Raw genomic sequence first — 57671 nt, 5'->3', positions numbered from 1 at the left:
CCCTGCTACACAGCGCGCGCAGCAAAGGACTGCGTCGTGTTGGCGGCACCGCGCTCGGCCTGCTGCTAAGCAGCGCGCTGGCGCTCGGTCTGTTGGCACAACAACGCCCGCTCGGCGATTACCTGGCCGATGAACACACCGGCCGTGGCGAACAACGCGAGCTGCTGCTCAGCGACCACAGCCTGGTGCGCCTGAACAGCGCCACCGCCGTGGATATCGAATTCAGCCAAACCCAGCGCGCCGTTCGCCTGCGCAGCGGTGAAATTCTGGTGCGTACCGCTCATGGCGATACCCGGCCCTTTGTGGTGCTTACCGAGCACGGCAGCTTGCGCGCCCTCGGCACGCGCTTTCTGGTACGCCGAGAGGGCGACAGCACACGCCTGACTGTGCTGCAGTCGGCCGTCGCCGCGCACCCGGCTGAAGGCAGCAGTGAACGGATTATCCAGAGCGGCGAACAGGTACTAATGCAACGCCAGCGTCTCGGCAGCGTGCAGCCGGCGCCAGTTAGCGCCGCGGCCTGGAGCCACGGCATGCTGGTCGCTGACAACCTGCGCCTGGCCGACCTGCTCGACGCCCTGGGCGAATACCGCAGCGGCTACCTAAGCCTCGACCCAAGCCTGGCCGACCTGCGCATCAGCGGCAGCTTCCCTCTGCACGACAGCGACAAGGCATTGGCCGCCCTGCCGCCAAGCTTGCCGGTGCGTATCGAGCGCTTTGGTAACTGGTGGGCCAGGGTCGTCCCCGCCGCGCCATAAGCGGCCGCCTAAAAACCAGGCGGACAGACAAGGACGGCAAGGCTGGGACTGACGTGGGAGGGGCTTTAGCCGCGACATTGCAGTGTCGCGGCTAAAGCCCCTCCCACAAAGGACCCTCGCCCGGTTAGGGGTCCACAACAGCGCCTTTGATATCGCCAAGAAATAATTTCAACCAGCCCTGTCACTTTTGCATTCTGCTTCGGCAACAGGTCATTGAGATGCATTCCCGCTTAGGAGAGTTTCGTAATGACCCGCGCCCTGCCCCTGTTCCGCCCCGGTTTGCTGGCCGTTGCCATCAGCCTCGCTAGCGTCTGCGCTCCTGCTCTGGCGGATAGCTACCAGCTGCCGGCCGCGCCCCTGGCCAGCACCCTGACGCAGATCGCCAGCCAGGCCGGTATTGTCCTGAGCATCGATCCCGCGCTGACCGCGGGCAAGCAATCGGCCCCGGTTGCAGGCGACTACGACGCCCTCGAAGCCCTGGACCAGGCGCTGCGCGGAAGTGGCCTGCAGTTGCAGCAGAACAGCGCCGGTACCTATAACCTGGCGCCCGCTCCCCAAGCAGCCGTGGCTTTGCCGGATGTCACAGTGACCGCCAGTGCCGCCATTGAGGGCAGTGAAGCCGCCGGTTACCGCAGCAAAACGGTTAAGAACGTCGGCGCGCTCGGCGGCATGCGCCTACAGGACACGCCTTACTCGATGAGCGTAGTGTCCAAGGAGCTGCTGCAAAACACCCAGACCACCTCCACTGACGATGTGTTCAAGCGCAGCCCATTCACCCAGCTGTATTCGCCGAAGAACGCCGGCTACGCCAGCGCGGTGGCAATCCGCGGATATAGCGGTGCCGGCAACCTGAGCATCGCCAACGACGGCCTGCGCTACTCCACTGGCTTTGACGGCGGTAACTACATTGAGGAGATGGAGCAGATCGAGATCCTCACCGGTCTCTCCGGTTTCCTCTACGGTCCGGCCAGCCCCGGCGGCCTGGTCAACTATGTGCTCAAGCGGCCGACCTACGAGCGCTACAACAGCGTCACCCTGGGCAATGCGGGCGGTGAGAACTACTACCTGCACGGTGATTTCGGCGGTCCAATCGACGACGCTGGGGTGTTCGCGTACCGCCTCAACGTGCTGACTCAGGATGGTGAAACCGCCATTGACCTGCAGAAACGCCGCCGAGAAATGATCAGCCTGGCGCTGGACTGGAACGTCAGCGATGACCTGCTAATTCAGTTCGACGCCTCGCACAAGAAGAGCGAAACCCGTGGCGTGAGCAGCTACTGGTACTTTGCCGACCAAGGCCTGCGCCCGGATGCCGACGATCTCGACAATGACAAACTGTACAGCCAGCGCTGGGCGTTCGCTGACAGCGAACACGACCGTATTGGCAGCCGTTTCAATTGGACCCTGAACGAAACCTTCACCCTGCGCGGTGCGCTGGGCTACAGCCAATACACCCAGGAATATGCCTATACCGGCCCGACTATCTCCACCGCAGGGCTTTATACCCAGCCCCTGTACGGTTTTGCCCCGGTGGAAACCGAGGAAACCTCCGGTAATTTGTTTCTCGACGCCGCCTTCGCCACCGGCAGCATCCAGCACAAAGCGACCTTCGGCTATCAGGGCAACGTCGTGCGTGAGCGCAGCTATACCGATGCAGGCGTGTACAACGTCGACCTCGGCATCAACGTGCCATTCGACGAGCAGCCACAGGTCGGTAAACCGGACTACGCCAGTACGATTGGCAACGGCGAGCAAAAGCTGAACTCGCGCAGCCAATCCGATAACTGGCTGATCGGCGATGTGATCACCCTTAACGAACAGTGGTCGACCATCCTCGGCCTGACCCATACCCGCATCAAGACCCTGGGCTCGGATGTGGTTAACGACGAAACGGAAACCTCGCCCAATATCTCGCTGATCTATAAGCCCCAGCCTTGGCTGACCACCTACGCCAGCTATATCGAGGGCTTTCAATCGGGCGGCCTGGCACCTTGGAATGCACTCAATGCATACGAAGCCATGGCTCCCCTGGTCAGCGAGCAGTATGAAATCGGCGTCAAGGCCACCGTTGGCGAAACGCTGCTGACCCTGGCCCTGTTCAATATCGACAAGCCCAATGCCTATATCAACGGCGCCGGCTATTACGTGCAGGATGGCCGTCAGGAGAACAATGGCTTGGAGCTCGGCATCACCGGCAAGGTACTGCCCGAGCTGACCCTGGTCGGTGGTTTCACCCTGCTTGACCCACAGGTGAAGGAAAACAGCGTCGCGGCCAACGAAGGCAACAAGCCGACCAACGTGGCGTCGCAACTGGCCAAGCTGTATGCGGAGTACGACATCAACGCGATCCCAGGTTTCGCCCTGACTGGCGGTGCCTACTACACCGGCAAGCAGTACAGCGACGAGGCTAACCAGCACAGCCTGCCGTCGTTCACCACCTTCGATGCGGGCGCGCGCTATCGCATGCCGGTGGCCGATAACGACGTTACTCTGCGCGCCAATGTCAGCAACCTGGCGAACAAGTCGTACTGGCTGAACAGCTCTTACCTGGGCGATCCACGCACCCTAACGTTTTCCGCTCAGCTGGAGTTCTGATCGCCTTGCAGCAACCTTGCGCCGCCGCACCGGGCGGCGTAGGCATTTCTGGATATGTTGATGAAAAGCACCACCATCCGCCGCTGGTCCGCCGTCCACACCTGGACCAGTCTGATCTGCACCCTGTTTCTATTGATGCTGGCCCTGACCGGCCTGCCGCTGATATTTCACCACGAGCTGGAGCACCTGCTCGGTGAAGCGCCAGAGCTGCGTGAGCTGCCGGCGGACGCGCCGCACCTGAGCCTGCAGCAACTGGTCGATGCCGCCGAGCATCATCGCCAGGGCGAGGTGATCCAATACCTGGGCTATGACGAGGATGAGCCCAATGGCGTGGTGGCGATTACTGCTGCCACCGCGGGCACCGAGCCGAATTCCTCGCACACCTTTATGCTCGATGCGCGCACTGGCGAGGCGGTCGAGATGCCGGCGGCCAATGGCGGGATCCTGATGGTCATCCTGCGTTTGCATGTAGATATGTTCGCCGGCCTACCCGGCAAACTGCTGCTGGCGTTTATGGGCCTGCTGTTCGTGGTGGCGATCATCTCCGGCGTGGTGCTCTATGCGCCGTTTATGCGCCGGCTGAAATTCGCCGAGGTACGCCGGGAAAAATCCACCCGCACGCGCTGGCTCGACCTGCACAACCTGATCGGTATCGTCACGTTGAGCTGGGCGCTGGTGGTGGGCGTGACCGGGGTGATCAGCGCCTGTGCCGATCTGCTGATCAGTGCCTGGCGCACCGAATCACTGGCGGCGATGGTTGCACCCTACCGCGATGCGCCGCCTTTAACTGAGCGAGCATCGGCTAACGAAGTGCTGACTATCGCCGCCAAGGCCACGCCGGATATGCAGCCGGACTTTATCGCCTTCCCCGGTACGCGCTTCTCCAGCGAGCATCACTACAGCGTGTTTATGAAGGGCAATACGCACCTTACCGCGCACCTGTGGACGCCGGTGCTGATCGATGCACGCAGCCTGGAAGTCACCGCCATCGGCCAGCGGCCCTGGTATATGGATGCGCTGTCGATGTCGCAGCCGCTGCATTTTGGCGACTACGGCGGCATGCCGATGAAGGTGCTCTGGGCGGTGTTGGATGTGCTGACCATTATCGTGCTCGGCAGCGGCCTGTACCTCTGGTGGGTACGCAGGCGAACCCCGGCCATACAGCGTGAACGCGCGGAGGCAACGGCATGAACTGGCGACAATCGACTTTCGCCCTGCCGTTGCTGATTGGCCTGCTCAGCGCCGTCGGCCTGATCAGTGCGTTACTGGGTGATGGCGGCTGGGACGCCGTGGCCTGGCTTGGCCTCGGGCTGCCAGCCGTGATTGGTTGCTGGCCGTTGCTGCAGCGCAGCCAAGTCCGGCGCCCGTAACCCTTAAAGGGTCCCGGGTTAGCCGGTAGGCAACCTGCATGTAGTAGCGGGGGGAATGACTGCAGATACTGCGGTCTGCTACTGGCAGACCTGCAGATAGAGCGCATCATCCTTGGCAATCTGCTTCAGCTGATCCAACTGCGGTTTTTTCTGCTCATCCAGGGGCAGCAGTTCCGCCGTGGTGCAATTAAGCAAATGCGCCTGATGGCTGACGCGGTCGACGTGCTGCTTTTCAAAGCGGTACAGGTTGAAGGCGGCGATCGAGGTGCCATCTGCGTCCTGGCGCTGCACGCTTTTGCTATCGAGCACAGTGAAGGCGGTGGTCATCGGCCAGTAATAGGTCCAGGGGCGCCAGAACACTTCACCGGTTTCACTGGCAACCAACACCGACTCAGCCGGCTGGCGCTGTAGCTGGAACTCGAACCAGGAGTACTCGTAGTAAATCTGATAGGCCAGCATGCCCAAACCGCCACACGCGGGAATGATCCACTTCGGCAAGCGGTTGCCCGTCAGCTTGCGCAACAGCATGGCAATACCAGCCGCCCCCAGCCCCGAAACCCCGATGGCAAGTAGTGTCCACAGCATTAATTTACTCCCGAAATAAAAAACTGCCTGGAGCAGTTTTAACGTTGCGCAGCGACGCTGCCCGCAGGGTGGTCGCCATGGATGGCGGAAATAAAACGGGCCTCCCTAGGAGACCCGCGAATAAGACCCTGACCCAAGAGACTGAGTCAGGTTTGATTATGCTTAGTGGCTCAATGCACCACCAGCACCTTTGGGAGTACGTACGCTTTCTACCAGATCCTGAATCTCCTGCGGCGGAGCCTCAGTAGACAGGGACACGGCATAGGCTACGGCGAAGTTGATCAGCGCACCCACAGTACCGATGGACAGCGGCGAGATGCCGAACATCCAGTTATCCGGCGTGTTGGCGAAGGTCGCAGTGCCTGGAATGAAGAACCAACCCAGGTACAGGAAGATGTAAACCACAGTGAACACCAGGCCTACCAGCATGCCGGCGATGGCGCCTTTGTTGTTTACCCGCTTGGAGAAGATACCCATCATCAGCGCTGGGAACAGCGTGGCCGCGGCGATACCGAAGGCCAATGCCACCACTTGCGCTGCAAAGCCTGGCGGGTTGAGTCCCAGATAGGTCGCCAACAGAATCGCGACCCCCATGGAGATCCGCGCGGCGAGCATTTCGTTCTTCTCACTGATCTTCGGATTGATCATGTTCTTGATCAAGTCATGACTCACTGCCGAAGAGATTGCCAACAACAGACCGGCTGCCGTCGACAAGGCTGCAGCAATCGCACCCGCGGCAATCAGACCGATCACCCAACCTGGCAGGTTGGCAATTTCAGGGTTGGCCAGTACCAGGATGTCGTTGTTAACGGTCAACTCGTTGCCTTTCCAGCCGCGAGCTTCTGCCGCTGGGGTAAAGGCAGGCGCTGCATCGTTGTACATCTGGACGCGGCCGTCGCTGTTCTTGTCTTCCCACTTGATCAAACCGGTGGTTTCCCACGTTTTGATCCACTCTGGACGCTCTTCATAGGTCATTGCTTGAGCGGCCGGACCTTCTGGGTAGATAGTGTTGACCAGGTTCAAACGCGCCATGGAGCCCACTGCAGGCGCAGTGAGATACAGCAGGGCGATGAAGATCAGGGTCCAACCAGCAGACCAACGTGCGTCAGCCACTTTCGGTACGGTGAAGAAGCGAATGATTACGTGCGGCAGACCAGCAGTACCGATCATCAGCGACAGGGTAAACAGCACCATGTTCAGCTTGTTACTGACATCTGCCGTGTAGTCGGTAAAGCCCAGCTCACGCACAACTTCATTGAGCTTCTGCAGCAGCGGAAGACCTGATTCGACATGGTCGCCGAACATACCGAACATCGGAATCGGATTGCCAGTCAGCTGCAGGGAGATGAAGACCGCAGGGATGGTGTAAGCAATGATCAGCACAACGTACTGAGCCACCTGGGTGTAGGTGATGCCTTTCATGCCGCCGAATACGGCATAGATGAACACCACGCCAGCCGCGATCCAGATACCGGTGGAGTTCTCTACTTCGAGGAAGCGCGAGAACGCCACACCAGCACCGGCCATCTGACCGATTACATAGGTCACGCAGATGATGATCAGACAAACCACTGCCGCCAGACGCGCACCGTTGCTGTAGAAACGGTCACCGATGAAGTCCGGCACAGTAAATTTGCCGAACTTACGCAGGTAAGGTGCCAGCAGCATGGCCAGCAGCACATAGCCGCCAGTCCAACCCATCAGGAAGGTTGAGTTGGCATAACCACCCGCAGCGAGCAGGCCTGCCATGGAGATGAAGGAAGCCGCAGACATCCAGTCAGCCGCAGTGGCCATACCGTTAGTAACGGGGTGTACACCACCGCCGGCGACGTAGAACTCTTTGGTCGAGCCGGCACGGGCCCAAAAGGCGATGCCGAAGTAGAGCGCGAAGGAGGCACCCACAAACAGCATGTTGATTACAAACTGGCTCATGGGTTATTCCTCGACACCGAATTGTTTATCGAGTTTGTTCATTCTCCACGCGTAGAAGAAAATGATCCCGACAAAGGTGATGATCGAACCTTGCTGGGCGAACCAGAATCCAAGGTCGGCACCGCCAACAGGAATACCTGCCAGCAGGGGTCGAAGAAGTATGGCGAAGCCGTAAGACACTAATGCCCAGACAACCAGGCACCACGTGATCAGCCGGACATTCGCTTTCCAGTACGCAGCAGCGTTAGCTTTATCAGAAGTCATAAACTCCTCCGGTTATTGTTATTCTCATGCACCTCCAAGCTAGCAGCAGGCCACCATAGTCGACAGATAGACATTGGTATTAGCCACCTGATGCGCCTACATCGGCACTTGCACTGCAGCCTGAACCCGTCTCCAGGTCCCCCCTGAACTCTAGTCACCAGCAGACTTTTATCAATCTTATTTGATAATGATTATCTATAGCATTAGCATGCGTACTATCCCGCCCCTCATCACCACTCAAGGACCACGACATGCGGTGCCTAACCGTACCTCTATTCACGATCTCGGCCCTCGCCTGTCAGTTCAGCCTGGCCGCCCAAAGTGCCCCGCAGACGCCTCTGACCCTGGATGGCATGCACATCACCGCGCCGGCCGAGCAAGCCGATGGACCCGTGGACGGTTACCGCGCTACCCGCTCGGTTAGTGCGACCCGCACCGATACGCCACTGAGTGAGATTCCTCAGTCGATCAGCGTAGTGCCCGCGCAAGTGCTGCAGGACATTGGCGCCACACGCCTGGAAGATGCGCTCGACTACGCGGGTGGCGTGGAGCGTGGCAACAACTTCGGTGGTCAGGGACTGACAGAGTTTCTTATCCGCGGCTTCAGCAGCCAGGAGTTCTACCGCAACGGTTTTGCAGTCAATCGCGGCTACCCGAACATGCCGGACGCCAACAGCATCGAGCGTATTGAAGTGCTACGCGGCCCGGCCGCCATGCTCTATGGTCGCGGCGACCCCGGTGGTACCTTCAACATCGTCAGCAAGCAGCCGCAGGCGCAACGGCGTACCGTGCTGGGCAGCCAAATCAACAGCGAAGGGCTGCACCGCGGCACCCTGGACACCACCGGGTCACTGGATGAGAGCGCGACATTCACCTACCGCCTGAACCTGCTGGCCGAAGGCAGCGACAGCTTCCGCGACCACGTCGAGGGCGAACGCTACAACATCGCACCCGTGCTGCGCTGGCAGCTCAGCGACGTCACCACGATCACGCTCGAAGGCGACTACCTGCACAACCGTCACCCCCTCGATCGTGGCGTCACCCGCTACGCCAATCAGCAAGGCAAACTGCCCCGCGAACGTTTTCTCGGCGAAGAATCCGCCGGCAAGCTGACCAACGAAAACGCCACCACCCAGCTGCGTATTGAGCATCTGCTCGATGACAACTGGACCCTGCGCGGCGGCGTGCAGTACCTCGACGGTAAAATCTACGGCGGCGCCGTGGAGAACAATGGCTTGGCCGCTGACGGCCGCACGGTTGGGCGCAACTACAGCGAGCGCTGGCTGAACTGGAACGACGTCAACGCCCAGGCCAATGCCGAAGGTCGCTTCAATACCGGCGGTTTCGCCCACACCCTGCTGCTGGGCGTGGAATACGACAAGTTCAACTACAACTCGCTGATCCAGCGTTCCGCCGGCGGCGTCGGCGACTTCCCCCTCGACCTGTACAACCCGGTCTACGACCAGCCGCTACCTGAGCTAACGCGCACCACCACGCACGATAGCGAGCGGCTCGAGTCCTACGCCTTCTACCTGCAGGATCAGATCGAGCTAACCGCGCGCCTGAAGCTCCAGCTGGGTGCGCGCCTTGAGCGTTTTGAACAGGTCTATGTGGACAAGCGTCCTGGTGCCGAAGGTTGGGACCAGGCACATAACGCAGTCTCGCCGCGCTTCGGCCTGATCTACGACCTGAACGATGAGCTGGCGGTGTTCGCCAATACCTCGCGCTCGTTCAAACCCAACCGCGGCGCTGACCGCCTCGGCAACGCCTTCGACCCGGAAGAAGGCGTCGCTCATGAAGTTGGCATCAAATACGACCTGCCCGAGCGCAACCTGAGCCTGACGGCGGCACTGTTTCATATCACCAAGGAAAACGTGCTGACCACTGACCCGCTGGACAGCACCCGCAGCATCGCCGCCGGCGAAGTGCGCAGCCGCGGCTTGGACATCAGCCTGGCCGGTAATATCACCCCGCAGTGGCGCGTGATCGGCGGCTACGCCTATGTCGATGCCCAGGTGACCGAGAGCAACAGCGCGAGCATGCCGATCGGCACTCGTCTGGCCAACGTGCCACGGCACAGCTTCAACCTGCTCGACACCTATGAGTTCGATGACGGCCCGCTGGCCGGCCTGGGCCTAGGCGTCGGTATGAAATACGTCGGCGCACGCCAGGGTTCGACCAGCAGCACGGCGTTCGATATGGCTGCCTACAGTGTGGTCGACCTGCTCGCCTACTACCCGCTGACGGAGAACGTGCGACTCAATCTGAACCTGAACAACCTGTTCGATGAAGAGTACGAAGAGCGCGCCTGGGGCAACATCTGGGCCTATCCGGGCGAGCCGCGCACGCTGCAGGCCGGTATCTCGATCAGCCTATAAGCGTCAGCACCTGGTGGGTAATGCTCGCCAGGCGCACCATTCTCAGTTCGGTGCCAGTTCGATCGGCAGCAGATAGCGCTGCTCGCCGTACTCGATACGAAACTGCACCCGCTGCGTGCTTTCTTCCACAGTTTCGCATTCGCCGGCCAGCATTTCGTCGCGGCTGCCGGTACGGGTCTGCTTAAGCAACAAGTCGCGATAGCCTTGGTTGCCCGCGCGCTTGGTGATGATCAATACCCCTCTGCTATTACTGAAGTCCCCCGTGCAACGGGTATCCCACTCGGCCCATGAGCTATCCACTACCAGTTCGCTCAACAGCGGACGCAGATGCTGCGCTTGCAGCTCATAGAGACTCAGCGTGGTTTCATAGAGGGGGTTGGCCCGCGAACTGCCACGGCGCATCACCCTGATTCCGAAGGCCAACTCGCCTTCGCGTAACCGATAGGGCGCGGTATCGAACTCCAGCCTGTCGACGGAAACCGCATCCCAGTCCAGCCTATTCGGCTCGATCAAGCGCGCCACGATGGCCTGGCTAGCGCTATCGAGCACCAGCACTTGCAGATCGCTCTCGCCATAACCCTCATCCTCTTCACGCACCAGCGGCGTCGCAATCAGCGTGAGCTGCGGCCGCCCCGGCCAGACCTTGCATATGCTTTTGCCCACATCCAGGCGATAGGTACCCCGTCCGTCCTGCAAAGGCGTGCCCTGAGCATGACCGGGGTGGGCCTGCTCGAGCCATGCGGGCAGTTGCTGCCGACAATCATCGGCCTGCACCGAAGCGGCTAGCAACAGGCCACACAGCGCTGCGGCGAAAGTTATGCGGTTCATCCCTGAGTTCCTTTTGATCATCCCGCGGCCAGTCTAAACCCGACAAGGCATGCTGCCCTTGCTGGGCGTCACGGAACAAGCGGGCAATCCGCCATGCCAGCAAATGCCCCGCACGCGCCTCTTCGCGTAACCCGATATGCCCGCTCATCGCGCATACCACAGGCGAAAGAAGCCAAACCCCAGTAGCAGGCCAACCTGGCCGAGCGCCGTGCACAGGCTCAGAAAGGACTGCACTGAGCTGTTCTGTGACGCATTGGCAAGGCCGGTCAAACCCTCCCAGAATGCATCCGGCAACAGCACCAGGCTCATCTGCGCCAAAGGTTGACCGGTCAGCTGCAGGCCCTTGATCAGGTCAAATTGGCCGCAGAACATCAGACCCAGCAGCACCATAAAAGCCACTGCCAACCCTAAGGCGAAACAGGCTGCCCATCGTACAAACAACCGCATAAGTAGACGCATCACGCTCACTCCCACACAGGTAAAAAAGCGGCGCAGACGAGGCCTGCGCCGCTATTGGTCAAAGGTCGCTGGCTGGACTGGCCAGTGGCAGGCGGCCGACGCCGTACCAGTCGAGTTTGCGGGTCAGCACCATCACCCCGGCGAGCACGCCGAACACCAGCACCGAGCCCATCAGTAGGGCGTAATCCTCGGCCCCGAGCAGGCCGAACAACATGCCGTAGAGCAGCGCCAGCAGGGTGCCAAAACCCGCGCCACGTAGCGCGCTGTGCAGCACATAACTGACGTAGAAACCAATCAGCAGCACACAGGCGGTAGCCGCAATGCCATAGGCCAGGGCAAAGCTCAGATGCTCGGACAGCGACAGCAGCAACAGGTAGAACAGCGCCAGCGACATGCCCACCAGGGCGTATTGCACCGGATGCACGGCCATGCGTTTGAGCACCTCAAAGAGGAAGAACACGGCGAAGGTCAGACCGATAAACAGCAGCGCATATTTGATCGCACGCTCGGTCTTTAGGTACTGGTCCACCGGGTCGACAAAGCTCACACCGAAGTTGCGTGCCGTCAGCGCATTGCAGCTATCGCCCCGCACACAATCAGCCAGCGCCTCCTCCAGATTGGTGGCGAAGAAGCTGGTCTGCCACTGCGCCTTAAAGCCCTTGTCAGACACATCACGACTGCTCGGCAGGTATTCACCGACAAAACTTGGATGCGGCCAGGTGGACGTCAGCTCAACACGGCTGTCACGCCCCACCGGAGTGATGCTCAACTGCTCGGTGCCTTGCAGTTTCAGGTCAAAGGCAAACTCCAGAGTTTGCCCGCCCTGGCTATCCAACACCGGCAGCGGCGCATGCACGCCGGCACCGAAACGCTCCTCGGCGCTGCCGGGGGCAAAGCTCAGGTTGCTGCCGTTGAAGCGCAGCTGCAGGTCATTGCTGATTCCGCGGATATCGCTGATACCGACCGAGAGAAACGGCCGGTCGAACTGATACAGGCCCAGATCATCACCCAATCCCAGACGCGCCGGCAGCTTGAAGGCACCACTGATCTGGTTGTCGCTGCGGTACAGCAGCGCCTTGTAGATGCCGCGTGCACGTTCCTCAGTACTGACCTGGCCATTGAGCACAAAACGCTCCGGCAGGAAGTACAAACGCCCGCGGCTGCGTTGCTCCTCCATATAACGCTCACCGGTCTTAGCGTGGGTTTTCCATTGGTGCCATACCTTGGTGTACGGCATCACCAGAATCGGCCCGGTGAGCTGCTGGCGGTAGCTGGAACTGCGCGCGATGTCCTGCAGCACCTCGGCGCGCTGATACTGCCGTTCGCTCACCAGTCCGCCGATCATCGACAGCGGGACCAGCAATAACAAAATCAGCAAGGCAATAGCGCCCAGCTTGAAACCCAGAATGCGGTTCATGGTGCAACTCTCCGATACGGTTTAGGTAGGCAGAGTCTGGGCGGCGTAGGTGGTGACTTTATGGAGGGCAGATGGAGAGTGTGTGGAGACCAATCCACAGTAAGCACCCGTGATTGAGCACTCAGAGCGGCGCGACCGTTCGTCAATTCCACTGGAAGCCAGAGTTTTCTGCACTAGAGTGCTAACTCACTTGTTGCCCACAAGGCGACCGGTAAGCGGCTTGACCAAGATTTATCCAATCTGAAAAGGGACTGTCATGCATAAGCGCCAATGGATTTGCGCGGCCAGCGCACTATTAATGCTCGGTAGCGGCAACGTATTCGCCCACGGCTATATCAAACAACCTGAAGCACGTGGCTATCTGTGCAAGCTCGGTGAAAACAGCCAATGCGGTGCCGTGCAATGGGAACCGCAAAGCCTGGAAGGTTACTCGGGCTTTCCGCAAAGCGGCCCCGCCGACGGCCAGATCGCCAGCGCCGGCCTCGCGCAATTCGCCCCCCTCAATGAACAGACCGTCAGCCGCTGGGCCAAACGCCCAGTCACTGCAGGGCCGACGAATTTCACCTGGCGCTTTACCGCCAACCATGTCACGCGCAACTGGCGCTACTACATCACCCGCCCCGATTGGCTGGCCAATCAGCCGTTAAACCGTGCCGCGTTTGAGCTGGTACCGTTCTGCGTGGTTGATGGCGGTATGCAACAGCCGCCACAGGAGGTCACCCACACCTGCGATGTACCGCCGCGCGAGGGCTACCAGGTGATCCTCGGGGTCTGGGAAGTCGGTGATACACCGATGAGTTTCTACAACGTGATGGACGTGATGTTCGGTGATGTCACCACCCCGCCTGACCAATCGGCCTGGCAAGCCAAGGGCATGCTCTACCCCTCCGTGGATCTGCGTGTGGGCGATCAGGCGATGACCCGGGTCTTCGATGCCAGCGGCGAGCGCAGTGACTTGCAGACGCGGCTGCAGATCGAAACCAGCGAGCAGGGCCAGCGCAACCAGTGGACCTACCTGCTGGCCAACCGCATCAACCAGCAACAGAGCCAGCTCAAGGCCGGCCAGCGCGGCAACGACGGCGTGATCCAGCCGGTGTACGGCCAGAACAGCCTGTTTGCCCGCGCCGACAGTGGCATCCAGCGCATCGAAGTGCAGATCGACAAGGCCACCGCACCGGACCACGAGCTGCTAGTCGATGGTTTGCAGCCCAGCTATCGCATCCGTAACGGCCAGCTGCGCCTCGATTTCAACGTCACCGCCGTAGGCGCACTGCAGATCAGCAGCTACGTCTACGACCATGGCGGCAATGCCAAAGGCTTTGCCACAACCGAGCTGGCCAACGGCAGCCAGCCCTTGAGCATCGACGTCGACAGCCCAGCGCCCGGCCATCATCAGTTGGTGGTCAGCGCCAAGGTGGCAGGCAGTGAACAGCTGTTGCAGAAGACCTTCGACATGATGTTTGTCGCAGACGACGGCAGCGCCAACTACGACTTCAGCTTCCCGGATGGCCTGCGCAGTTACACGGCCGGCACGCGGGTGCTGCAACCCAAGACGGGACAGCTGTATCAGTGCCGTCCCTTTCCTCAGAGCGGCTATTGCACGCAATGGTCCGCCGCCTCGACCCAGTTCGAGCCCGGCATCGGCAGCCATTGGCAAGACGCCTGGATAGCCGACTGAGCTAAGCGCCGCGCCCACGAAGCTTTATGGTCGGCGCGGCCTCCTTATCCCCTGAAACAGGTACAACCCAAGTGAATGTACTGCGCCTTGGCGTATGCCTTTTACGGAGCCCCAGGTATGCCCAGGCCCTGACGCATAACCCTTAACTGCCAGCGCTGCACACATCACCACTTGCTCCCTAAAGCCTGCGTGGCGGCCTAAGGACAAGCACCCAGCGGCAGCGCTTCATACCCCTTTCACCTAGCTAAAGGGGCAGCCCTCTATTGACATAAATACTTGATTTAATTAAATATTTTCTCGCAAAAAACGACGAGCGGCCTTGGCTTTTCGGCACAGTCTCCTAGGGTTCTGGCAGCTGCACTACGCGGCAAACAATCAGGAGATAACCATGCAAAGACTCCAACGCACCACTGCCTTACTGCTGCTAATCGGCGCAGGCTGGGCCTACGCCCAGGCCGACGAAAAACCCAGCTTCGCGGCTCAGATGCAGATTGCTGACGATGATCAGCAGGCGCCACGCTACATCATCAAATACAAGGAGCTGACGCCCTCGCCGATGGGGCAAACCAATCAGCCGCAACCCCTGAGCGCTGGCCAGTTCGAACGCCGCGCGGCTCAGCGCCTGCTTAGCCAGGCACAGGTGCAACCGCTGATGCACTTGGACAGCCAGGCCGCCAGCGTGGCGCACCTGACGCCTACGCAGCTCAAGCAGCTGCAGGCCGACCCGGCAGTCGAGTATGTTGAACTTGACCCGCGCCGCTACTTGATGGCCGAACAAGTGCCCTACGGCATTCCCATGGTGCAGGCCGACCTGCTGCCGGATAACGCGATTTCCAATATGAAGGTGTGCATCGTCGACTCCGGCTATGACCTCGGTCATCAGGATTTGCCCTCGGCCGGCATCACCGGCAATGACGGCTACGGCAGCGTCGATAGCGGCAATTGGTACGAGGATGGCGATGGCCACGGCACCCACGTTGCCGGCACCATCACAGCGCTGGGTGGCAACGACCTGGGAGTGGTCGGCGTCAGCCCCTCTGGCAATCTGGGCCTGCATATCGTCAAGGTGTTCAACAACAGCGGCAGCTGGGCCTATGGCTCTGATCTGGTGATGGCCATCCAGCAATGCCGCGCGGCGGGCTCAACGGTGATCAGTATGAGTCTGGGCGGCGGCGGCTCATCCGTGACTGAGCGCAATGCCATGGACGCGGCCTACCAGAATGGTGTGCTGGTCGTCGCGGCGGCCGGCAACAGTGGCAACGGTACGCTGTCCTACCCGGCCTCCTACGACTCGGTGGTATCGGTTGCAGCGGTCGACAGCAGCGGTAATCGCGCCTCGTTCTCGCAATACAACAATCAGGTCGAAGTCGCCGCTCCCGGGGTTGGCGTGCGCTCCACCCTGCCCGGCAACACCTATGCGAGCTACAACGGCACCTCCATGGCCACACCGCATGTTTCAGCGGTCTATGCTCTGGTATGGAGTCAACACCGTCAGTGCACCCCCGCGCAGATTCGCAAGGTGGTCAACAACACCGCAGAAGACCGTGGCGCTGCTGGCCGCGATCCTTACTACGGCTACGGTATCGTCAAGGCCAAACGGGCCAGCGATCTGATCGCCCAGCGCGGCTGCGATGCCAGCAGCGGTGGCAATGGCGAAGAACAGACCTACCCCAACCTCTCCGGCGCACGGGACGCCTGGGTGCGTTACAACGTGGTCGTACCAAGCGGCGCCCAACGTCTGACTGTGCGAATCAGTGGCGGTAGCGGTGATGCCGACCTTTACACCCGCCTGGGCAGCCAACCCACCGCCAGCCAATGGACCTGCCGACCCTACCTCGATGGCAATCAGGAAACCTGCACCCAGGAGAATCCTGCAGCCGGCACCTGGCATATCGGTGTACGCGGCTATTCCAGCTTTTCCGGTGTAACCCTGTACTGGCGCTACGAGTAATTCGCCCGGCCCCGAGACAGTTAACTGCCCGGGGCCTTCCATCGACAGAGAGATAACCCAGCCGCGCAGAAATAATCGCGCAAGAACGCAAACCGCCAGGGCACAAATGGACAGTTTTTACAGAAATGCGTAGCGTGCGCCGAACGCCAATTAAGGATAAACGGCCATGCTTCCGCACAACCCCTACGCCACCCCTCAAGCCAGCGTTGCCGACGCAGAGTCACTGGTGACTGACGAGCAGATCGCAGCCCTACCCATCTCGGATAAATGGAAGCAGCGCTTTAGCGCTATCCATCATGCCGGCGGCATCAAGATGCCCAAGTTCAAGGAGCTACCCGCCGAGGAGCGGCGAAAGGCCTTCAACTTCAACTTTCTGGCGTTCTTCTTCGGGCCGATCTACTACGCCATCAAGGGCATGTGGAAAAAGGGTCTGGCGCTGTTTCTCGTCTGCGCAGTGGTAGTGATCATTCTCGGCATCGGCCTGGACTATCTCGGCTACAGCAAAATCGCCAACGCCCTGGGCTATGGCGTGGGAGCGGTATTCGCCGCACGCGCCAATATCGATTACTACAAGAAGATACTGTTGAACGATAACGGCTGGTGGTAAGCACCTAACCCAACTGCATCAGGAGAATGACCGTGACGGAATATGTCGCCGAAGTAATTTGGCAACGCGGTGAGCAGGACTTTCTCGGCAACCGTTATAGCCGCAAGCATCTGCTGCGCTTTGATGGCGGCCTGGAGATTGCCGGCTCATCCTCACCCCATGTGGTGCCGCTGCCGATGTCGGATGCAAGCGCCGTCGATCCCGAGGAGGCCTTTATTGCCTCACTCGCCAGCTGCCATATGCTGTGGTTTCTCTCCATTGCCGCCAAGCGCCGCTTCTGCGTCGATGACTACCGCGACAATGCCAGCGGGCTGATGCAGGCAAATGCTGCAGGCAAGCTGTTTATCGCCCAGGTCACCCTGCGCCCCGCGGTCAGCTTTTCTGGCGAACGCATGCCCAGCCGCGAACAGATCGAGCAGATGCACCACCAGGCCCACGAGGAGTGCTTTATCGCCAACTCGGTGAAGTCCGAAGTGCGCTGCGAACCGCGCTTTACTGAATAACCCGCAAGGGCCACATCGAGACGACAACACGATGCGTCTTAACCATAACGGCTGATGGCGGGAGAAGAAGCGTGAACCCAACTGCATACGGCTGCCCCGATGGGCAGCCACTGTTTTACTTCCATGGCGTGCCGGGTGCAGCGGTTGAGGCGGCAATGCTGCATCAGGCCGCCTCGGCCCACAGCATCAAGCTGCTGGTGGTGGAACGCAATCTGCCGGAAGAACTCGACAACGCGACTTACCTGCAACAACTGGCGCAACAGATCAGTGATAGCGCGGGGAGCCAACCGATTCGCCTGCTCGGTTTTTCCATCGGCGCCTGCCTGGCATTACGTGTCGCCGCGCTGTTGGGTGAACGGGTGGCTGAGGTGTACCTGCTCTCCGCCGCCGCGCCATTGGAAATTCCCAGCAATAGCGTCGGCATGGGCGCGGGGCGTTATACCTTCCTCTGGGCGCAGCACTATCCAAGGCTATTCCGGGCCTTTGCCTGGTATCAGGCGCTGCTGGCGAAGTTCAGCCCAAACCTGCTGCTGAAGCTGCTCTTCACTGGTGCAGGCGGTAAAGACCCAGAACTCCTGCATCATGCCAACACCCGGAAATGGTTGGCGGACATTCAACGCGACTGCTTCAAACATGGGACTAGCAGCTATATGCGCGACGTAAAACTCTACGTCGAACCCTGGGCTATGCAGCTGGATAAGGTCACGGCGGCGGTAACCCTGTGGCATGGCGACGCAGATAACTGGGCACCCATAGCCATGTCGAGTTACCTGCAGGAGCATCTGCGCAATGCCAACGCCGTGATCCGTTGCACCGAACATGCGCACTATTCCTGCCTGCTGGAGAACGCTGAAGCGGTAATGGCGGCGGTGCAGCGAAACACTCAGCAAACCGGGCGGCCAAGCGCTGACGCCCTAGAACCTACACCCCTCGGCTAACAGCAACCCAAGGACGGCACCATGAAAAAGCTCGCACTGCCCCTGATCACCCTACTGGCGTTCAGCGCCTACACCCTGTACGTGATGCTGCATGCGGAGCAATCGCTGCTGCAATTTGGCATGCAGTTGATGTCCAGCGCCGACACCGCCCAGGTGGTGATCGACCTGTATATTCTCGCGGCCCTGGCCTGCATCTGGATGTACCGCGACAGCCGCGCGCGGGGCAAGTCGCTGACCTACCTGCTGCCGTTCCTTGCCCTGACTGCGCTGTTTGTCTCGGTCGGGCCGCTGCTGTATCTGGTGCTCAAAGCCATGGATACAAACAGCCGTGAGCGGCAGGACGATGCCACAACAACAGCCTGATAAACGCAGCAGCCCCGCAACGCTGGGGCTGCACACCGCTAAAAATTCAGATTGAAATTGCCGGTACCGAAAATACCTACCAGACCAATCACGATCAGATAAATCGCCACGATATAGTTCAGCAACCGCGGGATCAGCAGAATCAGGATACCGGCGATCAGCGAAATCAGTGGGGTAAGGGCAAGGGTCATGATGAACATCTCCTGGGGTTTGAAGCATCAGTATGCGCGCAACGCTCAAACCGGACAGTACGGTTGCCCACAGAACAGTCCAGCAACTGCCAGACAAACAACCCGCGATGGAGGCCGCCTGTGAACAACGCCAGCTTGTTAACCTCATTACTGCAATACAAAGCCTGGGCCAACCAAGAACTCTTTGCTGAATTGCAGCGACTCGACCCGCTTACCCAGCACAGCGAATTGCATGCAGCTCTGCGCATCCTCAACCACATCCACGTGGTCGAGCGGATCTTTGTCGCCAACCTGCAGGGCATCCATCACGACTACAACGCCACCAATACCCCGGAAACGCCCACGCTGAATGAGCTGCATCAGGCGGTACAGAAGACTGATCGCTGGTATCTGGATTATGTCGCGACGCTAAGCGCCGAGCAGCTGGCCGAGCGCCTGCACTTCACTTTCGTCGATGGTGATACCGGCTGCATGAGCCGCGAGGAAATGCTCGCGCATATCGTCACCCACGGCGGTTACCACCGTGGCGCCGTCGGCCGAATCATGGCGCAAGTTCAGCTGGCACCGCCCAGGGATATCTACACGCGCTTTCTGCATCAGAACCAGCCGCAGCGCCGCGAAGCGAGCTAACGGCACCACGCGGTTTTACTCGCCGCGAATGTACTGTTCCAGCTGCTGGATCAGGCTGGCCTGTTCGGCGATGGTGTGCTTGACCAGGTCACCAATCGACAGCAGGCCGATCAATTCGCCTTCGGCCAATACGGGTAGGTGGCGCAGATGGCGGTCGGTCATCAGTTGCATGCAATGCTGCGAGGTGTCGCGCAGGCCAACGGTCAGGACATCTGCGGTCATAATTTCGCTGATCATCGCACTGAATGCGGAGCGCTCCAGCAGCGCCACTTTGCGCGCATAGTCACGTTCGCTGACGATGCCGGCCAGGCGGCCTTTGTCATCCAGCACCACCAGTGCACCAATACCTTTCTCGGCCATCAGCTTGATGGCATCCAGCACCGAAGTACTAGGCGTGACGCTGTACACGGCGGCTTGGGGCTTGGCGCGAAGGATCTCGGCAACTGTTTTCATGCAGCGGCTCCTGCTCTGTTTCTTATTGGCATTGAGGATAGTGCGCGAGGCGGCCGTTGCGGGCCAACCCGGTGACCCGATCAGAGCATCTGCGCGGGCTCAGCGCAACCATTGCAGGCCAGCAAGGTCGGTGCCAAGCAACGTGTCAGTTGCTCTGAAATAGCGGCAGTGTCAGCCGCGCCTCTACACCGCCGTCGACATTACCGATGTGTAATGCACCACCGTGTAGCTGCATCACTTCCTCGACAAAATTCAGCCCCAAACCGGTGCTCTTGCGACCGCTGCAGGGGCGCGGCAAGGAATAGAAGCGCTCGCTCAGACGCGCCAGGGCGTAATCGGGAATCGCCTCGCCCTGATTGAACAGACGCAGCTCGATCTGAGCGTTACGAATCTCGGCGTTAAAGCGGATCAGCCCACCGGGCGGGGTGAAATCCAAGGCGTTATCCAGCAGATTAGCCAGCGCCTGACGTAGCAAAAAGGCCTCGCCGCGCGCGCTTAACTCAGCGCCAATATGGTTTTCAACCTGCAGGCCGCCCGCTTCAATGCGCGCCATCTGCGCCTGCAACAGAGAGTCGACCAGCGCCTGCAACGGCACCGCCACCTGCTCTTCCAGGCCCTGACGCTGCTCGACCTGAGCCAGGTGCAGCAGACGTTCGATCAGCTGCTGCATGCGCGCGCTTTCCTGCTCGATATTGGCAACAAAACGCTGGCGTTGCGCTGCGGGCATCTCGCCGTCGAGCAGTTCCGCCGCACCGCGAATCGCCGCCAGCGGGCTTTTCAGCTCGTGGGTCAGGGTGTGTACGTAGCGCTCAACATAGGCCTTGCCTTCCAGCTCCGTGCGCATGCGTTCGATGGCCTCGGCCAGTTGCGCCAGCTCACCGCCGCGCACACTGGGTAATTCGGCACGTTGCCCGGCGCTGACCGCCTGGGCGTAACGAGTGAGCTTGCGCAGCGCGGCGCTGAGCCACCAGGACAGCAGCGCGCCGATCAACAGGCCCAGCACGATCAAGCCACCGCCAAGCCAGGCCAGGCGTTGCTCTGAACGTTCGATATAAGGCTGCAAGGTGCGATTGGGCTTGGCCACCGAGACCACGCCGATAATCTGCGCGCCGTCCATGATCGGTGCAGCCACGTACATCACCGAGGAATCGGGGTCGTTCGGGTCTTCCTTGGTCGAGCGCGCGCCGTACTCGCCGCGCAGAGTGCGCAGCACATCGTTCCAACGCGAATAATCCTGGCCCACCGCCGCGCCGCTGGAGTCGAGCAGGACGATGCCCTGGGCGTCGGTTACATAGATGCGGTGGTTGACCTGAGTCTTCTCCACGCCCCAGATCTGCGCCTGCGGTTGGCGCTGGCCGTAGGCTTGCAACAAGGCTGGCAGGCGGCTCTGTTGCAGGCGCCCGGCCTTGACCTCATCACGCAGGATTTCCGCCAGCAGGTTGGCGGTATCCACCAGGGTTTCCTCGGTGGACTGGCGCACGCCAGGGCGGACTTCGTCCATCACCGTGCTCAGCACAAACCAGCCGGCCAGGCCGACAAACAGGAAGTACACCAGGAAGATGCGTATCCCCAGCGGCATCAGGCGTGTCTCGGTGAATAGCTATAACCCAGGCCGCGATGAGTCTGGATCGGCTCAGCCGCAGCGGCCACCTGACGCAGCTTGGCGCGCAGGCTTTTGATATGGCTGTCGATAGTGCGCTCGTAACCGACATCAGCGGCAACGCCCAGGCCGTCAAGCAACTGCTCGCGGGAGAACACCCGCTCGGGCTGGGCCAGCAGGCTTTGCAGCAAACGGAATTCGTGACGGGTAAGGCTGAGTAGCTGACCGTGGTAGTGGATCTGCACCCGCTCGAGATCCAGCTGAAACGGAGCGCTGGCAGAGCTGGCGGCACGTACTTCACGCGGCGCTATACGTTTGAGAATGGCCTTGACCCGCGCTGCCACTTCCCGTGGGCTAAAGGGTTTGACCACATAATCATCTGCGCCGATCTCCAGGCCCACCACGCGGTCGATTTCCTCGCTGCGCGCCGTCAGGAAAATCACCGGCACCTCGGAGAAACGCCGCAAACGCTTGCAGGCCTCGAAGCCGCTGATATCCGGCAGACCCACATCGAGAATCAACAAATCAGCCGGATTGCGCTGCTGCTCGGCCAGTGCCGACTCGGCCAGGCTTAGCCAGGTGGTGCTAAAGCCTTCGCTCTGCAGGGCGAAGATCAGGGTGTCGGCGATGGCGGCTTCGTCTTCGACAATCAGAATATGCGGCATGGGCGTCCTGCTCGTGGGCAACTCGGCGAGGAGCCTGCGGCAGGCAGCCGATAGCGTCAAGATCGGGCGAAGCAGGTGGACAAGCTGCGCATTGTCCACCCTACGCCGACCTGGCCTTAATCAAGCTTAAAGCGTGAGGTGTTCTGCGCCAGCACCTGACTGCCCTGACGCAGCTGTTCGGCGGCGTTGCTCACTGCCTGCGCACCTTCAAGCAGGGCGCTGGCAGCCTGATCAACCTGCTGGATATTGCCGCTGACTTCATCGGCGGTAGCCGCTTGTTGCTCGGCGGCTGTGGCGATCTGCGCCAGGCGGTCGGTGACCAGTTGCACCGAGTCGACAATGGCGTCCAGATCTTCACTCATGGCTAGCACGCTGCCAACATCACCTTCAGCCTGGCGCACGGCGTCTTCCATCTGCGTGACGGACTGGCCAACTACACGGTGCAAATTGGCTACGGTGTCAGCAATCTCTGCCGTGGAGTTTTGCGTGCGTTGTGACAGCGAGCGAACCTCGTCAGCAACCACAGCAAAACCACGCCCTTGTTCGCCGGCGCGCGCTGCTTCAATGGCCGCGTTGAGCGCCAGCAGGTTGGTCTGCTCGGCAATACCCTTGATCACATCCACCACCCGGGTGATCTGTTCAGTTTGCTCGCGTAGCTGTTGCAAGGTGGCCGCACTCTCGCCTAAACGACCACTGAGCTGACGCATGCTCTGGCTGGTACGGTTGCTGCGCTGATTGCTCTGGCTGGCAATCTCACGGGTCTGATTGGCCTCTACCGCCGCCTGCTCACAACTCTGCGCCACACTTTGTGCGGTGGCCGCCATTTCGGTGGCGGCAGCGGCAATCTGGCTCATCTGCGCCTGCTGCTGCTCCACCGACGCCAGAGCATTTCGCGCCTCACCATTGAGCATCTGCACAGTGCCGCCCAACTGCTGGCTCTGCTGATTGACCCCCTGCATGGAATCGCGCAGCTGACCAACCGCGGTATTCAGTGCCATGGCGATACTCGCCAGATCGTCCTCACCATGCACCTGCATACGCACGCGCAGATCACCATCGCGCAGGCCTTCGGCGGCCAGGATGATCCCGGAGGTGCTGCGACGGATCGAAGCGTTAAGGCAGAACAGTACATACAGCGCCAGCAGGGTCAGCAGGCTGAACACGCCAATCACTTCGATCATCGCGGCCAGTGCATTCTGCCGGTACTCGCCGAGGCTGGCGACAAACTGCTGGTACAACGCCGCCTGCAAACCAAGCAATTGCCCCTGTAAAGCATCGCTACGCTGCACGAACTGCTCTGGGGTCAAGGCCATCGGGCTGGCGTCGAACATGTCGCGATCGATGCCCGACAGGAAGGCTTCGTAACCCTGCAGTGCCTCATCGTAAGGCCCTTGCAGCTGACGCATAGCACGCGGCGCCTCTAACTTGAGAGTGGCCTGGGCCTTGAGCAGCTGGCTGCGCGACTCATCCAGACTGCGGCGCAGATCGCGGATCAACACCCGGCTCTGCAAAGTGAAATGCTGCGACACCACCGCGCCATAGCCCTGGCTGGCAAAGCTGCCCAGCTGTTCGAGCAGGCGCGGCAGGGTGTAGGTCAGCTGCTCCATCATCAGGTAGGTGTCGAGCTGTGGATCGAGGATCAGGCCGCTGTCGGTGGCCGCCTGTTCGCGCAGGGCGAGCAGGCCCAGTAGGTTCTTTTGGTAACGTTCAAGGGCATCGGGCAGCGCCAACTTACCCAGTACATCGACACTCAGTTCAGCCTGCCCGGCACTGAGATTCTGCAAATGCTGACGCGCCTGATCACTGAACAACCGGGATTTAAGCGGCGGCTCCAGCGCCTGCAGGGCAGGTTCAAGACCGCTGGCGTGGTCACGCAACAGCGCTTCTGCAGCTTTCTCAGTGCCCTTCCAGCGCGATAGCAAGGTGCGCTGCTCAATCAACTCCTGCTGCACGTCGGCCATGCCCTGCAAGGCACTGATGCCCTCCAGTTCATTGTCGATTGCAGTAAGCCGGTCGAGATAATTGCTGCCGATCACCCACAAAGAAAAGCCCAGCGGCAAAGCGAACAAAACAAACACCAGCTGAAACTTGCGCGCGAAGCTAAAACGCTCCAGCAGCCGCACACCCGGTTTGAGTACTCCAGTCATACACACCTCAACCTGTTGAGCGCACCAACTTCGGGGGCGCGCTAAAGCAAAACTTCAAGCAAGAAGCGCGCCCAGCAGCGCCGCCCGCAATAGCGATATGCAGTGAGCATAGATGAGAGACCAGGCTACGGCTTGGTCCTGGACCGCGCGCTGAAGCCTAGCTGGAGAGACCACTCCAAAGCTCATCTACATTACGAAAGCCCCATACCTCAGCGGACTCGCGACCGACGATCTTGTCACGCCCGACCAACTTGCTCAGATCGAGGACCTCCTGCGGGATTGGAATGTTTGATTTGGCCGAGAAAAACACCTTGACCCTGGGCGCGAGCAAGGACTTGGCCTGCTGCTCCATCACCACACCAATGCGCCCGCTCTCCAGACGCACCAGCGAACCCACCGGATAAATGCCTACGGTTTTGACAAAGGCCTGGAACACCACCGGATCAAAATGACCTTTCCATTCGGCCATCTTGCGGATCGACTCAGCCGGGTCCCAACCCTGCTTGTACGGTCGATCAGAGGTGATGGCGTCATACACGTCGCACACCGCCCCCATGCGCGCGTACAGGCTGATCTGCTCGCCGGCCAGACGATGCGGGTAGCCGCTGCCATCAACCTTCTCGTGGTGATGCAGGCACACATCCAGCACCAACGCGCTGACCTGCTTGCTATCAATCAGCATGCGCGATCCAGCTTCAGGGTGGTCGCGCACGGTGGCGTACTCGCTGTCGGTGAGCTTGCCTGGCTTACTTAGAAGCGCATTGGGAATCGCCATCTTGCCGATGTCATGCAGCAGCCCGGCCAGCCCGGCCTCGCGCACCTGGCCCTCGTTGAGGCCCAGATTGCGCGCCAGGGCAATCATCAGTGCGCAGACCGCTACCGAATGCATGTAGGTGTACTCATCGGCATTTTTCAGCCGCGCCAGGCTGATCAGTGCGTTGGGGTGGCGCATGATCGAATCGGATATCTCTTCGACCAACTCGCCGGCCTGCTCGAACTGCAGCGCCTGGCCCATACGCGCATCGCCAAACATGCTGACCACTGCATCCTTGGAGCGCTCACAGAGTTTGACCGCACGCTGCATCTCATCCTCCATCGACACCGCTAGACTGACCGGCGGGCTCTGCACCGCGGCTAAAAGAGCGGCCTCCGCGGCGGCGGCAACCTCCTCGGCACTAACACTGGCGGTGCCGACTTCGACATCCAGCCCCTTGCTGACATCAATCCACAGTTCACCGATGCTGCTGGCCTGGATCCGCTGCAGATCCTTTTGCGACTTGAGAAGAAACTTGGATTTCCAGAAGGGGTGGTCCATCCATGCACCACAGAACTCGTGGATATACATACCGACGCGTACGTCGGTCACAGCGATGCACTTCAACATGGATTGCACTCTGATAAGAACCACACTCTCAGAAGCGTAGATGATCAAACTACCTGCAGTGTTGTGCTGCGGGCGAAGTAATAGCATTAAGACATCAGTCGCAGGTTGGCGGCTTGGAAGCACTGGCACGACTGCTTATGATTGCCACTCCCGCGCACATGAGGAGTTGCCATGCGCCGCCTGTTGACCGGCCTTAGCGTCAGTATTCTGCTGCTGCTCAATACGCTGATACTGATCGGCCCGCTGCTGCTGATCGCCCTCGGCAAGTTCGTCCTGCCCGGCAAAACGCTGAAAACCGCCAGCTCGCGCGGGGTGATGTGGGTGGCGGAAACCTGGGCGGAACTCAACAAGTTGATCTTCGCCACACTGCTGCCGGTGCACTGGGAGATTCGCGGCAACGCTGAGCTGCGCCCAAGCACCTCTTACCTGGTGATCAGCAATCACCAGTCGTGGGTCGATATTCCGGCGCTGGTGCAGGCATTCAACCGCAAGACACCCTATTTCAAGTTCTTCCTCAAACAGCAGCTGATCTGGGTGCCCTTCCTAGGTTTGGCGTTCTGGGCGCTGGATTACCCCTTTATGCGCCGCTATTCCAAGGCGTTTCTGGCCAAGAACCCGCAACTCAAGGGCCAGGACCTGGAAATCACCAAGCGCGCCTGCGAGAAGTTCAAGGACCTGCCGGTGACCGTGGTCAATTACCTCGAAGGCACCCGCTGTACTCCGGCGAAACAGGCGCAGCAAGGCTCGCCCTATCAGTATCTGCTCAAGCCCAAAGCCGGCGGCGTGGCCTTTGTCCTGGCGGCACTCGGCGAACAGCTGGACAGGGTGCTGGACGTGACCCTGGTCTACCCAGGCACGCGAATCCCTGGCTTCTGGGATTTGATCAGCGGCCAGGTGGACAAGGTGATTGTCGATATCCAGACCTGCGATCTGGACTCCGCACTGTGGCAGGGCGATTACGAGAACGACCCGGTATTCCGCCAGTTTGTGCAGAGCTGGGTGACAAGACTGTGGGAAGAGAAGGATGCGCGGATTGCCGAGATTCGTGGGGAGATTGAGACGTAGGGTGGGTGCGCGGAACTGCGTCGGATCGATGGTCGCGCCGGCCGGGCGTGCCGTAACCCACCAACCGTGGTAGGCCAGAACAGCGCAATGTTGGGTTAGGCAGCGCCCAACCTTTGATGTCGTATGCAGGTTTGCTGGATTGCGCCGCTAACCCAACCTAGGGATCAGCGGCGCTGCGATTGCATCAAGCCGCGCTAAACATCTTGTGCGGGTCGATCACAAACTTCTTCGGCACACCGGCATCGAACTCACCGTAACCGCGTGGCGCGTCGTCCAGGCTGATCACCTGCACGCCGACCACTTCGGCGATGTTGATGCGGTCCCACATGATCGCCTGCATCAGCGCACGGTTGTACTTCATCACCGGAGTCTGGCCGGTGTGGAAGCTGTGCGACTTGGCCCAGCCGAGGCCGAAGCGGATGCTCAGCGCGCCCTTCTTCGCCGCCGCATCGACCGCACCTGGATCATCGGTGACGTACAGGCCGGGGATACCGATCTTACCGGCGACCCGCACTACACCCATCAGCGAGTTGAGCACCGTGGCCGGGGCTTCGTGCTGCACGCCGGCGTGACCATGGCCGCGGGCTTCGAAGCCCACCGCATCCACCGCGCAATCGACTTCAGGCTCGCCCAGCAGCGCGGCGATCTGTTCATGCAACGGAATATCCAGGGACAGGTCGGCGATTTCAAAACCCTGGGCCTTGGCATGCACCAGACGCACCGGATTAACGTCACCGACGATGACTACCGCAGCGCCCAGCAAACGCGCCGAGGCAGCAGCGGCCAGACCGACTGGACCAGCGCCAGCGATATACACGGTGCTGCCCGGGCCTACACCGGCAGTCACCGCGCCGTGGTAGCCGGTCGGCAGGATGTCGGAGAGGCAGGTCAGGTCGCGGATTTTTTCCATCGCCCGGTCGCGGTCCGGCAGTTTCAGCAGGTTGAAGTCGGCGTACGGCACCATCGCGTATTCGGCCTGGCCGCCGGTCCAGTCGCCCATGTCGACGTAGCCGTAAGCGCCGCCAGGGCGGGCCGGGTTGACCGACAGGCAGACACCGGTGTGCATTTCTTTGCAGCTGCGGCAACGGCCACAGGCAACGTTGAACGGCACCGAAACCAGGTCGCCGATTTTCAGGTTCTCGACGTCGCTGCCCTTCTCGATCACCTCGCCGGTGATCTCGTGACCCAGCACCAGGCCGGTTTGCGCCGTGGTACGGCCGCGCACCATGTGCTGGTCGGAGCCACAGATATTGGTGGATACCACGCGCAGGATGACCCCGTGCTCAATCTTGCGACCGCGCGGGTCCTGCATTTTCGGATAGTCGATTTTCTGCACTTCGACCTTGCCAGCGCCGAGATAGACGACGCCACGATTACCAGACATACGTATTTCTCCTTTCTTGTTGTGAATACAAAGGCGCAGCCAACGGTCGCGCGGCCTTGTACTGGAGCTTGTGTTTGTTGCCGGGTGGCCGAGGGTTTGGCAGTCGGTGTTCCACCCGTGATCTGACGTCGTAGGAGCGGGCCATGCCCGCGACACTTCACGCCCGCAATGGTCGATCGCGGCCATGGGCCGCTCCTACAGCCTCTGAATCCTGGTTTATGCGTGCAGCACCACCGTGCGGCTGGCGTTAAGAAACACCCGCCGTTCGAGGTGGTAGCCGATGGCCTTGGCCAGGGTCTGACACTCGATATCACGGCCCTTGGCGATCAGGTCTTCGGGGTAATGGGCGTGATCCACAGACTCCACACCCTGGGCAATGATCGGCCCCTCATCGAGGTCGTTATTGATGTAGTGGGCCGTAGCGCCGACCAGCTTGACGCCTTTCTCGTAGGCCTGGTGATAGGGCTTGGCACCTTTAAAGCCGGGCAGCAGCGAGTGATGGATATTGATCGCCCAGCCATCCAGCTTGCGGCACAGCTCCGGCGACAGCACCTGCATATAGCGGGCGAGCACCACCAGTTCGGCACCGCTGTCCTCAATCACCTGCAGCACCTTGCGCTCCTGCGCCGGTTTGTCCGCCGGGTCTAGGGGGAAGTGGTAGTAGGGAATATCGTGCCAGCGGGCCAGCGGTTCCAGGTCTGGATGATTGGACACCACCGCCACTACATCCATGGACAGATGGCCGATGCGCTGGCGATAGAGCAGGTCGTTCAGGCAATGGTCGGCCTTGCTGACCATCAGCACCACCTTGGCCCGATAACCCGGCGGAGTCAGTTCGACCTGCATGCCGAAGGGCGCCAGACGCTCCTGCACGCCAGCGCGGAACACGGACTCGTCGAAGCCCTCCGGTTGGCGGAATTCGACGCGGATAAAGAAGCGCGAGGACAGTCGATCATCGAACGAATGGTGTTCGGTGACGTAGCAGCGCTGCTCGAACAGAAAGCGCGTCACCGCATCCACGGTGCCGAGCACGCTCGGGCAATGGGCAGTGAGTATCCAGGTATCGGGGGTGCGGCTCATGGGCGTGCTCCGATGTTGATTCCCTCTCCACCGGGAGAGGACCGGGCGTAGGGTGGATCGGGGCGCATAGCTGACGCTTCACCCATCCACCATGACGATCTCTCGGTGGACGAAAAGAGCGTCGTCCACCCTACGGTTCAGACTTTGATCGCCAAGCCATATTCGGCGCAGGCATCCTGCAGCCACAGCCAGATGTAGTCGGAGAAGCTGCGGCGTACCAGCAGCTCCCAGGTCTCGTCTCCAGTGCGGCGGATCACCAGTTGCGACTTGGCGAATGCAGTGCCGACGGCCTTGCCGACCGGGAAATTGCTCGGGTGCACGTCGTAGGGCGTGGACTTCATCAGCACTTCGCGGGCCTTGGCGCCGCTCAGTTCGAGAATGGTCTGACCACCGCTGACGTTGACCACCGAGATATGCTGACCATCCAGGGCTTCGCGCAGCTTGCGCTCGACCTCGAACTCGGTGCCGCTCGGCACGATCAGCAGCCACTCGTCAGGACCCATCCATTGCAACGTGGTATCGCCCTTGGCCACCAGGGTCAGGGCCACCGGCAGCTCCAGGCCGAGGGCCTTGTGCACGCCGCCGGCGAAATCGGCATCGTCGGCATCGCCGCGCAGGGTCAGGTGACCGAGCAGCTTCTTCTCGCGCAGGGTCACCCCGGAGCTGCTCTTGCCCTTACGGGCCATCTCGTCGAGGCCGGCGTGGAACAGCGGCGACTCGGCACGGCCACTGTCGGGGCGTTGCTGGTAGACATTGACGTTAGACATTCTGGCGATCCCCTTTCGGGTCATAGAACACGGGGCTGACGATTTCGGCTTCGATCACGCTGCCATCCACCAGCGGCGCGAACACCCGCTCGCCGATACGCGTGAGGCCGCCCTTGACCAGGGCCATGGCGAACGAATAGTTCATCGCCGCGCTCATGTAGCTGGAGGTGACATGACCGACCATGGTCATCGGAATCGACTGTTTCGGGTCGAAGACCAGTTGCGCGCCTTCCGGCAATACCTTGTTCGGGTCAACCGGCTTGAGGCCGACCAATTGCTTGCGGTTCTCGCGCACGCAGTCCTCGCGGTTCATACCGCGCCAGCCAATCCAGGAGAAAGGTTTGGTGCGACCGACGCACCAGCCCATGCCCAGGTCGTCCGGGGTGACCGAACCGTCGGTGTCCTGGCCAACGATGATGAAACCCTTCTCGGCCCGCAGCACGTGCATAGTCTCGGTGCCATACGGGGTCAGGCCGTGCTTCTTGCCCGCCTCGATGATCTGCTCCCACACGGCCAGGGCGTAGTCGGCCTGGATGTTGACTTCGTAACTCAGCTCGCCGGTAAAGGAGATGCGGAATACCCGCGCTGGTACGCCGCCGACCTTGCCTTCCTGCCAAGTCATAAACGGGAAGGCATCTTTATCGAGATCGATGTCGGTGACCTCGGCCAGCAGCTTGCGGCTGTTGGGCCCGGACAGGGTCATGGTCGCCCAGTGGTCGGTGACCGAGGTGAAGTACACCTTCAGCTCCGGCCACTCGGTCTGGTGGTAGATCTCCAGCCATTCCATCACCCGTGCGGCACCGCCGGTGGTGGTGGTCATCAGGAAGTGGTTGTCGGCCAGGCATGCGGTCACGCCGTCGTCGAAGACCATGCCGTCTTCCTTGCACATCAGGCCGTAGCGCGCCTTGCCCACGTCCAGCTTGGTCCAGGCATTGGTGTACACGCGGTTAAGGAACTCGCGCGCATCCGGGCCCTGGATGTCGATCTTGCCCAGGGTCGAGGCATCGAGGATGCCCACCGCGTTACGCACGGCCAGGCATTCGCGAGCCACGGCGGCGTGCAGGTCTTCGCCCTTCTTGGGGAAGTACCAGGGACGCTTCCACTGACCGACGTCCTCGAACTCGGCGCCGTTCTGCAGGTGCCACTTTTGCATCGCGGTGTAGCGCTTGGGCTCGAACAGTTCGCCGCAGTGGCGACCGGCGAGTGCGCCGAAGGTCACCGGGGTGTAGTTCGGGCGGAACATGGTGGTGCCCATCTGCGCGATGCTGATGTTCATCGAACGCGCGGCGATGGCCAGACCGTTGATATTGCCCAGTTTGCCCTGGTCGGTGCCGAAGCCCAGCGCGGTGTAACGCTTGACGTGCTCGACCGACTCGAAACCCTCACGGGTGGCCAGTTCGATACCGGCCGCGGTGACGTCGTTCTGCAGGTCGACGAACTGCTTCGGCGCGCGCGCCGTGGATTTGTCGTGGGGCACCTGGAACAGCGCGACTGCGGCTTCCTCGATGCGCTTCTCGACCTGCGGCAGGCTGCCGCTAACCGCCTTGAAGCCGGCTTCGGCAGCCGCCGACACACCCGCTTCGAAACCATCGGCCAGGGCATCACCGAGGCCGAACACGCCGTTCACTGCACCGGCGCACAGGCGCTTCTGGAAGCCTTCACCGGGGACGAAGGCGAGGATGTCTTCACGCCAGGTCGGCCGGCCGCCAAGGTGCGAAGCCAGGTGCACCACCGGGCTGTAGCCGCCGGAGCTGACGATCAGGTCGCAGTCGAGTACTTCGCCGGGGCTGCTGACGGTGTGGCTGTGCACATCGATGGCACAGATGCGGGCAGCGGTTACCCGCTTGTTGCCTGCGGCTTCCACCACGGCGCTGCCGGTGAGGATGCGCACGCCGCGTTTGCGCGTTTCTTCCACCCAGCTGCCGCGCGGGTTGCTACGCACATCGGCAACGGCCACCACTTGCAGGCCAGCGTCGAGCCAGTCGAGCACCACGCGGTAGGCGTAGTCGTTGTTGGTCGACAGCACCAGTTGCTTGCCCGGTGCCACGCCATAACGGCGCACGTAGGTGGACACCGCATCGGCGAGCATATTGCCCGGCACGTCATTGTTGGCGTACACCAGCGGCCGCTCGTGGGCGCCAGTGGCCAGCACTACACGTTTGGCGCGCACGCGGTGCATGCGTTGACGCACCATTCCCATGGGCGCGACTTCACCGAGGTGATCGGTCAGGCGCTGATGAATGGTGAGGAAGTTGTGGTCGTGGTAGCCGTTCACCGTGGCGCGCGGCAGCAGGGTCACTTCCGGCATAGCCTGCAGTTCGGCGATAGCCTTAGCAGCCCAATCGCTAGCCGGCTCACCGTCAAGCGTTTCACGGGTGCTGAGCAAGCTGCCACCGAACTCTTCCTGTTCGTCGGCGAGAATCACCCGTGCACCGCTGCGACCGGCGGCCAAGGCAGCAGCCAGGCCAGCCGGGCCGGCACCGACCACCAGCACATCGCAATGCTGATTGAGGTAGTCGTAGCTGTCCGGATCGTTTTCTTTGGGCGCGCGACCGAGACCTGCGGCCTTACGAATGTACTTTTCGTAGGTCAGCCAGAGGTTCTGCGGGTACATAAAGGTCTTGTAGTAGAAGCCGGGCGGCATCATGCCGCCGCCGACCTTGCCGAGAATGCCCATCAGGTCGGTGTTGACGTTCGGCCAGCCGTTCACGCTGTTGGCGGTCAGGCCGGCGTACAGCGCCTGCTGAGTAGCACGCACGTTGGGGATCTGCGCAGCTTCGGTGCTGCCGATCTGCAGCACGGCGTTCGGTTCCTCGGCACCAGCGGCGACGATGCCACGCGGCCGCGAGTACTTGAAGCTGCGGCCGACCACATCGACGCCATTGGCCAGCAATGCGGCGGCCAGGGTATCGCCGGCGAAGCCCTGAAAGGTCTGGCCGTTAAAGCTGAAGCTCAGCGGCTGGCTGCGGTCGATGCGGCCACCCTGGGAAAGACGATTGACCTGGCTCATGCCGTTACTCCTTGGTCGACAGCCTTCTTCGCGGCGAGCGAAGCCTCAGTCACGCTGGGCCGCTCACCGATCTTGTAGGTTTCGAGGATTTCGTAGCTCACCGTGTGACGGGTGACGTTGAAGTACTGACGGCAGCCCGCCGCGTGGATCCACAGCTCGTGGTGGATACCGCGCGGGTTGTCACGGAAGAACAGGTACTCGCCCCACTCCTCGTCGGTGCAGGCGTTCGGGTCCAGCGGGCGCGGAATGTGCGCCTGGCCGCCGGCGTGATATTCCTCTTCGGAGCGCAGTTCGCCGCAGTGAGGGCAGAAGATATGCAGCATGATCGGTACCTCCAGAAAACCTTCCTCCCTCCGCCGTCGGCGGAGGGGGCCAAAATCAGTGTGCGACCCCAGCCGCGCCGTGTTCGTCGATGAGCGCGCCGTTGTGGAAGCGCTCAATCGAGAACGCCTTGGCCAGCGGGTGCATCTCGCCCTTGGCCAGGCTGGCGGCAAACACATGGCCTGAACCCGGAGTGGCCTTGAAGCCACCGGTGCCCCAACCGCAGTTGAAGAACAGATTCGGCACCGGGGTCTTGGCGATGATCGGGCAGGCATCCGGCGTGGTGTCGACGATGCCGCCCCACTGACGGTTCATCCGCACCCGCGAGAGCACCGGAAACAGCTCGACGATGGCCTGCAGGGTGTGCTCGATGGTCGGGTAGGAACCGCGCTGGCCATAACCGTTGTAGCCGTCGATGCCGGCGCCGATGACCAGGTCGCCCTTGTCCGACTGGCTGATATAGCCATGTACCGCGTTGGACATGATCACGCTGTCGATAATCGGCTTGATCGGCTCGGACACCAGGGCCTGCAACGGATGCGACTCGAGCGGCAGACGGAAGCCGGCGAGCTTGGCCATATGCCCGGAGTTACCGGCAGTGACCACGCCGACGCGCTTGCCGCCGATAAAACCTTTATTGGTTTCCACACCGATGCACACGCCGTTTTCCTTGCGGAAGCCGATCACCTCGGTTTGCTGCAGCAGGTCGACCCCCAGGGCGTCGGCGGCGCGGGCATAGCCCCAGGCCACGGCATCGTGACGGGCGACGCCACCGCGACGCTGCAGGGAAGCACCCATCACCGGATAACGGGTGTTCTTTGAGCAGTCCATATACGGCACCAGCTCCTCGACCTGCTTGGCATTCAGCACTTCACCGTCGATGCCATTGAGGCGGTTGGCGCTGACGCGGCGCTCAATATCACGCATGTCCTGCAGGGTATGGCCGAGGTTGAAGACACCGCGCTGGGAGAACATGACGTTGTAGTTGAGGTCCTGGGACAGGCCCTCCCACAATTTCATCGCGTGCTCATAGAGGTGAGCCGACTCGTCCCACAGGTAGTTGGAACGCACGATGGTGGTGTTGCGCGCGGTGTTACCGCCGCCCAGCCAGCCCTTCTCGATCACCGCGACGTTCTTCACACCGAATTCTTTCGCCAGGTAATAGGCGGTCGCCAGGCCATGACCGCCGCCGCCGACGATGATCACGTCGTATACCGGCTTGGGCGTGGGGTTGCGCCACATGCGCTGCCAGTTTTCATGGTGGCTGAAGGAGTGCTTGAACAGGCCGAAGCCGGAATAACGCTGCATGAGATGCTCCTGAAACGGAAAGCTGGAACCTTGTCTGTAGGAGCGGGCCATGCCCGCGATCTCTACACTTCGCGGGCATGGGACTCGGCGTCCCCCCGCTCCTTGCTTTCAGCGGTAAACCGGGTAGTCGGCGCACAGCCCGGAGGCCAAGGTGGCGACCTGGGCTTCCACATCGGCATCGCCAAGGTGGTCGAGCACGTCGCAGATCCAACCGGCCAGCTCGATGCTTTGAGCTTCCTTGAGGCCACGGGTGGTGATTGCCGGGGTGCCGATACGCAGGCCCGAAGTCACGAATGGCGACTGCGGGTCGTTGGGCACAGCGTTCTTGTTGACGGTGATGCCGACACGGCCCAGAGCGGCATCGGCGTCTTTGCCGGTGAGGCCCTGACGGATCAGGCTGACCAGGAACAGGTGGTTATCGGTGCCGCCGGAAACCACATCGAAACCGCGGTCGATAAACACCTTGGCCATGGCCTGGGCGTTGTTGATCACCTGCTGTTGATAGGTCTTGAAGCCCGGCTCCATGGCCTCTTTGAAGCACACCGCCTTGGCGGCGATCACGTGCATCAACGGGCCGCCCTGGGCGCCGGGGAATACCGCGGCGTTGAGCTTCTTCTCGATATCCGGATTGCTCTTGGCCAAGATCAGACCACCGCGCGGACCGCGAAGAGTCTTGTGGGTGGTGGTGGTGACCACGTCGGCAAACGGAATCGGATTCGGGTACAGGCCAGCGGCTACCAGGCCGGCGACGTGGGCCATATCGACGAACAGCAGCGCCCCGACCTTGTCGGCGATGGCGCGGAAGCGCGGGAAATCCAGGGTCTTGGAGTAGGCAGAGAAACCGGCAACGATCATCTTCGGCTGGCACTCGACAGCCAGGCGCTCGACTTCGTCGTAATCGATCAGGCCGGTGGTGGTGTCGATGCCGTACTGCACGGCGTTGTATAGCTTGCCCGAGGACGACACTTTGGCGCCGTGAGTCAGGTGGCCACCGTGGGCCAGGCTCATGCCGAGAATGGTGTCGCCAGCATTGATCAGCGCCAGATACACCGCGCTATTGGCCGAGGAACCGGAGTGCGGCTGCACGTTGGCGTAGTCGGCCCCGAACAGCGCCTTGGCACGGTCAATCGCCAGCTGTTCGACCACATCGACATGCTCGCAGCCGCCGTAGTAACGCTTGCCCGGATAGCCTTCGGCGTACTTGTTGGTCAGGCCGCTGCCCTGGGCTTCCATCACCCGCTGGCTGGTGTAGTTCTCCGAGGCGATCAGCTCGATGTGGTGTTCCTGGCGGCTTTCCTCGGCGTTGATCGCGCTGAGCAATTCGTCGTCGTAGCCTTGAATCTGGTCGTGCTTGCTGAACATCGCTGATCTCCTGCGGCACCGTTGTGTGGCGCATCTGTGTCGGAAGCGGGCTAGGCCCTTGTGAACCGATGGTATGACTGGCCCTGATCGGTCAGATGCCTAGGCACGCCACGGGAGATTGCGTTTGCGACATGCGAACCGCCGACGTGTCGCTATCGGGCATGCGCAAGATGCAGGCAAAAACGCGGCGGCAGGCGAAACGCACTCAGGTGAACAGCGCGCGTACACCCACCAGCAGGAGAAAGTGAGCGGGATAGAATAGGTAGGCCCAGCGCCGTAATGGCGGCACCTTGCCCAGCGACGGTTGCCGTAGTAGCCCCAACCCCAGTAGCGGCGCCACGCTGCAGATCAGGATAAAACTCACGGCAAAGGGGTCACCGCGGGTTGCATCGATGTAGAACGGCGGCCAGTAATTGGCCGCCAGGCACAACAGCACCGGCCAGACCCAGTTTGGCCCCGCTCGCTGCAAGGCATACACAAAGGCCGCTGGCAGCAGCGCACCAGCAAAGCCGAACATCAGCCAGGAATGCGCGAGCAGTGCTACCAGCAACGCCGCGGCAGCCAGCCAGCGCCGCTGCATAGTGGGCTGCGCCACGCCGCCGGCAATCAGCAAGCCCAGCAGCAGGGTCGGCAGAACGTTCAGCGATTGCGGGGTAACGACCAGCAGCCGATAGGGCCATTCGGAGAGCAGCGCGAATAACGCCAGTAGCCCCAGGTAGCGCAGTGGGAAGGGTTTGCTGTCGCCCGCCGAGGGGCGCATCAGATTGGCGGCAATCGCCAGGCAGAAAAAGGGAAAGGCCAAGCGGCCGGGAATGTACACCCAATATAAAGACGGCCAGACATGCCGCAGATGGTCGATCAGCATGCTGGCAAAAGCCAGCCACTTGATCAGGTCCAGTGCGGCGTCACGGGTCTGTCCGGCGGAGGGTGTCAGCATTGCAGCACTCACAGAGTCGGCACATTGTCTGGCAGCGCGCCGGGCACAATGCGTTCCGCGATCAGATCAGCGCTACAAGTGGTTTTCGCAGCTAGCCGAGGCCTTGATCAAGCGTTGCTGCATGGCCGAATCGGGTGGAGACTGACGGGCCATGGCCTGCATATCCGCCTCACTAAACTCATTACTGACCTTCTCAGCGGCACATTCGCAATATGCCGTCAGGTTGTTCGTTGCGTGCCCATCAGGCGCGCCCGCTACACACTCTTTGACAAACTCGGCCTTGGCGTCAGCCGGCCAAGGTTCAGCAGCAATGGACGGCAACGCGAACGCCAGAGGAACAAACAACGCGATGAGATGACGGTAGTTCATAGTCGACTCCTGTGCGGATCAGTAACAGAGCGGCACCTAGCTGGGCACTTCGAAGTGAGGCTCGAAACCATCAGCCGAGGCACCAAGGTCTTAGCTGTGAGGGCTGTCAGCAGCATCAGTTCCTTTTTTCGCTGCCCCTCTGGGCCAACCGACCGTGGGCAAACAGCGCCTGGGTTAAACAAGATGTCGCGGCGATGACGCCACCGCGGCCTGGGCCGGGGGTACAGTAGCGGCATTCGCCGATGACTCAGCGGCGTCGATCAAGAAAGGAATCCGCAATGCCCGACCAGAGCCAGCAATTTGCCAGCGACAACTATTCCGGTATCTGCCCCGAAGCCTGGGCTGCCATGGCCGAAGCCAATCAAGGCCACCAGCGCGCCTACGGTGATGACCAATGGACCGCTCGCGCCGCCGACCACTTCCGCCAGCTGTTTGAAACCGACTGCGAGGTGTTTTTCGCCTTCAACGGCACCGCGGCCAATTCCCTGGCACTGGCGGCGCTGTGCCAGAGCTACCACAGTGTGATCTGTTCGGAGACCGCCCACGTCGAGACCGACGAATGCGGCGCCCCGGAGTTCTTCTCCAACGGTTCCAAACTGCTGTTGGCCAAGACCGAAAACGGCAAGCTGACCCCCGAGGCGATCCGCGAGATCGCCCTCAAGCGCCAGGATATCCACTATCCCAAGCCACGGGTGGTGACCCTGACCCAGGCCACGGAAGTCGGCACGGTTTACAGCCCCGATGAAGTGCGAGCGATCAGCGCGGTGTGCCGCGAACTCGGCCTGCACCTGCATATGGACGGTGCACGCTTCTCCAACGCCTGCGCTTTTCTCGGCTGCAGCCCGGCCGACCTGACCTGGAAGGCTGGCGTGGATGTGTTGTGCTTTGGCGGCACCAAGAACGGCATGGCCGTGGGTGAGGCGATCCTGTTCTTCAACAAGGACCTGGCCGAAGACTTCGACTACCGCTGCAAGCAGGCCGGCCAGCTGGCCTCGAAGATGCGTTATCTGTCGGCGCCCTGGGTCGGCATTCTGCAGGACGGCGCCTGGCTGCGTTACGCCCAGCACGCCAACCGTTGCGCACAACTGCTGGCCGAGCTGGTCAACGATATTCCAGGGGTTAGCCTGATGTTCCCGGTTGAGGCCAACGGCGTATTTCTGCAGATGTCTGAGCCAGCGCTGGAAGTGCTGCGCGGCCAAGGCTGGCGCTTCTACACCTTTATCGGAGCCGGCGGCGCACGCTTTATGTGCTCCTGGGACACTGATGAAGCGCGGGTGCGCCAGCTGGCAGCGGATATTCGCCAGGCGATGACGGCAACGAACTAGAACCTGCTCAAGGGCTCGCGAGCTAGAGCCATGCAAGGCAAAAGCAGATGAGGAAGCGGAGTGTACTTTTGTACATGAGCATTGCGAGCCTGCTTTTAACGCAGCAGGGCCGACGCGCAGCGGACCTTGAGGAGGTTCTAGCGCGGCACAAGCGCCGGTAGCAAGGTGCGCGAGATAGCCTCGCGCACGTTCGGCAGCAATGTTGCACTCCCTCCGAGCAACTCTTCCACCAACCGTCGCAGCGCCACCGCCCGCTCTGGGCTGAGGCCGCTAACGGCATGCTCGCAGGCCTGCTCCGCCGTCACTCCTGACGGGATCGACAGGCCCAGCGCCACCAGGCGTTCGCGTAGATCTTCATGATCGATCAGGTCGGCGTGCATCATGGTCAATTCCTCCGGTGGTGAAACGTTAGTGCCGGCTCTTAGCGCAACACGCCTTCGTCCAATAACAACTTGAAGATAGCCTCGGCGCCAACCTCTGGCGATACATCCTTGATTACCTGTCCGCCGCCACCGGACGCTTTGGCCGTGGCGGCCTTCATCCGCTCCGCGCCGGTCTTCGCCTTGATCACCTTGAGGCGTTTGGGCCGGGGTTTGGCCGGCTGCAGCTGGGCACTGGCAAACAGCGGATCGGCCACCAGCTCCACTTCCTCGGCCGTCAACAGGCCCCGGCGGGCCGGGCCGAAGGCGCTCTGCCTCGCGACGGGCGCGGCGTTATCGACACTGGCAACAAACGGCAGGCGCACCTGCAAGCGCCGGCGCTGACCGCGCGGCAGCGCTTGTAGCACCTGGGCCATACCGTTGCTGACCTGCTCCACCGCCGCCAGCCCGACCACCAGCGGCCAGCCAAGCTGCTCCGCCAGCAGGTAGGGCAGCATGCCCGAGCCTTCACCGGTCTCCGCCTGGCTGCCGGTCAGCACCAGCTGCGCGCTGGAGTCGGCCAGGTATTCGGCCAGCACCGGCAACGCATCGCTGTGCGCCGGCTGCTCAAGAATCTTGATCTGTTCAAGGCCCATACCCAGATAAGCGCGCAGCGCTTCTTGTTGCGGGTCGCCGGCATGCAGCACCTGCAACCGCTCACCGGCCAAACGCAAACCCAGCTCGACCGCTCGGGCATCCTGCTCGGCACGACGCGGCCGGCCGGAGGTCGGGTGGGCGCCTACGGAAACCAGCGTAACTACCTGCAAATCAGTCATGGCGCAGCTCCGTAGGGTGGAAGACGCTGTGTTCTTCCACCATGTCGGTGTGGGCAATGGGGGATGGGTGAAGCGTCATCCACCCTACCGTTTGGTTACGCGGCATCGCGTTCTGCTTCCTTGCGGTGGGCGGCGACGCGTTTGATCAGCGCCTGCAGAATCGCGGCAGACTCGCCGATCACCGAAAGATCGGCTCGTTTGATCATGTCGCAGGTCGGGTCGAGGTTGATCGCCACCACCTTGTCGCAGGCGCCGATGCCTTGCAGATGCTGGATCGCACCACTGATGCCCACTGCCACATACACCCGCGCAGTAACCCAGATGCCGGACGCGCCAACCTGGCGCTCGCGGCCCATAAAGCCGTCGTCCACTGCCACACGTGAGGCACCTTCGGTTGCGCCCAGCGCAGCGGCGGCCTGGTGGAACAGCGTCCAGTCCTTTACGCCGTTGCCGCCAGACAGAATAAATTCGGCCTCGGCCATGGGGATCTGCGCCGGGTCGACTGCCACTGCACCGAGGTCCTGAATCCTTGGTAAATGGCGGACCAGCGCACCACTGAGCGCCAGCGGCCGCACTTCATGACGGGTTTCACTGACCGGCTCAGCACACTCCACCGCGGCCAGGATCAACCGTGGTGCTTGTTGCACCAGGTCTTCGCGCCCAGCGCCCGCGCGCCCGCTGGCAATGCCGTCGGCCACTTGCCAGACCCGCGTGGCCGGGCGCTCGCCGAGCTTGGCGGCCAGGCGGCGACCCAGTTCGCCACCGCCGCTGCGGCTATCGGGCAGCAACCAGTGGCGTGGCGAGAGCTGCCGCTCCAGCGCACCCAACGCCAGTACCCGAGCTTCCGGGGAGTAGCCGTCGAAATCGTCGCCAGCGAACTGCAGCAGGCGGTCAACGCCGTTGCTGTCGAACGCGCTTTCCTTGTGCTCACCAAAGATCACTGCGAGCACCGCGCCGTCGCTGCCGGCCAGCTTGTGCGCCAGGCCGAGCAAGTCCTTGTCGTGGGCACTGAGGCGGCCGCCGACCATATCTGGCACGACGGCGATATAGAACGCCGGCTGCTCGATAACCCTCAGCGGCAACTGCACCACGGCACTCGTTGTTGAGCGCTTGGCCGCGCCACCCTGCTGAGCGCCGGAGCGGTCGATACGTTTGAGCCCGTTGGGGCCGATAAAGCCCACAGCATGCGGATTTTTGCGCAGCACTCCGGCGGCGCTGAGCCAACTGGCCACGGCCGGTTGCGCGGCGGCATGTAGGGGATGCAGGCGGTTACGGGCGATCCATTCGGCCCTTGGATCACGACGAATAATGTCGCTCATGGGCTTACCTCGGCTAGTTCACGCGGGGCTGGCGCAGGCGTCTTGGCTTCGCCCCCGCCCTCGATCAATACATCAGCCACCAGCTCGGCAATGTCCTTGACCTCAGGCCGCTGACCAACCACACCTTCGAGCATGGCGGTGCATTGCGGACAACCGACGGCCACCAGCTCGGCGCCGGTCTCCTTGATGTCGACCATGCGCATATCGGGAATCCGCTGCTTGCCGGGGATGTCGGTGATCGGCGCACCGCCACCACCGCCGCAGCAGCGCGAGCGGAAGCCGGAACGTTGCATTTCTTTCACTTCGATACCGATGGCGTTCAGCACGTTACGTGGCGCTTCGTACTCGCCGTTGTAGCGGCCCAGGTAGCAAGGGTCGTGGTAGGTGACCGAGCCGCCCTTGTGCTGGCCTAAGTTCAACTTCTGCGCGCCGATCAGTTCATCCATATAGGTGCTGTGGTGCAGCACCTGATAGCGGCCGCCGAGTTCGCCGTATTCGTTCTTCAGTACGTGGAAGCTGTGCGGATCGCAGGAGACGATCTTGTTGAAGCGGTATTTGGCCAGGGTGGCGATATTGCGTTTGGCCAAATGCTGGAAGGTCGCCTCGTCACCCAGACGGCGAGCAACGTCGCCGCTGTCGCGCTCTTCCAGACCGAGCACGGCGAAGTCGACATTGGCGGCTTTCAGCACTTTGACAAAGGCGCGCAGGGTGCGCTGGTTGCGCATATCGAAGGCGCCATCGCCGACCCAGAACAGCACGTCGACGCTTTGCTTGTCGCTCAGCAATGGCAGGTTGAGATCCGCCGCCCAGTTCAGCCGCCCGCCGGGGGCGAAGCCGCCGGGGTTGTCGGTGGCGATCAGGTTGTCCAGCACCTCTGCGCCCTTGTTCGGCGTGGCGCCTTTTTCCAGGGTCAGATGGCGGCGCATATCGACGATGGCATCGACGTGCTCGATCATCATCGGGCATTCCTCGACGCAGGCGCGGCAGGTGGTGCAGGACCACAGCGTTTCGGCATCGACCAGGGCCTTACCGCCCAGGTTAACGATCGGCAGATGCGGACCGCCACCGTGCTCGCCGACGGGCTTACCTGGATAAGGTGAACCAGCAAACTTGGCATCGGTGCCGCCGGCCAGGCCGACGACCATGTCCTGGATCAGCTTTTTCGGATTCAGCGGCTGGCCGGCGGCGAAGGCCGGGCAGGCCGCCTCGCACTTACCGCACTGCACGCAGGCGTCGAAGCCGAGCAACTGGTTCCAGGTGAAGTCCGCAGGTTTTTCCACGCCCAAGGGCGCTTGCGGGTTATTCAGGTCGAGGGCTTTCAGGCCCGTCGAGCGGCCGCCACAGAAGCGCTCGCTACGGCGGTGCCAGGCCAGGTGCAGAGCGCCGGCAAAGGCGTGCTTCATCGGCCCGCCCCAGGTCATGCCAAAGAACAGCTCGGACACGCCCCAGGCCACACCGACGGTCAGCAGCAGGGCGAGAATCCAGCCACCGAAGCCTTCCGGCAGGATCCCGGCGACCGGCAACGTGGCGATAAAGAAGCTCGCGGCGAACATCAGCAGACTTTTCGGCAGGCGCATCCACGGGCCTTTCGACAGGCGTGACGGCGGGTCGAGGCGGCGTTTGGCGACGAACAGTGCGCCAACGAACATCAGTGCGGTGGCACCCAGCAGGGCGAAGCCGAGAATGCGGTTCTGCAGGCCGAAGCCGTGCACCAGAACTGCCAGCACCGCGGCCAGAACAAATCCGCCGGCGGTAGCGACGTGGGTATTGGCGATGTATTTATCGCGCGCCACCACATGGTGCAGGTCGACCATATAGCGCCGCGGCATGGCCAGCAGGCCACCCAGCCAGTCGACCTGGGCCGCGCGGCCACGGCGCCACATCAGAAAGCGTTTCACAGCACCCATCACCGCCAACGCCAGCGCGGCGAACAACAGAATGGGCAGGATGGTGTTCAGCATGGCCGCACCCTTCAGATGATTCGTAGGGTGGATGGACGAAGCCATCCGCCGTATTTAATTCCGTGTTGACCCGCGGTGGATAAGTAGAGCGTTATCCACCCTACAAAGCCGCATCGCCTCAGCCGTTACGCTCCGTAGCGGGATGGCCGAAGCCATCCACCGAGGCCGCGATCAGAAATCCTTGCACAAACGCAGCGCGTCATAGATCGCTGCATGGGTGTTGCGCTGCGCCACGCAGTCACCGATACGGAACAGCAGGTAGCCATCACCCGCCTCCGATAGGCATGGCTGCGGCTTGATCGCGAACAGCGCTTCGACGTCGATCTGACCCTTATTGCGCGAACCGTCCTTAAGCCCGTAGTAGAGGCTTTCGTCCGGACGCACGCCGTTCTCCACCACGACCTGATCGACCACCCGTTCTTCCTTGGCGCCGGTGTATTCGTTCTCCAGCACCGCCACCAGCTTGTCGCCCTCGCGGTAGACCTTTTCCAGCATCAGGTCGCCGGTCATGATCACTTCTTTCGGGTACAGGCTGCGGTAGTAGGTCGGGAAGCTGGTGCCGCCGATGGCCACGCCCGGTTTGATGTCGTCGGTGACGATCTCGACCTTGGCGCCCTTCTCGGCGATGAAATCGGCCACCGACATGCCGGTGAATTCGCAAATGGTGTCGTACACCAGCACGTTATTGCCCGGTGCCACGGTGCCGTCGAGGATGTCCCAGCTACTGACTACCAGGCCTTCGTCTGCACCCCAGTGTTCGTTCTGCTCGATAAACGGATGGCCGCCGTTGGCCAGCACCACGATGTCCGGGCGCAGGTCGAGGATGCTGTCGAGATCGGCGCCGGTGCCCAGACGCAGGTCAACGCCGAGACGGGCGATCTCCAGTTGGAACCAGCGGGTGATACCAGCCATCTGGTCACGTTGCGGCGCCTTGGCGGCGAGGCTGATCTGGCCGCCGAGGCTGTCCTTCTTCTCGAACAGGGTGACGTCATGACCGCGCTCTGCGGCAACCCGCGCAGCTTCCATCCCAGCTGGACCGCCGCCGACGATCACCACCTTGCGTTTCGGCCCGGTGGATTTTTCGATGATATGCGGCAGGCCCATGTACTCACGGGAAGTCGCGGCGTTCTGGATGCACAGCACGTCGAGGCCTTGATACTGACGGTCGATGCAATAGTTGGCACCGACGCACTGCTTGATCTGGTCGACCTGGCCCATCTTGATTTTGGCGATCAGGTGCGGGTCAGCGATGTGCGCGCGGGTCATGCCGACCATGTCGACATAGCCGCCCTCGAGAATACGCGTGGCCTGGTTCGGATCCTTGATGTTCTGCGCGTGCAGCACCGGCACCTTGACCACTTCCTTGATCCCGGCTGCCAGATGCAGGAACGGCTCCGGCGGGTAGCTCATGTTCGGGATAACGTTGGCCAGGGTGTTGTGGGTGTCGCAACCCGAGCCGACCACGCCGATAAAGTCGAGCATGCCGGTGTCATCGTAGTACTTGGCGATCTGCTTCATGTCCTCGTGGGACAGGCCGTCCGGATGGAATTCGTCGCCGCACAGGCGGATGCCCACACAGAAATCGTCACCCACTTCGGCGCGTACGGCCTTGAGCACTTCCAGGCCGAACTTCATCCGGCCCTCAAAGCTGCCGCCCCATTCGTCGGTGCGTTTGTTGACCCGCGGTGACCAGAACTGATCGATCATATGCTGGTGCACGGCGGACAGTTCGACACCGTCCAGGCCACCTTCTTTGGCGCGGCGCGCGGCTTGCGCGTAGTTGCCGATCACCCGCCAAATTTCCTCGACCTCGATGGTCTTGCAGGTGGCGCGGTGCACCGGTTCGCGGATGCCCGACGGCGACATCAGGGTCGGCCAGTTGAAACCGTCCCAGCGCGAGCGGCGGCCCATGTGGGTAATCTGGATCATGATCTTGGCGCCATGCTTGTGCATGGCGTCGGCCAAATTCTGGAAGTGCGGGATGATCCGGTCGGTCGACAGGTTGACCGAGCTCCACCACTCCTGCGGACTATCGATTGCCACCACCGATGAGCCGCCACAGATGGCCAGACCGATGCCGCCCTTGGCCTTCTCTTCGTAATACTGCACGTAACGCTCGGTGGTCATGCCACCATCGGTGGCATAGACCTCAGCGTGGGCGGTGCTGATCACACGGTTACGGATGGTCAGTTTGCCGATCTGAATCGGCTGGAACATTGCTTCGAAAGCCATTGCGGCACCCTCACGGAAAGCGGCCTAGCGTTACTGTGTGGAAGGGACTGAGCGGCACCCCGCATTAGCGGCGAAGATGTCGCGGCTGAGCCTCCCCACGCACGATTGTTTTTAGAGTGGTTGAGTGCGGAACAGGCCATGGTCATGGCCTGCCTGCGACGCACCGTAGACTTGTTCGGCACGGGTACGAATGCTGCTGCCCTGAGCCTGCAGAATCTGGTCCATGGCACCCGCAAACCAGCCGGTGAACATGTAGTCGACCATGCGCCCACACTGGCCGTAGACGTAGACGAAGGCGGAATGATCCAGGCGCACCTCGCAGGTGCCTGCGTCAAGGTCGATCGCCTGGGTCTTGAACAGCCCCCAGCCGCGCTGCGACAGGCGCTTCATGTAGTGCTCGAACACCGCCACGCCGGACAGGCCATGGCATTCAGCCTCTTTCTCGCACCAGTGCCAGGCGGACTTGTAGCCGGCCTTGTAGAGAATTTCGGCATAGGCGTCGGCGCCGAGCACTTCCTCGATGCCGATATGGTTGTTGACGAAGAAATGCCGCGGTACATAAAGCATCGGCAGGGCGTCGGTGGTCCAGACGCCGGTTTCGTCGTCGACCTGGATGGGCATTTCGGGGGCGTGAGAGGCCATGGGGAAAACTCCGTAATCAAGTCGTTTGTAGGGTGGATGGCGCTTTATCCATCCACCAGAAAGGTGAGTCACCGCGCAGTGGGGTGGTGGATGAAAAAAGCGTCATCCACCCTACGGATTTGGCATCGCGTCAGGCTTATTCGCCCCAGACGTCCGCCAAGACCCTTACCCAGTTCTCGCCCATGATCTTGCGCACCACGCGCTCGGAATGGCCGCGTTTGAGCAGGGTCTCGGTGAGGTTGGGGAACTCGCCGACGGTGCGGATGCCCAGCGGGTTGATGATCTTGCCGAAACTGGTCAGGCGGCGGGCGTAGCCCTTGTCGTGGGTCAGGTATTCGAAGAAGTCCTGGCCGTGGCCCTGGGTGAAGTCGGTGCCGATGCCGATGGCGTCTTCACCGACGATGTTCATCACGTATTCGATGGCTTCGGCGTAGTCGTCGATGGTCGAATCGATGCCCTTGGCCAGAAACGGCGCAAACATGGTCACACCGACAAAACCGCCATGATCGGCGATAAATTTCAGCTCGGCGTCGGACTTGTTGCGCGGGTGCTCTTTCAGCCCCGACGGCAGGCAGTGGGAATAGGTAACCGGTTTTTTCGATTCGAGAATAACTTCCTCGGAAGTCTTCGAACCCACATGAGAGAGGTCGCACATGATGCCGACGCGGTTCATCTCGGCGACGATCTCGCGGCCAAAACCAGAGAGGCCGCCGTCACGCTCGTAGCAGCCGGTGCCCACCAGGTTCTGGGTGTTGTAGCACATCTGCACAATGCCCACGCCGAGCTGCTTGAACACCTCGACATAACCGATCTGGTCCTCGAACGCATGCGCATTCTGGAAGCCGAAGAGGATGCCGGTCTTGCCCTGCTCCTTCGCCTTGCGGATGTCGGCCGTCGTACGTACCGGCATCACCAGGTCGCTGTTCTCGCGTATCAGCTTCTGGCTGGCGGCAATATTGTTCACCGTGGCCTGAAAACCTTCCCATACCGACACGGTGCAGTTGGCTGCGGTCAGCCCGCCTTTGCGCATGTCTTCAAACAGCTCGCGGTTCCACTTGGCGATGATCAGCCCGTCAATAACGATGCTGTCGGCGTGCAATTCGGCTGGGCTCATCAGGCAGTCCCCTTTAGTGTGTCGCCAAACCCGTTGTTGGCGCTTTGGATTGAGCATATCCCCGAGGGCTCGAACGACCCGGTGCAAAAACGACTGGGGTATTGCCGAAAGCGTCAAAGCTGGGTCGCGGGCAGATATGCGCAGGCCAGGGCCCCGTACAAGGCAGTGACCACCCGTAGGGTGGGTTAGTGGCGCAGGGGCTCGTTATGGGCAGCACCACACAATTCGGACGCCGCGTAGCCCACCATCGCGGTTTGCCGATAGACCGAAATGGTGGGTTACGGCGCGTTGTAAATCGGTGGCGTTTGCCTGATCCCGCGCCTAACCCACCCTACAAAGGCAGCCTGCAACCCAGGCCTGGTACAGAACTAAAAAAAGCCCCTGCCCGGGGTTATCCGGCAGGGGCCAAGGTGACCCTTGAGGAGGGTCTCAGTGTGGCGCGGTGGTCGCCGGCCTGCGTCGTGCTGCCAGCAGACCGTATGCGGTCAAACCGAGCAGCAGCCACAGGCCGAGCGTCATATGCAGTGTTACTCCGAGCCGACTTGGCGCAGATACGGCGCGGGGGCTGCGCCGAGGTTGCTGAGCACCCGCTCGCTGTACCAGTCGATAAAGTTGACCACGCCAAACTCGTAGGTCTTCGAGTATGGGCCAGGCTGGTAGGCGGTGGAGTTGATGCCGCGCTGGTTCTCTTCGGCCAGGCGACGGTCCTGGTCGTTGGTCGCGTCCCACACCTGGCGCATGCGCGCCACGTCGTAGTCGACACCTTCAACGGCATCCTTGTGCACCAGCCACTTGGTGGTAACCATGGTTTCCTGGGCGCTGATCGGCCACACGGTAAAGACGATGATGTGATCGCCCATGCAGTGGTTCCACGAGTGCGGCAGATGCAGGATGCGCATCGAGCCGAGGTCCGGGTTCTGGATGCGGCCCATCAGCTTGTTGCAGCCCTGCTTGCCGTCCATGGTCATGGACACCGTGCCTTTGAGCAGCGGCATGCGCACGATGCGGTTGCGCAAGCCAAAGCTGGCATGGGCGTAGGGAATCTTCTCGGCGTCCCAGGCGGCTGCGGAGGCGGCCACATGATCCTTGAAGGCCTGATCGGCGCGCGGGTCGGTAACGTCGTCCCACTCCAATAGGGTGTTGAGCAACTCTGGATGCGAGCCACTGCAGTGGTAGCACTCGCGGTTGTTCTCCAGCACCAGCTTCCAGTTGGCCTTTTCCATCAAGGTGCTTTGTATCGCCACCTTGGTGTTCTCCATGTCGTAGGGCTCCATGTAGTGGGCCAGGGTGCTGAGGAAGTCATCAATGGCCGGCGGATTCTCGGCCAGGGAGATAAAGATGTAGCCGCCCGCGACCTTGCAGTTCACCGGTTTGAGGCCGTATTCCTTCATGTCGAAGTCGGCGCCCATTTCGGTGCCGGCGAACAGCAGACGGCCGTCCAGCTCATAGGTCCATTGGTGGTAGTGGCAGACCAGCTTGGCCACCTTGCCTTTGTCGCTGGTGCACAGGCGCGAACCGCGATGGCGGCAGACGTTATGGAAGGCGTGCACCACGCCTTCGGCGCCGCGGATCACGATGATCGGGTTGTCGCCGAGTTGCAGGGTCAGGTAGTTGCCCTTGGCGGGAATTTCGCAGGTCATGCCGGCAATCAGCCACTCCTTGTGAAAGATCTCCTGCATGTCGATCTGGAACAGACGCTCGTCGTTATAAAACGGCTGCGGCAAGGAAAAAGTGCGCTCGCGGGTCTGCAGCATCTCGGCGGTGGCCTTGCGTGCGGGCTCCAGTGGATCGCCCAGGCTCAGAGTAGAAGTGACGTCCATCGGTAACTCCTCAATGGCGACTCGCTCGGCGAGTTGCCGCAATAAAGTGGCTAATAGCAAGTCTGCTAACGCGCCGATGCGAGCCGCGTTGCCGCGTCAGCAGACCCTCACGCAAGGTGGCGTCATTGCCCCGCTCTGCGCCTGCCGATGGCGACTGGATAAACGGAGAATTCGCTCGTGACCTTTTTGCTTCGGCTGGCTGCGAGTGTGGGGCTGAGCGTGGGCGAAACCTTATCTATGGGCGACATGGCCACATCCGTTTCCGACGCGGCAAACCAAGGTCTGCGCGGCAGGTCGCGATAAGCATGTAAATGTCGCTGGCAGATAAATGAGCCTGCCTGCCTGTGCGCACAATCGGCCCCATATAAGGCCGATGTCCGGCCGTGCGGAGAGACGTCCATGACGACGAACGACTTCCTCAACCCAGTTACCACGCAGACCTGGAGCAACGGTCGGCATATGGTGCGCTGCGTCAAAGTCATCCAGGAAACCTGGGATGTGCGCACCTTCTGCTTTATGGCCGATCAGCCAGTGCTGTACTTCTTCAAGCCGGGGCAGTTCGTCACCCTGGAACTGGAGATCGACGACCAGCCGGTAATGCGCTCCTACACCATTTCCAGCTCGCCCTCGGTGCCCTACAGCTTCTCTATCACCATCAAGCGGGTGCCGGGCGGCAAGGTCTCCAACTGGCTGCACGATAATCTGCAAGACGGTCAGGTGCTTGCCGTGCACGGCCCGGTGGGGCTGTTCAACGCCATGGACTTCCCTGCCGACAAGGTGCTCTATCTAAGCGGTGGCGTCGGCATCACCCCGGTGATGTCGATGGCGCGCTGGTTCTACGACACCAACGCCAATGTCGATATGGTCTTTGTGCACAGCGCGCGCTCGCCGAAAGACATCATCTACCACCGCGAGCTGGAACATATGGCCGCGCGGATCAACAACTTCAGCCTGCACGTGATCTGCGAGAAGCACGGCTTGGGCGAGGCCTGGGCCGGTTATCGCGGCTACCTCAACCAGAAGATGCTGGAGCTGATTACCCCGGATTATCTGGAGCGGGAGATCTTCTGCTGCGGCCCGACGCCTTATATGAATGCGGTCAAGCGTCTGCTCGAAAGCAATGGCTTTGATATGCAGCGTTATCACGAGGAGTCCTTCGGTGCGACGCCGCCGGAAGTGCGCGCCGAGGTCAAGGAACTGGCCGCCGAAGCCGCCGATGCCGATCCGATACCTACCGCCGACCAGCATCAGGTGGCATTCACCAGCACCGGCAAGAGCATTCGCGTTAACCCCGGCGAAACCGTGCACGCGGCCGCCGCCAAACTTGGCCTGCATATTCCAAAAGCCTGCGGCATGGGCATCTGCGGCACCTGCAAGGTGCTGAAAACCGCTGGCGAAGTGAGCATGGAACACAACGGCGGCATCACCGACGAAGACGCGGCCGAGGGTTATATCCTCTCCTGCTGCAGCGTGCCGCAGGGGGATGTGGCCATCGAGTATTGAGGGCGTTGTAAGCCCAACACCACACACAGCAAAACGCCGCACTCGCCATCAAGGTCGGTGCGGCGTTTTTGTTTGGCGATGTACCCGTTATGTGTTGAGCCGTCCGGGACGGCTATACGGGGCATGGACCGCGGTAATACCTAGGGGGCTTAGGTGCGGTCCAGGGATCAGGCAAACAACATCAAGCGCCAACGCGGCGTTGGCCCAGCATTGCGCTCTACCGACAAACCGCAGTGGTGGGTTACGCCGCGCTCGGGTTGCGTTGCGATACCTATAACCAGCCCCCGCGCCGCTAACCCACCCTACAAAAGCGGCTTGCAACATGGCCCTGGGATATAGCCTTTTGTTTGGGCGGCGCAGGTTGGTTTTTGTAGGGTGGATGGCGCTTCACCCATCCACCGCTCGACAATCGCAATGGTGGATGAGAAAGCGCCATCCACCCTACGTTCTGATCGCGGGCAAGCCCGCTCCTACAGGGTAGTCAGCGCGGCTTAGAACCTGCTCACGATCTCGCGAGCTAGAGTCCTACAAGGCAAAAACAGGCGAGGAAGCGGAGTGTACGAGCTGTACATGAGCATTCCGAGCCTGTTTTTAACGCAGTAGGGCCGACGCGCAGCAGATCGTGAACAGGTTCTTAAAGCCTGACACTGGCAAAGGTCGACTCCCCCTGCGCCCGCGTCAGCGCCGCCATGGCCGAGGATGGCGATGGGCGCATCAGATCTTCCGGCATTGGCAGCAGCGCCACCACATGGCCGTTCTGCTGGCCCGCACGCTCGTCACGCGGTGGGATGCCGAAGTATTCGCGGTAGCACTTGGAGAAGTGCGGGGTGGAGACAAAGCCGCACACCGAGGCCACTTCGATAATCGACATGCTGGTCTGCTTGAGCAGCTGACGCGCGCGGATCAGACGCAACTTGAGGTAATAGCGCGACGGCGAGCAGTGCAGGTATTTCTGGAACAGGCGCTCCAGCTGGCGACGCGACACATCGACGTACAGCGCCAGCTGATCGAGGTCGATCGGCTCTTCCAGGTTGGCTTCCATCAGCGCGACGATTTCCTGCAGCTTCGGCTGGTTGGTGCCAAGCATGTGCTTGAGCGGCACGCGCTGGTGATCCTGCTCGTTGCGGATGCGTTCGTAGATAAACATCTCGGAAATCGCTGCCGCCAGTTCACGGCCATGCTCACGACCGATCACGTGCAGCATCATGTCCATCGGCGCGGTACCGCCGGAGCTGGTGTGGCGTTTGCGATCAATGGAAAACAACCGGGTGCTGACAGCCACGCGCGGAAAGGCCTCCTGCATGGCGGCGAGAAACTCCCAATGCACACTGCAGTCATGGCCATCGAGCAGACCAGCCTTGGCCAGGGCCCAGCTGCCCGTACATACCGCGCCCAACTGTGCACCATGACGCGCCTGGCTTTGTAGCCACTGCACATGCTCGCGGGTGACGCTGTGCTGGATGTCCACGCCGCCGCAGACAATCACCGCATCCAGGCGCGGCGCCGTAACCAGGCTGGCGTCGGGAGTGATCTGCAGGCCGTCACTGGCGCAGACCGGCAGGCCGCTCTGGCTGAGGGTATGCCAACGGTACAACTCCTTGCCGGACAACTGGTTGGCCATGCGCAGCGGCTCAACGGCAGACGCCAGAGAAATCAGGGTGAAGTTGTCGAGTAGCAGAAAGCCGATGGACTGCGGCGCACGGCTCTGGGGTTGTGCCCCTTGAGTGGACTGTGACATCAGGTAAACCCTCACGCGAAGCAAAGCACGGTAGTGAGCCCCTCTGTGGGATGGCTCTTCTTATGGTTCTGGAACTGCACAACGCCAGATCGACAACCGGCACAACGCAAAGGCCGTGCCTAAATTGATTGGGTGTTCAATTAAAAATAGGTGGATTGGTCCTTCACTAGTGCCACTAGGCGTTGGCAGGAGCGACATTAGTATTCTGATAGCGACCTAAAACGCCCGTTTAACGGGCGTTTGAGCATTTCGGTAGCACTGGTGACCGGGGAGTCTGTCACCCCGCTACGCAGGGTAAAAACGCTGCGGTAACGGACCAACGGTCGAGCCATATTCAGCAGCCTTGCGCCGCTTTTCTTCGCTGCCTGGAACGGCTCTGCACCACAATCGCGCACAACTGACTGAACGCGGGCCTCAACACTCGACGGCACTAACCGCCAAGCCTCCGCGCGAGGTTTCCTTGTACTTGTCATGCATATCGGCACCCGTATCGCGCATGGTGCGGATTACTCGGTCCAGGGAAATAAAATGCTGACCGTCACCGCGTAACGCCATCTGCGCAGCGTTGATGGCTTTCACCGCAGCAATCGCGTTGCGCTCGATGCACGGCACCTGCACCAGGCCACCGACCGGATCGCAGGTCAGGCCGAGGTTATGTTCCAAACCGATTTCGGCGGCGTTCTCTACCTGCTCGGGGGTGGCGCCAAGAATCTCCGCCAGCCCCGCCGCGGCCATGGCGCAAGCCGAGCCGACCTCGCCTTGGCAGCCGACTTCAGCACCCGAAATCGATGCGTTCTTCTTGCACAGGATGCCGATGGCCGCTGCAGCCAGCAGGTAGTCGACCACATTGGCTTCGCTGACTGCCGGACTGAAGCGCACGAAGTAATGCAGCACTGCCGGAATGATCCCCGCCGCACCATTGGTCGGTGCGGTGACCATGCGCCCGCCGGCGGCGTTTTCCTCGTTGACCGCCAGGGCGAACAGATTGACCCACTCCATGCCGCTCAGCGTCGAGCCGATCACATTGGGTTTGCTCATTTCCTGCAGGCTGCGGTGCAGCTTGGCGGCGCGGCGCTTCACATTCAGGCCGCCCGGCAGGATGCCCTCATGCTGCAAACCCTGCTCGACGCACTCGCGCATGGCCTGCCACAAGCGCATCAAGCCACTGTTGATTTCCGCCTCACTGCGCCAGGCCTTTTCGTTGGCCATCATCAGCTCGGAGACGCGCAGACCGTGTTCCTTGCACAGACGCAACAGTTCCTCGGCGCTGCTGAAGTCGTAGGGCAGTGCGGTGTGATCCTGATCCAGCTGGCCACTGGCGGCCTGCTCGGCGTCTACCACAAAACCGCCACCGACCGAGTAATAGGTATTTTCGTGCAGCAGGCTGCCGTCACCTGCAAACGCGCTGAGGGTCATGGCGTTGGGGTGATAGGGCAGGTTTTCTTCCAGCAGAAGCATGTCGCGCTGCCAGTCGAAGGCGATGCCAACGCGCCCACCGAGCTGCAACTGACCACTGGCCAATAACTCGGCGATACGCGGCTCGATACTGCTCGGGTCGACCTGATCCGGCCACTCACCCATCAGCCCCATGATTACCGCTCGGTCGCTACCATGGCCTACACCGGTGGCCGACAGCGAGCCGTACAGGCGCACTTGCAAGCGTGCGGTGCGTTCCAGCAAACGCCGCTCGGCCAATGCGCCGCTGAACAGCGCCGCCGCCCGCATAGGCCCGACGGTGTGCGAACTGGACGGCCCGATGCCGATCTTGAACAAGTCAAACACGCTGATAGCCACGACTCTCTCCTGCACTGATGCTACGTGCAGGCCATGATCAGGATTTCCCCAGCGCACAGTCGCCCCACACCGACTCGGCCATGCCTAAATCCGTCAATTTCCCATCCATACGACGGATCGCAGGTGCGGGGGATTTCTGTAGCCCGGATGCAATCCGGGGGAATCTATGGCTACTCCTCGATTACCTGTTCCATGCAGCAATTCCCCGTAGGAGCGCGATTTGCTCCCGCGGATTTCACCCAGGCTAACCCGTTCACATTTTCAAGCGCTGCCGCAGCAATTCACGACACCTGCATTCCAGTTGCGACTCCACGCATAGGCAGCGCAGGAAAACTGTCGGCATGATCGCCGCGCCCATGGATCGGCCGGCCACGCTCGCCCTGCCCGCCCCGTGGTCCGATTGCGCGCCTGCACAGACGCGCCCCGTCCATGCATTTGGGAGAAGGCTTGATGAAACTGAATTTGCGTCGCGGCTTACTGGCCGCTGCCCTGTGTACACCGTTGCTGGCGCAGGCCGCCGACCCATCCAGCTGCAAGCTGATTCGCTTCGCCGACGTTGGCTGGACGGATCTGATCACGACCAACGCCGTGACCCGCCTGGTACTCAGCGAGCTGGGCTATCGCTCGCAACTCAAGCGTCTCTCGCTACCGGAGACTTTCAAGGCGCTGCACGACAATGAAGTCGACGTGTTTCTCGACACCTGGCTACCCAGCTCAGAGAAAGATATCCGCCCCTACCTGGACGACGGCTCGGTGGAGCTGCTGACAGTCAACCTGGAGGGCGCCAAATACACCCTGGCAGTCAACCAGGCTGCCCACGATGCCGGCCTCAAGGATTTCGCCGATATCGCCAAGTTCAGCCAACAGCTCGACGGCAAGATTTACGGGATCGAACCGGGTAACGGTGGCAATCAGCTGATCCAGCAAATAATCGACAAGAACGCCTTCGGCCTCGCCGACTTCAAACTGGTGGAATCCAGCGAGACCGAGATGATCCTCCACGTCAAACGGGCGGACCATCTAAACAAATGGGCGGTATTCCTCGGCTGGGAGCCCCACCCGATGAACAACCAGCTGAACATGCGTTACCTGAGCGGCGGCGATGACTATTTCGGCCCCAACCTCGGTGGCGCCACGGTCTATACAACCGTGCGCAAGGGCCTCGTCAGCCAGTGCCCGAATCTCGGTCGGCTGCTCAAGAACATCCGCTTCAGCCTGGAAATGGAGAACGACCTGATGGAGGCGATTCTCAACAAGAACACCAACCCGCGACGCGAGGCCAAAGCGTGGCTAAAAGCCAACCCAAAAGTACTCGAGTCCTGGCTGGTGGGCGTAACAAGACTGAACGGTCAATCAATAAAAACCGCCGAAAACCTGTCAAGTGAAAATTAATTTGTCATTTTTTTCGAACACCGCGCAGCCCCCTAACCATAGTGTCTGCGGCTAATTTAAAAGCTGCGAACCACGGCCGGCGCGGCTTGCAGCCTTGGCAAGCGGGGTAAAAAGTCTGTTATGGTTTTTTTAGCAAACGGTATGTCGCCGCGTAACACGTCAGAGTCGTAAACCGACAATTGCGGCAATTTGAAGACTATATCGTTGAGTCAGCCGATTTCGTCGCTCTGACCTCCACCGGAGGCAGAGACCGGGAGCCCACAGCCCCGGACCGAAGAACATATAAGCGCTGGCTCCTTACTGATGGGTGCCAGCCCAACAAGAAATTTCGGATGTACGTGCGCCTCGGATTGAGGCGTGAAATTCCCAAGGATTGGGCTTCGTAACACTGCCAGAGGGTATGGAACGCGGTTTGCAGCACGGCACAGTAAGGTTCACTCAACAGCCCACCCCAGTTTCGTCCATTGCTCACAAGGCAACTGGCGCGTTGCAGCGGTTGTGCCTGAGCGTCTCTGATCTGCAGCGCAGCAAAGCACGGTGCCAACCTCGCAACCCAGCAAACACACACAGGCAAGAACAGTCGGCATCACCGCACGTACGCCAGCTGGCGTACGCCCGGTTCCGCAGCACTGATCTGGATGTCTACTGAGGGGAACAGTCCCATGCAGTCTGGAAAAATCGTCGTCGAGAACCTCTACAAGGTTTTCGGCTCACAACCGCAAGAAGCCATCGATCTGCTCAAGCAGGGCTGGAGCAAGGAACGGATTCTTGCGGAAAAAGGCGCAGTTATCGGCGTCAGCGACGTGTCCTTCAGCGTCGAGGAAGGTGAAATTTTCGTGCTCATGGGCCTTTCCGGCTCCGGCAAATCCACCTTGATCCGCCTGATCAACCGCCTGGTTGAGCCCAGCGATGGCAATGTCTACATCGATGGACAGAACGTCGCCAAGATGCCCAAGGCAGAACTGATTGACCTGCGCCGCCGCGACATGAGCATGGTCTTCCAGTCCTTCGCCCTGATGCCCTCGCGCAGCGTGTTGGACAACGCCGCGTTCGGCCTGGAAGTGGCCGGCAAGAGCAAGAAGGTGCGTGAAGAGCGCGCCATGCAGGTACTCAAGCAGGTTGGCCTGGACACCTTTGCGCACAAGATGCCGCATGAGCTGTCTGGCGGCATGCAACAGCGCGTCGGCCTGGCCCGCGCCCTGGCGGTCGACCCGTCAATGATCATTATGGACGAGGCGTTTTCCGCCCTCGACCCGCTCAAGCGCCGCGAGATGCAAGACGTGCTGCTGGAGCTGCAGAAGACTGATCGCCGCACCATCATCTTCGTCTCCCACGACATCGAAGAAGCCATGCGCATCGGCACCCGCATCGGCATCATGGAAGGCGGCAAACTGGTTCAGGTCGGCACCCCGCAAGAGCTGATCGACAACCCCGCCAACGATTACGTGCGCAACTTCTTCAATACCGTCGACACCAACCGCTACCTCACTGCTGGCCAGCTGATGGCCGACAGCGTGCCGATCTACGTGCACAACGGCAAAGCGCCGGACGCGCAAACGGTCTGCCAGGAGCTGCAGGCGCTGGACAAGCACTACGCCTTTATCGTCGACGAGCAGAACAATTTCCAAGGCTCCATCAGCCTGGAGAAAATTGCCCTGCTGGTCGAGGGCGGCACCAGCTGCGGCCTCGATGGCGATGTGCTGAAGCAGATCAACCCCATTTCCGAAGGTACTCCGCTGGATCAGGTGATCGAACGCCTGGTGGACAACGAAGGGCCGATTCCGGTGATTGACGAACACGGCCATTACAGCGGCGCCATCAGCAAGGGTCGCCTGTTGACCCGCCTGCAGGGAGAGTCCCATGAGTGAGAAACAGCTCGACCTGGGTAGCTGGGTCAACGACATGGTGCAGCACCTGCTGGACAACTACAGCGATGGCTTTGACAGCGTCGGCGCAGTGGTCAATGGCTTCTCCGAAGGCATCGAATGGCTGCTGATGCTGCCACCGGCCTGGCTGCTGATCGCCATCTTCGTCGGCCTCGGCCTGTGGCGCATCAGCTACAAGTTCGCCATCTTCACCGCCGTGGCCTTTGTGCTGATCGTCCTCACCGGTTTCTGGGAACAGACCGTGGTGACCCTCGGCCTGACGTTCTCTGCCACCCTGATCAGCCTGCTACTCGGCATACCGCTGGGTATCTGGGCGGCACGCAGCGAACGAGTGGCGACCACCATCCGGCCGATTCTCGACTTTATGCAGACCATGCCGGCGTTCGTTTACCTGATTCCTGCCGCCATGCTCTTCGGCCTCGGCCGCGTGCCGGGGATCATCGCCACGGTGATT

The 57671-nt window shown here is 61.1% G+C and carries 49 protein-coding genes (2 of these 49 running past the window's edge); 18 read left to right on the top strand and 31 right to left on the bottom strand.

Features of this window, described 5'->3' with window-relative positions; all coding sequences use genetic code 11:
• The 4 genes from AACY25_RS14820 to AACY25_RS14805 all read left to right on the top strand — a co-directional run.
• Window positions 1-755, top strand: partial view of a FecR family protein gene (locus AACY25_RS14820; RefSeq protein WP_339525533.1) — the 3' portion only. The gene continues 199 nt to the left of window position 1, outside the view; only the last 755 of its 954 coding nucleotides appear in the window; its start codon lies beyond the left edge, outside the window; the stop codon is at window positions 753-755.
• Between the two features lie 246 nt (window positions 756-1001).
• On the top strand, window positions 1002-3350 hold the full coding sequence (locus AACY25_RS14815) for a TonB-dependent receptor (protein ID WP_339525531.1): 2349 nt from the start codon (window positions 1002-1004) through the stop codon (window positions 3348-3350).
• A 60-nt stretch (window positions 3351-3410) separates the two neighbouring features.
• The gene (locus AACY25_RS14810) at window positions 3411-4541 is read left to right on the top strand and encodes a PepSY-associated TM helix domain-containing protein (protein WP_339525529.1); all 1131 of its coding nucleotides are present in this window, start codon (window positions 3411-3413) and stop codon (window positions 4539-4541) included.
• Window positions 4538-4720: a hypothetical protein gene (locus AACY25_RS14805; RefSeq protein WP_339525527.1), complete on the top strand. Its 183-nt coding sequence runs from the start codon at window positions 4538-4540 to the stop codon at window positions 4718-4720. Before AACY25_RS14810 ends, AACY25_RS14805 begins: the two co-directional genes overlap by 4 nt.
• Before the next feature lie 78 nt (window positions 4721-4798).
• Here the strand turns inward: AACY25_RS14805 and AACY25_RS14800 are convergent, their stop codons facing one another.
• The 3 genes from AACY25_RS14800 to AACY25_RS14790 all read right to left on the bottom strand — a co-directional run bounded on the left by AACY25_RS14800 (window position 4799) and on the right by AACY25_RS14790 (window position 7501).
• Complete coding sequence (locus tag AACY25_RS14800; RefSeq protein ID WP_339525526.1) at window positions 4799-5305, bottom strand: hypothetical protein; 507 nt, start codon at window positions 5303-5305, stop codon at window positions 4799-4801.
• A gap of 162 nt (window positions 5306-5467) precedes the next feature.
• Entirely contained in the window at window positions 5468-7237 is a 1770-nt protein-coding gene (locus AACY25_RS14795) for a sodium:solute symporter family protein (protein WP_339525525.1), read from the bottom strand.
• Between the two features lie 3 nt (window positions 7238-7240).
• Window positions 7241-7501: a DUF4212 domain-containing protein gene (locus AACY25_RS14790; protein ID WP_339411837.1), complete on the bottom strand. Its 261-nt coding sequence runs from the start codon at window positions 7499-7501 to the stop codon at window positions 7241-7243.
• Between the two features lie 251 nt (window positions 7502-7752).
• Here AACY25_RS14790 and AACY25_RS14785 point away from each other — a divergent pair, with 251 nt between their 5' ends.
• On the top strand, window positions 7753-9879 hold the full coding sequence (locus AACY25_RS14785; protein WP_339525523.1) for a TonB-dependent siderophore receptor: 2127 nt from the start codon (window positions 7753-7755) through the stop codon (window positions 9877-9879).
• 42 nt (window positions 9880-9921) lie between these two features.
• Here the strand turns inward: AACY25_RS14785 and AACY25_RS14780 are convergent, their stop codons facing one another.
• The 3 genes from AACY25_RS14780 to creD form a co-directional block, all read right to left on the bottom strand.
• Entirely contained in the window at window positions 9922-10707 is a 786-nt protein-coding gene (locus tag AACY25_RS14780; protein ID WP_339525522.1) for a hypothetical protein, read from the bottom strand.
• A 144-nt stretch (window positions 10708-10851) separates the two neighbouring features.
• Window positions 10852-11166: a hypothetical protein gene (locus tag AACY25_RS14775; RefSeq protein ID WP_445261857.1), complete on the bottom strand. Its 315-nt coding sequence runs from the start codon at window positions 11164-11166 to the stop codon at window positions 10852-10854.
• A 58-nt stretch (window positions 11167-11224) separates the two neighbouring features.
• On the bottom strand, window positions 11225-12583 hold the full coding sequence (creD, locus tag AACY25_RS14770; protein WP_339525521.1) for a cell envelope integrity protein CreD: 1359 nt from the start codon (window positions 12581-12583) through the stop codon (window positions 11225-11227).
• 256 nt (window positions 12584-12839) lie between these two features.
• Here creD and gbpA point away from each other — a divergent pair, with 256 nt between their 5' ends.
• The 6 genes from gbpA (at window position 12840) to AACY25_RS14740 (ending at window position 18623) form a co-directional block, all read left to right on the top strand.
• Entirely contained in the window at window positions 12840-14261 is a 1422-nt protein-coding gene (gbpA, locus tag AACY25_RS14765; protein WP_339525519.1) for an N-acetylglucosamine-binding protein GbpA, read from the top strand.
• Window positions 14262-14649: 388 nt separating this feature from the next.
• On the top strand, window positions 14650-16212 hold the full coding sequence (locus tag AACY25_RS14760; RefSeq protein ID WP_339525517.1) for a S8 family serine peptidase: 1563 nt from the start codon (window positions 14650-14652) through the stop codon (window positions 16210-16212).
• 166 nt (window positions 16213-16378) lie between these two features.
• Window positions 16379-16819, top strand: coding sequence for a DUF2628 domain-containing protein (locus tag AACY25_RS14755; protein WP_339525515.1), 441 nt, complete (start codon window positions 16379-16381; stop codon window positions 16817-16819).
• Between the two features lie 32 nt (window positions 16820-16851).
• Window positions 16852-17322, top strand: coding sequence for an OsmC family protein (locus AACY25_RS14750; RefSeq protein ID WP_339525513.1), 471 nt, complete (start codon window positions 16852-16854; stop codon window positions 17320-17322).
• A 71-nt stretch (window positions 17323-17393) separates the two neighbouring features.
• The gene (locus AACY25_RS14745) at window positions 17394-18260 is read left to right on the top strand and encodes an alpha/beta hydrolase (RefSeq protein WP_339525512.1); all 867 of its coding nucleotides are present in this window, start codon (window positions 17394-17396) and stop codon (window positions 18258-18260) included.
• A gap of 21 nt (window positions 18261-18281) precedes the next feature.
• Window positions 18282-18623: a DUF2834 domain-containing protein gene (locus tag AACY25_RS14740; RefSeq protein ID WP_339525510.1), complete on the top strand. Its 342-nt coding sequence runs from the start codon at window positions 18282-18284 to the stop codon at window positions 18621-18623.
• Window positions 18624-18661: 38 nt separating this feature from the next.
• Here the strand turns inward: AACY25_RS14740 and AACY25_RS14735 are convergent, their stop codons facing one another.
• Window positions 18662-18814 carry a DUF3096 domain-containing protein gene (locus tag AACY25_RS14735; protein ID WP_339525508.1) on the bottom strand — a complete coding sequence of 51 codons (153 nt, stop codon included), beginning with the start codon at window positions 18812-18814 and terminating at the stop codon, window positions 18662-18664.
• A gap of 120 nt (window positions 18815-18934) precedes the next feature.
• Between AACY25_RS14735 and AACY25_RS14730 the strand changes: the two genes are divergently transcribed.
• Window positions 18935-19444: a DinB family protein gene (locus AACY25_RS14730; protein ID WP_339525506.1), complete on the top strand. Its 510-nt coding sequence runs from the start codon at window positions 18935-18937 to the stop codon at window positions 19442-19444.
• A 15-nt stretch (window positions 19445-19459) separates the two neighbouring features.
• On the opposite strand, the gene AACY25_RS14725 is transcribed toward AACY25_RS14730, so the two are convergent.
• From AACY25_RS14725 to AACY25_RS14705, 5 genes are all read right to left on the bottom strand, one after another.
• The gene (locus AACY25_RS14725; RefSeq protein WP_275962299.1) at window positions 19460-19897 is read right to left on the bottom strand and encodes a CBS domain-containing protein; all 438 of its coding nucleotides are present in this window, start codon (window positions 19895-19897) and stop codon (window positions 19460-19462) included.
• 145 nt (window positions 19898-20042) lie between these two features.
• Entirely contained in the window at window positions 20043-21476 is a 1434-nt protein-coding gene (gene creC / locus AACY25_RS14720; RefSeq protein ID WP_339525502.1) for a two-component system sensor histidine kinase CreC, read from the bottom strand.
• Window positions 21476-22162 (bottom strand): two-component system response regulator CreB, encoded by a 687-nt coding sequence (gene creB, locus AACY25_RS14715; protein ID WP_339525500.1) that lies wholly within the window; start codon window positions 22160-22162, stop codon window positions 21476-21478. Before creB ends, creC begins: the two co-directional genes overlap by 1 nt.
• A gap of 116 nt (window positions 22163-22278) precedes the next feature.
• Window positions 22279-22986 (bottom strand): methyl-accepting chemotaxis protein, encoded by a 708-nt coding sequence (locus tag AACY25_RS21020; RefSeq protein WP_445261860.1) that lies wholly within the window; start codon window positions 22984-22986, stop codon window positions 22279-22281.
• Between the two features lie 1480 nt (window positions 22987-24466).
• Window positions 24467-25693: an HD-GYP domain-containing protein gene (locus AACY25_RS14705; protein WP_339525497.1), complete on the bottom strand. Its 1227-nt coding sequence runs from the start codon at window positions 25691-25693 to the stop codon at window positions 24467-24469.
• A 171-nt stretch (window positions 25694-25864) separates the two neighbouring features.
• Here AACY25_RS14705 and AACY25_RS14700 point away from each other — a divergent pair, with 171 nt between their 5' ends.
• Window positions 25865-26758, top strand: coding sequence for an acyltransferase (locus AACY25_RS14700; protein WP_339525495.1), 894 nt, complete (start codon window positions 25865-25867; stop codon window positions 26756-26758).
• Window positions 26759-26942: 184 nt separating this feature from the next.
• Here the strand turns inward: AACY25_RS14700 and fdhA are convergent, their stop codons facing one another.
• From fdhA to AACY25_RS14655, 9 genes are all read right to left on the bottom strand, one after another.
• Complete coding sequence (gene fdhA / locus AACY25_RS14695) at window positions 26943-28142, bottom strand: formaldehyde dehydrogenase, glutathione-independent (protein WP_339525493.1); 1200 nt, start codon at window positions 28140-28142, stop codon at window positions 26943-26945.
• A gap of 216 nt (window positions 28143-28358) precedes the next feature.
• Window positions 28359-29222 carry a formyltetrahydrofolate deformylase gene (purU, locus tag AACY25_RS14690; RefSeq protein WP_339525491.1) on the bottom strand — a complete coding sequence of 288 codons (864 nt, stop codon included), beginning with the start codon at window positions 29220-29222 and terminating at the stop codon, window positions 28359-28361.
• Between the two features lie 137 nt (window positions 29223-29359).
• On the bottom strand, window positions 29360-29989 hold the full coding sequence (locus AACY25_RS14685; protein WP_339525490.1) for a sarcosine oxidase subunit gamma: 630 nt from the start codon (window positions 29987-29989) through the stop codon (window positions 29360-29362).
• Entirely contained in the window at window positions 29982-32999 is a 3018-nt protein-coding gene (locus AACY25_RS14680; RefSeq protein WP_339525489.1) for a sarcosine oxidase subunit alpha, read from the bottom strand. Before AACY25_RS14680 ends, AACY25_RS14685 begins: the two co-directional genes overlap by 8 nt.
• A complete protein-coding gene (locus AACY25_RS14675) occupies window positions 32996-33322 on the bottom strand; it encodes a sarcosine oxidase subunit delta (protein WP_339525487.1) in 327 nt (108 codons plus the stop codon). Before AACY25_RS14675 ends, AACY25_RS14680 begins: the two co-directional genes overlap by 4 nt.
• Window positions 33323-33377: 55 nt before the next feature.
• Window positions 33378-34628 (bottom strand): sarcosine oxidase subunit beta family protein, encoded by a 1251-nt coding sequence (locus AACY25_RS14670; RefSeq protein WP_339525486.1) that lies wholly within the window; start codon window positions 34626-34628, stop codon window positions 33378-33380.
• 108 nt (window positions 34629-34736) lie between these two features.
• Entirely contained in the window at window positions 34737-35990 is a 1254-nt protein-coding gene (gene glyA / locus AACY25_RS14665; RefSeq protein WP_339525484.1) for a serine hydroxymethyltransferase, read from the bottom strand.
• Between the two features lie 205 nt (window positions 35991-36195).
• Window positions 36196-36927: a TraX family protein gene (locus AACY25_RS14660; RefSeq protein ID WP_339525482.1), complete on the bottom strand. Its 732-nt coding sequence runs from the start codon at window positions 36925-36927 to the stop codon at window positions 36196-36198.
• A gap of 72 nt (window positions 36928-36999) precedes the next feature.
• Window positions 37000-37296 carry a hypothetical protein gene (locus tag AACY25_RS14655; RefSeq protein WP_339525480.1) on the bottom strand — a complete coding sequence of 99 codons (297 nt, stop codon included), beginning with the start codon at window positions 37294-37296 and terminating at the stop codon, window positions 37000-37002.
• A 278-nt stretch (window positions 37297-37574) separates the two neighbouring features.
• On the opposite strand from AACY25_RS14655, the gene AACY25_RS14650 reads away from it, so the two are divergent.
• A complete protein-coding gene (locus AACY25_RS14650; protein WP_339525479.1) occupies window positions 37575-38621 on the top strand; it encodes a threonine aldolase family protein in 1047 nt (348 codons plus the stop codon).
• A gap of 137 nt (window positions 38622-38758) precedes the next feature.
• Here the strand turns inward: AACY25_RS14650 and AACY25_RS14645 are convergent, their stop codons facing one another.
• The 8 genes from AACY25_RS14645 to gbcA form a co-directional block, all read right to left on the bottom strand.
• Window positions 38759-39004, bottom strand: a complete 246-nt coding sequence (locus tag AACY25_RS14645) for a hypothetical protein (protein ID WP_304871234.1) — start codon at window positions 39002-39004, stop codon at window positions 38759-38761.
• A 38-nt stretch (window positions 39005-39042) separates the two neighbouring features.
• Window positions 39043-39816: an electron transfer flavoprotein subunit beta gene (gene etfB / locus AACY25_RS14640; RefSeq protein ID WP_339525475.1), complete on the bottom strand. Its 774-nt coding sequence runs from the start codon at window positions 39814-39816 to the stop codon at window positions 39043-39045.
• A 95-nt stretch (window positions 39817-39911) separates the two neighbouring features.
• Window positions 39912-41135: an electron transfer flavoprotein subunit alpha gene (etfA, locus tag AACY25_RS14635; protein WP_339525474.1), complete on the bottom strand. Its 1224-nt coding sequence runs from the start codon at window positions 41133-41135 to the stop codon at window positions 39912-39914.
• Window positions 41132-43096: a dimethylglycine demethylation protein DgcB gene (gene dgcB, locus AACY25_RS14630; RefSeq protein ID WP_339525473.1), complete on the bottom strand. Its 1965-nt coding sequence runs from the start codon at window positions 43094-43096 to the stop codon at window positions 41132-41134. The genes etfA and dgcB overlap by 4 nt, the downstream gene beginning before the upstream one ends.
• A 171-nt stretch (window positions 43097-43267) precedes the next feature.
• Window positions 43268-45328, bottom strand: coding sequence for a dimethylglycine demethylation protein DgcA (gene dgcA / locus AACY25_RS14625; protein ID WP_339525472.1), 2061 nt, complete (start codon window positions 45326-45328; stop codon window positions 43268-43270).
• A gap of 111 nt (window positions 45329-45439) precedes the next feature.
• Complete coding sequence (locus AACY25_RS14620; RefSeq protein ID WP_339525471.1) at window positions 45440-45970, bottom strand: DUF5943 domain-containing protein; 531 nt, start codon at window positions 45968-45970, stop codon at window positions 45440-45442.
• A 136-nt stretch (window positions 45971-46106) separates the two neighbouring features.
• Entirely contained in the window at window positions 46107-47084 is a 978-nt protein-coding gene (locus AACY25_RS14615; RefSeq protein ID WP_339525470.1) for a dipeptidase, read from the bottom strand.
• A 527-nt stretch (window positions 47085-47611) separates the two neighbouring features.
• Window positions 47612-48904 (bottom strand): glycine-betaine demethylase subunit GbcA, encoded by a 1293-nt coding sequence (gbcA, locus tag AACY25_RS14610; protein WP_339411784.1) that lies wholly within the window; start codon window positions 48902-48904, stop codon window positions 47612-47614.
• A gap of 399 nt (window positions 48905-49303) precedes the next feature.
• Between gbcA and gbcB the strand changes: the two genes are divergently transcribed.
• Complete coding sequence (gene gbcB, locus AACY25_RS14605) at window positions 49304-50407, top strand: glycine-betaine demethylase subunit GbcB (RefSeq protein ID WP_339525468.1); 1104 nt, start codon at window positions 49304-49306, stop codon at window positions 50405-50407.
• A 634-nt stretch (window positions 50408-51041) separates the two neighbouring features.
• Here gbcB and AACY25_RS14600 read toward each other — a convergent pair.
• Both AACY25_RS14600 and AACY25_RS14595 read right to left on the bottom strand, forming a co-directional pair.
• Window positions 51042-52145 (bottom strand): GlxA family transcriptional regulator, encoded by a 1104-nt coding sequence (locus AACY25_RS14600; protein WP_339525467.1) that lies wholly within the window; start codon window positions 52143-52145, stop codon window positions 51042-51044.
• Between the two features lie 414 nt (window positions 52146-52559).
• Window positions 52560-53939 (bottom strand): L-serine ammonia-lyase, encoded by a 1380-nt coding sequence (locus tag AACY25_RS14595; protein WP_339525466.1) that lies wholly within the window; start codon window positions 53937-53939, stop codon window positions 52560-52562.
• 450 nt (window positions 53940-54389) lie between these two features.
• Between AACY25_RS14595 and choX the strand changes: the two genes are divergently transcribed.
• The 3 genes from choX to AACY25_RS14580 all read left to right on the top strand — a co-directional run.
• Window positions 54390-55331 (top strand): choline ABC transporter substrate-binding protein, encoded by a 942-nt coding sequence (gene choX, locus AACY25_RS14590; protein ID WP_339525464.1) that lies wholly within the window; start codon window positions 54390-54392, stop codon window positions 55329-55331.
• Between the two features lie 662 nt (window positions 55332-55993).
• On the top strand, window positions 55994-57199 hold the full coding sequence (locus tag AACY25_RS14585; RefSeq protein ID WP_339525462.1) for a quaternary amine ABC transporter ATP-binding protein: 1206 nt from the start codon (window positions 55994-55996) through the stop codon (window positions 57197-57199).
• Window positions 57192-57671 carry the 5' portion of an ABC transporter permease gene (locus AACY25_RS14580; protein WP_339525461.1) on the top strand. The gene runs 399 nt beyond the window's last position, so only the first 480 of its 879 coding nucleotides appear in the window; its start codon is at window positions 57192-57194; its stop codon lies off the right edge, out of view. Before AACY25_RS14585 ends, AACY25_RS14580 begins: the two co-directional genes overlap by 8 nt.

The organism is Pseudomonas sp. EA_35y_Pfl2_R111, from assembly GCF_963970955.1.
In the GTDB taxonomy this organism is placed as follows: domain Bacteria; phylum Pseudomonadota; class Gammaproteobacteria; order Pseudomonadales; family Pseudomonadaceae; genus Aquipseudomonas.
The sequence above is the reverse complement of the archived record's forward strand: the minus strand, read 5'-3'. Positions and strand labels throughout refer to the sequence as shown.

Bases quoted from the DNA above. Each gene is read 5' to 3' on its own strand.
- AACY25_RS14790 (WP_339411837.1), bottom strand. From the start codon at position 7,501: ATGACTTCTGATAAAGCTAACGCTGCTGCGTACTGGAAAGCGAATGTC.
- creC (WP_339525502.1), bottom strand. From the start codon at position 21,476: ATGCCGCTGGGGATACGCATCTTCCTGGTGTACTTCCTGTTTGTCGGC.
- AACY25_RS14815 (WP_339525531.1), top strand. From the start codon at position 1,002: ATGACCCGCGCCCTGCCCCTGTTCCGCCCCGGTTTGCTGGCCGTTGCC.
- gbcB (WP_339525468.1), top strand. From the start codon at position 49,304: ATGACGACGAACGACTTCCTCAACCCAGTTACCACGCAGACCTGGAGC.
- gbcA (WP_339411784.1), bottom strand. From the start codon at position 48,904: ATGGACGTCACTTCTACTCTGAGCCTGGGCGATCCACTGGAGCCCGCA.
- AACY25_RS14785 (WP_339525523.1), top strand. From the start codon at position 7,753: ATGCGGTGCCTAACCGTACCTCTATTCACGATCTCGGCCCTCGCCTGT.
- etfA (WP_339525474.1), bottom strand. From the start codon at position 41,135: ATGAGCGACATTATTCGTCGTGATCCAAGGGCCGAATGGATCGCCCGT.
- glyA (WP_339525484.1), bottom strand. From the start codon at position 35,990: ATGTTCAGCAAGCACGACCAGATTCAAGGCTACGACGACGAATTGCTC.
- AACY25_RS14755 (WP_339525515.1), top strand. From the start codon at position 16,379: ATGCTTCCGCACAACCCCTACGCCACCCCTCAAGCCAGCGTTGCCGAC.
- AACY25_RS14585 (WP_339525462.1), top strand. From the start codon at position 55,994: ATGCAGTCTGGAAAAATCGTCGTCGAGAACCTCTACAAGGTTTTCGGC.
- fdhA (WP_339525493.1), bottom strand. From the start codon at position 28,142: ATGTCTGGTAATCGTGGCGTCGTCTATCTCGGCGCTGGCAAGGTCGAA.
- AACY25_RS14760 (WP_339525517.1), top strand. From the start codon at position 14,650: ATGCAAAGACTCCAACGCACCACTGCCTTACTGCTGCTAATCGGCGCA.
- AACY25_RS14740 (WP_339525510.1), top strand. From the start codon at position 18,282: ATGAAAAAGCTCGCACTGCCCCTGATCACCCTACTGGCGTTCAGCGCC.
- AACY25_RS14655 (WP_339525480.1), bottom strand. From the start codon at position 37,296: ATGAACTACCGTCATCTCATCGCGTTGTTTGTTCCTCTGGCGTTCGCG.
- AACY25_RS14725 (WP_275962299.1), bottom strand. From the start codon at position 19,897: ATGAAAACAGTTGCCGAGATCCTTCGCGCCAAGCCCCAAGCCGCCGTG.
- AACY25_RS14685 (WP_339525490.1), bottom strand. From the start codon at position 29,989: ATGTCTAACGTCAATGTCTACCAGCAACGCCCCGACAGTGGCCGTGCC.
- AACY25_RS21020 (WP_445261860.1), bottom strand. From the start codon at position 22,986: ATGGCGGCCACCGCACAAAGTGTGGCGCAGAGTTGTGAGCAGGCGGCG.
- dgcB (WP_339525473.1), bottom strand. From the start codon at position 43,096: ATGCTGAACACCATCCTGCCCATTCTGTTGTTCGCCGCGCTGGCGTTG.
- creB (WP_339525500.1), bottom strand. From the start codon at position 22,162: ATGCCGCATATTCTGATTGTCGAAGACGAAGCCGCCATCGCCGACACC.
- AACY25_RS14615 (WP_339525470.1), bottom strand. From the start codon at position 47,084: ATGAGCCCAGCCGAATTGCACGCCGACAGCATCGTTATTGACGGGCTG.
- dgcA (WP_339525472.1), bottom strand. From the start codon at position 45,328: ATGGCTTTCGAAGCAATGTTCCAGCCGATTCAGATCGGCAAACTGACC.
- AACY25_RS14800 (WP_339525526.1), bottom strand. From the start codon at position 5,305: ATGCTGTGGACACTACTTGCCATCGGGGTTTCGGGGCTGGGGGCGGCT.
- AACY25_RS14600 (WP_339525467.1), bottom strand. From the start codon at position 52,145: ATGTCACAGTCCACTCAAGGGGCACAACCCCAGAGCCGTGCGCCGCAG.
- AACY25_RS14620 (WP_339525471.1), bottom strand. From the start codon at position 45,970: ATGGCCTCTCACGCCCCCGAAATGCCCATCCAGGTCGACGACGAAACC.
- AACY25_RS14645 (WP_304871234.1), bottom strand. From the start codon at position 39,004: ATGATGCACGCCGACCTGATCGATCATGAAGATCTACGCGAACGCCTG.
- choX (WP_339525464.1), top strand. From the start codon at position 54,390: ATGAAACTGAATTTGCGTCGCGGCTTACTGGCCGCTGCCCTGTGTACA.
- AACY25_RS14660 (WP_339525482.1), bottom strand. From the start codon at position 36,927: ATGCTGACACCCTCCGCCGGACAGACCCGTGACGCCGCACTGGACCTG.
- AACY25_RS14810 (WP_339525529.1), top strand. From the start codon at position 3,411: ATGAAAAGCACCACCATCCGCCGCTGGTCCGCCGTCCACACCTGGACC.
- AACY25_RS14735 (WP_339525508.1), bottom strand. From the start codon at position 18,814: ATGACCCTTGCCCTTACCCCACTGATTTCGCTGATCGCCGGTATCCTG.
- AACY25_RS14675 (WP_339525487.1), bottom strand. From the start codon at position 33,322: ATGCTGCATATCTTCTGCCCTCACTGCGGCGAACTGCGCTCCGAAGAG.
- AACY25_RS14705 (WP_339525497.1), bottom strand. From the start codon at position 25,693: ATGTTGAAGTGCATCGCTGTGACCGACGTACGCGTCGGTATGTATATC.
- AACY25_RS14670 (WP_339525486.1), bottom strand. From the start codon at position 34,628: ATGCAGCGTTATTCCGGCTTCGGCCTGTTCAAGCACTCCTTCAGCCAC.
- etfB (WP_339525475.1), bottom strand. From the start codon at position 39,816: ATGACTGATTTGCAGGTAGTTACGCTGGTTTCCGTAGGCGCCCACCCG.
- gbpA (WP_339525519.1), top strand. From the start codon at position 12,840: ATGCATAAGCGCCAATGGATTTGCGCGGCCAGCGCACTATTAATGCTC.
- AACY25_RS14650 (WP_339525479.1), top strand. From the start codon at position 37,575: ATGCCCGACCAGAGCCAGCAATTTGCCAGCGACAACTATTCCGGTATC.
- AACY25_RS14775 (WP_445261857.1), bottom strand. From the start codon at position 11,166: ATGCGTCTACTTATGCGGTTGTTTGTACGATGGGCAGCCTGTTTCGCC.
- AACY25_RS14700 (WP_339525495.1), top strand. From the start codon at position 25,865: ATGCGCCGCCTGTTGACCGGCCTTAGCGTCAGTATTCTGCTGCTGCTC.
- purU (WP_339525491.1), bottom strand. From the start codon at position 29,222: ATGAGCCGCACCCCCGATACCTGGATACTCACTGCCCATTGCCCGAGC.
- AACY25_RS14795 (WP_339525525.1), bottom strand. From the start codon at position 7,237: ATGAGCCAGTTTGTAATCAACATGCTGTTTGTGGGTGCCTCCTTCGCG.
- AACY25_RS14780 (WP_339525522.1), bottom strand. From the start codon at position 10,707: ATGAACCGCATAACTTTCGCCGCAGCGCTGTGTGGCCTGTTGCTAGCC.
- AACY25_RS14680 (WP_339525489.1), bottom strand. From the start codon at position 32,999: ATGAGCCAGGTCAATCGTCTTTCCCAGGGTGGCCGCATCGACCGCAGC.
- AACY25_RS14805 (WP_339525527.1), top strand. From the start codon at position 4,538: ATGAACTGGCGACAATCGACTTTCGCCCTGCCGTTGCTGATTGGCCTG.
- creD (WP_339525521.1), bottom strand. From the start codon at position 12,583: ATGAACCGCATTCTGGGTTTCAAGCTGGGCGCTATTGCCTTGCTGATT.